Annotated in this window: 48 protein-coding genes (1 of these 48 running past the window's edge); 15 read left to right on the top strand and 33 right to left on the bottom strand. The window is 37.5% G+C overall.

Translation table 11 applies throughout. The features are described 5' to 3' along the window. Positions 1-126 precede the first annotated feature (126 nt). From H4J62_RS05840 to H4J62_RS05815, 6 genes are all read right to left on the bottom strand, one after another. Complete coding sequence (locus tag H4J62_RS05840) at positions 127-396, bottom strand: hypothetical protein (protein WP_182214399.1); 270 nt, start codon at positions 394-396, stop codon at positions 127-129. A gap of 106 nt (positions 397-502) precedes the next feature. Beyond that, complete coding sequence (locus H4J62_RS05835) at positions 503-973, bottom strand: hypothetical protein (RefSeq protein WP_182214397.1); 471 nt, start codon at positions 971-973, stop codon at positions 503-505. 116 nt (positions 974-1,089) lie between these two features. Next, positions 1,090-1,458, bottom strand: coding sequence for a GFA family protein (locus tag H4J62_RS05830; RefSeq protein ID WP_182214396.1), 369 nt, complete (start codon positions 1,456-1,458; stop codon positions 1,090-1,092). A gap of 109 nt (positions 1,459-1,567) precedes the next feature. Then, on the bottom strand, positions 1,568-1,954 hold the full coding sequence (locus tag H4J62_RS05825) for a hypothetical protein (protein WP_182214394.1): 387 nt from the start codon (positions 1,952-1,954) through the stop codon (positions 1,568-1,570). A gap of 116 nt (positions 1,955-2,070) precedes the next feature. Next, complete coding sequence (locus H4J62_RS05820; protein ID WP_182214393.1) at positions 2,071-2,334, bottom strand: hypothetical protein; 264 nt, start codon at positions 2,332-2,334, stop codon at positions 2,071-2,073. A gap of 106 nt (positions 2,335-2,440) precedes the next feature. Continuing rightward, a complete protein-coding gene (locus tag H4J62_RS05815) occupies positions 2,441-2,902 on the bottom strand; it encodes a hypothetical protein (protein ID WP_182214391.1) in 462 nt (153 codons plus the stop codon). Between the two features lie 238 nt (positions 2,903-3,140). Between H4J62_RS05815 and H4J62_RS05810 the strand changes: the two genes are divergently transcribed. Beyond that, positions 3,141-4,112 carry an integron integrase gene (locus tag H4J62_RS05810; RefSeq protein WP_182214389.1) on the top strand — a complete coding sequence of 324 codons (972 nt, stop codon included), beginning with the start codon at positions 3,141-3,143 and terminating at the stop codon, positions 4,110-4,112. Between the two features lie 16 nt (positions 4,113-4,128). Here the strand turns inward: H4J62_RS05810 and prsT are convergent, their stop codons facing one another. Beyond that, positions 4,129-6,960, bottom strand: a complete 2,832-nt coding sequence (gene prsT, locus H4J62_RS05805) for an XrtA/PEP-CTERM system TPR-repeat protein PrsT (protein ID WP_182214387.1) — start codon at positions 6,958-6,960, stop codon at positions 4,129-4,131. A 320-nt stretch (positions 6,961-7,280) separates the two neighbouring features. Between prsT and H4J62_RS05800 the strand changes: the two genes are divergently transcribed. Beyond that, the gene (locus H4J62_RS05800; protein WP_182214386.1) at positions 7,281-8,066 is read left to right on the top strand and encodes a PEP-CTERM sorting domain-containing protein; all 786 of its coding nucleotides are present in this window, start codon (positions 7,281-7,283) and stop codon (positions 8,064-8,066) included. A 13-nt stretch (positions 8,067-8,079) separates the two neighbouring features. Here the strand turns inward: H4J62_RS05800 and H4J62_RS05795 are convergent, their stop codons facing one another. Both H4J62_RS05795 and H4J62_RS05790 read right to left on the bottom strand, forming a co-directional pair. After that, positions 8,080-9,048 (bottom strand): NAD(P)H-quinone oxidoreductase, encoded by a 969-nt coding sequence (locus H4J62_RS05795; RefSeq protein ID WP_182214384.1) that lies wholly within the window; start codon positions 9,046-9,048, stop codon positions 8,080-8,082. A 58-nt stretch (positions 9,049-9,106) separates the two neighbouring features. Next, positions 9,107-9,376: an acylphosphatase gene (locus H4J62_RS05790; RefSeq protein WP_070376726.1), complete on the bottom strand. Its 270-nt coding sequence runs from the start codon at positions 9,374-9,376 to the stop codon at positions 9,107-9,109. A 112-nt stretch (positions 9,377-9,488) separates the two neighbouring features. Here H4J62_RS05790 and H4J62_RS05785 point away from each other — a divergent pair, with 112 nt between their 5' ends. Further along, the gene (locus H4J62_RS05785) at positions 9,489-10,679 is read left to right on the top strand and encodes a class I SAM-dependent methyltransferase (protein ID WP_070376725.1); all 1,191 of its coding nucleotides are present in this window, start codon (positions 9,489-9,491) and stop codon (positions 10,677-10,679) included. 90 nt (positions 10,680-10,769) lie between these two features. Here H4J62_RS05785 and H4J62_RS05780 read toward each other — a convergent pair whose 3' ends face one another. From H4J62_RS05780 to H4J62_RS05730, 11 genes are all read right to left on the bottom strand, one after another. Continuing rightward, a complete protein-coding gene (locus H4J62_RS05780; protein ID WP_070376724.1) occupies positions 10,770-11,069 on the bottom strand; it encodes a PilZ domain-containing protein in 300 nt (99 codons plus the stop codon). A 98-nt stretch (positions 11,070-11,167) separates the two neighbouring features. After that, positions 11,168-15,067 carry an ATP-dependent RNA helicase HrpA gene (hrpA, locus tag H4J62_RS05775; protein WP_404842428.1) on the bottom strand — a complete coding sequence of 1,300 codons (3,900 nt, stop codon included), beginning with the start codon at positions 15,065-15,067 and terminating at the stop codon, positions 11,168-11,170. Between the two features lie 234 nt (positions 15,068-15,301). Next, complete coding sequence (locus tag H4J62_RS05770) at positions 15,302-15,715, bottom strand: CBS domain-containing protein (protein WP_070376723.1); 414 nt, start codon at positions 15,713-15,715, stop codon at positions 15,302-15,304. 125 nt (positions 15,716-15,840) lie between these two features. Further along, positions 15,841-16,680 (bottom strand): hypothetical protein, encoded by an 840-nt coding sequence (locus H4J62_RS05765; RefSeq protein ID WP_083278094.1) that lies wholly within the window; start codon positions 16,678-16,680, stop codon positions 15,841-15,843. A gap of 9 nt (positions 16,681-16,689) precedes the next feature. Next, positions 16,690-16,860 carry a DUF2986 domain-containing protein gene (locus H4J62_RS05760; RefSeq protein WP_070376722.1) on the bottom strand — a complete coding sequence of 57 codons (171 nt, stop codon included), beginning with the start codon at positions 16,858-16,860 and terminating at the stop codon, positions 16,690-16,692. Positions 16,861-16,932: 72 nt separating this feature from the next. Further along, positions 16,933-17,202 (bottom strand): DUF5062 family protein, encoded by a 270-nt coding sequence (locus H4J62_RS05755; protein ID WP_070376721.1) that lies wholly within the window; start codon positions 17,200-17,202, stop codon positions 16,933-16,935. Between the two features lie 70 nt (positions 17,203-17,272). After that, positions 17,273-17,839, bottom strand: a complete 567-nt coding sequence (locus H4J62_RS05750; RefSeq protein WP_182214383.1) for a DUF3087 family protein — start codon at positions 17,837-17,839, stop codon at positions 17,273-17,275. A gap of 79 nt (positions 17,840-17,918) precedes the next feature. Beyond that, on the bottom strand, positions 17,919-19,874 hold the full coding sequence (gene recD / locus H4J62_RS05745; RefSeq protein WP_182214381.1) for an exodeoxyribonuclease V subunit alpha: 1,956 nt from the start codon (positions 19,872-19,874) through the stop codon (positions 17,919-17,921). Between the two features lie 4 nt (positions 19,875-19,878). Then, positions 19,879-23,445: an exodeoxyribonuclease V subunit beta gene (gene recB, locus H4J62_RS05740; RefSeq protein WP_182214379.1), complete on the bottom strand. Its 3,567-nt coding sequence runs from the start codon at positions 23,443-23,445 to the stop codon at positions 19,879-19,881. After that, on the bottom strand, positions 23,442-26,942 hold the full coding sequence (gene recC, locus H4J62_RS05735; protein ID WP_259364875.1) for an exodeoxyribonuclease V subunit gamma: 3,501 nt from the start codon (positions 26,940-26,942) through the stop codon (positions 23,442-23,444). Before recC ends, recB begins: the two co-directional genes overlap by 4 nt. Before the next feature lie 101 nt (positions 26,943-27,043). Continuing rightward, on the bottom strand, positions 27,044-27,397 hold the full coding sequence (locus H4J62_RS05730; RefSeq protein WP_182214376.1) for a hypothetical protein: 354 nt from the start codon (positions 27,395-27,397) through the stop codon (positions 27,044-27,046). 252 nt (positions 27,398-27,649) lie between these two features. Here H4J62_RS05730 and H4J62_RS05725 point away from each other — a divergent pair, with 252 nt between their 5' ends. After that, positions 27,650-28,684, top strand: a complete 1,035-nt coding sequence (locus tag H4J62_RS05725; protein ID WP_182214375.1) for a succinylglutamate desuccinylase/aspartoacylase family protein — start codon at positions 27,650-27,652, stop codon at positions 28,682-28,684. Positions 28,685-28,788: 104 nt separating this feature from the next. On the opposite strand, the gene H4J62_RS05720 is transcribed toward H4J62_RS05725, so the two are convergent. Continuing rightward, positions 28,789-29,409, bottom strand: coding sequence for a LysE family translocator (locus H4J62_RS05720; protein WP_182214373.1), 621 nt, complete (start codon positions 29,407-29,409; stop codon positions 28,789-28,791). Between the two features lie 54 nt (positions 29,410-29,463). Beyond that, positions 29,464-29,874 (bottom strand): hypothetical protein, encoded by a 411-nt coding sequence (locus H4J62_RS05715; protein WP_182214371.1) that lies wholly within the window; start codon positions 29,872-29,874, stop codon positions 29,464-29,466. A gap of 330 nt (positions 29,875-30,204) precedes the next feature. Between H4J62_RS05715 and ccoN the strand changes: the two genes are divergently transcribed. The 11 genes from ccoN to ttcA all read left to right on the top strand — a co-directional run bounded on the left by ccoN (position 30,205) and on the right by ttcA (position 40,427). Further along, on the top strand, positions 30,205-31,629 hold the full coding sequence (ccoN, locus tag H4J62_RS05710) for a cytochrome-c oxidase, cbb3-type subunit I (protein WP_182214369.1): 1,425 nt from the start codon (positions 30,205-30,207) through the stop codon (positions 31,627-31,629). Between the two features lie 10 nt (positions 31,630-31,639). Next, on the top strand, positions 31,640-32,284 hold the full coding sequence (gene ccoO / locus H4J62_RS05705; RefSeq protein ID WP_070376712.1) for a cytochrome-c oxidase, cbb3-type subunit II: 645 nt from the start codon (positions 31,640-31,642) through the stop codon (positions 32,282-32,284). A gap of 5 nt (positions 32,285-32,289) precedes the next feature. Then, positions 32,290-32,484: a CcoQ/FixQ family Cbb3-type cytochrome c oxidase assembly chaperone gene (locus H4J62_RS05700; protein ID WP_070377255.1), complete on the top strand. Its 195-nt coding sequence runs from the start codon at positions 32,290-32,292 to the stop codon at positions 32,482-32,484. Next, positions 32,477-33,439 (top strand): cytochrome-c oxidase, cbb3-type subunit III, encoded by a 963-nt coding sequence (ccoP, locus tag H4J62_RS05695; RefSeq protein WP_182214367.1) that lies wholly within the window; start codon positions 32,477-32,479, stop codon positions 33,437-33,439. Before H4J62_RS05700 ends, ccoP begins: the two co-directional genes overlap by 8 nt. 163 nt (positions 33,440-33,602) lie before the next feature. After that, positions 33,603-34,097, top strand: coding sequence for a FixH family protein (locus H4J62_RS05690; RefSeq protein ID WP_182214365.1), 495 nt, complete (start codon positions 33,603-33,605; stop codon positions 34,095-34,097). An 89-nt stretch (positions 34,098-34,186) separates the two neighbouring features. Beyond that, on the top strand, positions 34,187-36,595 hold the full coding sequence (locus H4J62_RS05685) for a heavy metal translocating P-type ATPase (RefSeq protein ID WP_182214363.1): 2,409 nt from the start codon (positions 34,187-34,189) through the stop codon (positions 36,593-36,595). A 29-nt stretch (positions 36,596-36,624) separates the two neighbouring features. Further along, the gene (gene ccoS / locus H4J62_RS05680) at positions 36,625-36,837 is read left to right on the top strand and encodes a cbb3-type cytochrome oxidase assembly protein CcoS (protein ID WP_182214361.1); all 213 of its coding nucleotides are present in this window, start codon (positions 36,625-36,627) and stop codon (positions 36,835-36,837) included. Positions 36,838-36,842: 5 nt separating this feature from the next. Continuing rightward, positions 36,843-37,520 carry a sulfite exporter TauE/SafE family protein gene (locus H4J62_RS05675; RefSeq protein WP_259364981.1) on the top strand — a complete coding sequence of 226 codons (678 nt, stop codon included), beginning with the start codon at positions 36,843-36,845 and terminating at the stop codon, positions 37,518-37,520. 38 nt (positions 37,521-37,558) lie between these two features. After that, positions 37,559-38,278 (top strand): fumarate/nitrate reduction transcriptional regulator Fnr, encoded by a 720-nt coding sequence (gene fnr, locus H4J62_RS05670; RefSeq protein ID WP_182214359.1) that lies wholly within the window; start codon positions 37,559-37,561, stop codon positions 38,276-38,278. Between the two features lie 149 nt (positions 38,279-38,427). Beyond that, positions 38,428-39,354, top strand: a complete 927-nt coding sequence (gene uspE, locus H4J62_RS05665; RefSeq protein WP_182214357.1) for a universal stress protein UspE — start codon at positions 38,428-38,430, stop codon at positions 39,352-39,354. Between the two features lie 110 nt (positions 39,355-39,464). Further along, a complete protein-coding gene (gene ttcA / locus H4J62_RS05660; RefSeq protein ID WP_182214355.1) occupies positions 39,465-40,427 on the top strand; it encodes a tRNA 2-thiocytidine(32) synthetase TtcA in 963 nt (320 codons plus the stop codon). 109 nt (positions 40,428-40,536) lie between these two features. Here the strand turns inward: ttcA and H4J62_RS05655 are convergent, their stop codons facing one another. The 11 genes from H4J62_RS05655 to H4J62_RS05605 form a co-directional block, all read right to left on the bottom strand. Continuing rightward, complete coding sequence (locus H4J62_RS05655) at positions 40,537-41,403, bottom strand: glucosaminidase domain-containing protein (RefSeq protein WP_182214353.1); 867 nt, start codon at positions 41,401-41,403, stop codon at positions 40,537-40,539. Positions 41,404-41,442: 39 nt separating this feature from the next. After that, positions 41,443-42,231, bottom strand: a complete 789-nt coding sequence (locus H4J62_RS05650; RefSeq protein WP_182214352.1) for a hypothetical protein — start codon at positions 42,229-42,231, stop codon at positions 41,443-41,445. 83 nt (positions 42,232-42,314) lie between these two features. Continuing rightward, a complete protein-coding gene (locus H4J62_RS05645; RefSeq protein WP_220465931.1) occupies positions 42,315-42,878 on the bottom strand; it encodes a DUF1415 domain-containing protein in 564 nt (187 codons plus the stop codon). After that, positions 42,871-44,649, bottom strand: coding sequence for an ABC transporter ATP-binding protein/permease (locus H4J62_RS05640; RefSeq protein WP_182214350.1), 1,779 nt, complete (start codon positions 44,647-44,649; stop codon positions 42,871-42,873). Before H4J62_RS05640 ends, H4J62_RS05645 begins: the two co-directional genes overlap by 8 nt. A 401-nt stretch (positions 44,650-45,050) precedes the next feature. Continuing rightward, the gene (locus H4J62_RS05635) at positions 45,051-46,544 is read right to left on the bottom strand and encodes a methyl-accepting chemotaxis protein (RefSeq protein ID WP_182214348.1); all 1,494 of its coding nucleotides are present in this window, start codon (positions 46,542-46,544) and stop codon (positions 45,051-45,053) included. Positions 46,545-46,561: 17 nt separating this feature from the next. Then, complete coding sequence (locus H4J62_RS05630; protein WP_182214347.1) at positions 46,562-47,311, bottom strand: ABC transporter substrate-binding protein; 750 nt, start codon at positions 47,309-47,311, stop codon at positions 46,562-46,564. A 153-nt stretch (positions 47,312-47,464) separates the two neighbouring features. Then, positions 47,465-48,199: an ABC transporter substrate-binding protein gene (locus H4J62_RS05625; RefSeq protein ID WP_182214345.1), complete on the bottom strand. Its 735-nt coding sequence runs from the start codon at positions 48,197-48,199 to the stop codon at positions 47,465-47,467. 9 nt (positions 48,200-48,208) lie between these two features. After that, entirely contained in the window at positions 48,209-48,889 is a 681-nt protein-coding gene (locus H4J62_RS05620) for a TorF family putative porin (protein WP_182214343.1), read from the bottom strand. Positions 48,890-49,277: 388 nt separating this feature from the next. Further along, positions 49,278-50,609 (bottom strand): HAMP domain-containing sensor histidine kinase, encoded by a 1,332-nt coding sequence (locus H4J62_RS05615; protein WP_182214341.1) that lies wholly within the window; start codon positions 50,607-50,609, stop codon positions 49,278-49,280. A gap of 47 nt (positions 50,610-50,656) precedes the next feature. Then, positions 50,657-51,325, bottom strand: coding sequence for a response regulator transcription factor (locus H4J62_RS05610; protein ID WP_182214339.1), 669 nt, complete (start codon positions 51,323-51,325; stop codon positions 50,657-50,659). Then, on the bottom strand, positions 51,319-51,342 hold the final stretch of the coding sequence (locus H4J62_RS05605; protein WP_182214338.1) for an efflux RND transporter permease subunit. Its footprint extends 3,036 nt past the window's final position; 24 of the gene's 3,060 nt are visible here — the last part of the coding sequence; the start codon falls outside the window, past its right edge; it ends in the stop codon at positions 51,319-51,321. Before H4J62_RS05605 ends, H4J62_RS05610 begins: the two co-directional genes overlap by 7 nt.

Here is a 51,342-nt window from a genome sequence, read left to right as displayed (position 1 = left end):
CGAAGATGCCCTACAACGAATCAAAATATTTAGAAGCATTAAACCGAAGAGGATCGCCACTGTTAAAATTTGCAATAAATAGCTAAATTTTACTAGTTGTCCACCTCAGGGCGTGTTGTTATGTGGCTATTCGCTACCACCGTCGCTGCCTGAACAGTCAGAGGATTCACCCCCAATGTACACGCCGCTGCTATATGCATTACTACTAGATTTACTTTGAGATACTTTTTTGAAAGCTATAATTGATCCAAGTAACGGTAAAAGCAAAGCTAACAAATAGTAAGTCTTTTTACGTTGAACAGGCAAACTAAATGAATCCTTTACTGTTAAACATGCAAATAAAGCTAATACAAAATGAGATAACAAACCTATCGTAATAATCAAGTAAAGATTCATAGACTCCTATTGCCACATAACGCCACGTTAAGCGGCAAAAAATTGTTGGCTAAAATTGTGAACGGAGTGAAACAGCCAACTGTTTTTTGTCCGTTTGAACGCCTTGTTAGCAAGAAGTTACCGCTACAAGTTCATAGTTATTATTTATACACCAATCACTAAAGCTTTTACGGAATAATGTTACATCAAATGCACCAAGCTTATTTTGTTTTTCAATTAATATTGAAGTGGACTCATAAATAAGGGCAAGAGCATAAGTTACAACCTCTTTGTCCGATTTATCTGCTAATAAACCAAAATCCGGCTTTACACTATAGTGACCGACATTCAGCTTGTCTGGTTGAGTTAACCCAGTCAAATTCGATTGACCAGATACTCTTTTTTGAAATCGAAAAGAATAAGGTGAACGTTTATTAGTTGCGAATTTAGATAACTCAAAATCAATCCACAAGTGTTCAATAATACCACCGTGATTTTTACTGAGTTCAGCACTCAATTTTATGAAGGGTTCGTAAAGAATTTTAGAGTACTTTTCCGTATCCATATCACAAACATTAGCATTAATTGATAACTCCATGCCTGACTAGTACTCCCTTCTTGCTAACGCCCCATTAAGAGGCAAATAATGGTTGGCTAAAATAAGCGACGAAGGAGTAAATAGCCAACTGTTATTTGTCCTGCTTGAATGCCTTGTTAGCTGTAATTTAACCAACAAACCTGTGATTCTTGGTATATATCTGAAATCTTTGAAGGCTTAAACTCAGTATCAAATGTAGATATTGCAATAGAAACCCAATCTGGAAATTTTTTACTTCCGCTCCATTGCAAGCTAGAACCACATACACCACAAAATTTCCGCTCTACAGAACCAGAAGAATTATAAGATATTAACTTATCTGCACCCGAAATATAAACAAGATCATTTTTAGGAATACTGCCATAAGTGGCAAATGCTGCACCATGCTGCTTTTGACACATAGAACAATGGCAACTCGTAACCTTCTTAGGATCACTTAACAATTCAAATTTAATTTGTCCACAAAGACAGCTTCCTGAATGCATGATTATCCTTTACAGCTAACGCCGTTTTAAGCGGCAAATTGCAGTTGGCTAAAATAAGTGAGGCACGAACAAAAAGCCAACTGTAATTTGTCCTACTTGAAAACCCTTGTTAGGCATTTAGTTTACCGGAGAAGTAACAAAACACTCCCGCAGTAAAAGCCCCTGAGATACTAAAAGCAGTTCCCTGCAATAATAAAGTTGGTAATGCATCATCACCTAGTGGCTTAAATAAAAACACAATAATAAAGCCAGGTAAAGCCCCACCTAACAAGTAATATGACATTTTTGATTTATTTAAATGAAGGAGTGTAAAGTGAAGCGGGAACCCTAAAATTAAAAGCGCAATAGCAGCAATTATTGTTGCCACGGAAGATATTAATAAAGCTCCACTCCAACCTGCCGGTGAATGTGCGATTTCAGTTTGATAACCTAGAACAAATGAAACCACAAATACTACAGCTAAAGTAAATATCAATGATGGTAATAATTTCAGCATGATGCCTCAGATTGATATGAATGCCTAACGCCCTATTAAGGGGCAAATTGCAGTTGGCTAAAATGTGAAGCGGAGCGGAACTAGCCAACTGTTATTTGTCCCACTTGAATAGCTTGTTATGTTGAGTTTTTCTGAAACCTCGAAAATTGATACTCCCTCAAAACATTCCAAACAATAATATTGAAAATAGCCGTAACTACAAGGGAAATAACCCATATTATTATTTTGACATCATAGAATTTTAAAACCTGAAACAATATAGAATAAAAAATTACGGAGATAAAAAACCTCAGTGCCCATGGTTTAGGCACAAGTTCATCAAAAACCTCTCTTACAGAATCATTTTTAATTTTATCACCAGAACCTTTTTCTGACTCCATGAATCGACCTCAACATAACGCCTAATTAACAGGCTAAAATAGTGGGCTAAAATGGAGCGGAGCGAACAGCCCGCTGTTTTTAGTCCTTGTTTAATTTCTTGTTAGGTTACCTTTGCTCCAACAGCTTAGCAAACCTACCTTTTACGTAGCTGTTGAAAATAAGAACCATACTATTATTAAAGCCATCAAGATCCGTGTTTTTGACACACTCTATAATTTGAGATATTTCAGGAATAAGAACCAAACCTTTTTCTTTAATCACATTTAGCAGGTGGTCATCGGCATTGGGATAATCTTGAGGTTCCGATTCGGCGTATTGATTTACCAACATACATAGAATATAAATTAATGCAGCCTCACGGATAAATTTATCGTCAATTCCAAGTGAAACGCCTTTGGGTCCTGCTACTTTAAAATCTAATAAATCCCAACATGTGGCAGCGTCAAACAACCAATAAGATGTTTGACCACAAGAAAATCCACCTTCTTCTAGTAACTGATAATAAAAGAAGCTTGCATGCATCATTGCATCTCTTCCAAATTTGCAATTGGACTCATCGACAACCACTGGACTTTCCTTGGTAACCTAACAGCTTATTAGACCGAAAAACTAAGCAATATATAACACTTAGCATTCCTTGTTTATTTAAAGTTACAATCATCATACTTTACAACATAATAACAACACTAACATTTTATTATTATTAAATATTTCAAAAGGTGCAACACCGAATCTTTCGGTATATTGGCAAAAGAACCGAACACCAGCTAAGCTGTATATAACAACAGTAAATGGATTTTATATTATGGACGCTAAATCGCCTTTTTTAATGAGTATCGAAGAGCATATGCGTAACTTAAGATACGCGAAAAGAACCATAGAAACTTATATTCATTGGATAAAGTATTTTATAAATTACTCAAATAAAACTCACCCTGCACTCATGGGGGATATCGAAGTTGAGAGATTTCTCAGTTATTTAGTTAATCAACAAAACGTTTCAACAGCTACCCAGTCACTTGCACTGAATGCATTAGCTTTTTTATACAAAGAAATTTTAAAAAACGAATTAAGTTTAAAGCTAAACTTTAACTTAAGCCGCCGGCCTAGAAAATTACCTGATGTGCTTACACCCACAGAAGTAATGAAACTTCTATCAAAAATACCCTCACAACATCATTTATTAGTAAGCCTCTTATATGGTAGTGGCTTAAGGCTAATGGAGGCTATTCGTTTAAGAGTACAAGATATAGACTTTAATTATCACTGTATCGCAGTTTGGAACGGTAAAGGGAACAAACATCGTCGAGTTACCCTCGCCACTGAGCTTATACCTGAACTGTACCGTCAAATTCAAAGGACTAATAAATATCATACTAGCGATATAGAAAATATTGACTATAAAGGTGTCTGGATTCCAAATGCTCTTAATCGCAAATACCCCAATGCCGCAAAAGAATTCAAGTGGCAATATTTATTTCCTTCTGCTCGATTAAGTATTGAACCAGAATTCAAATATCTTAGTCGGCATCACCTCAATGAAAGTAGTATTCAAAAGTCAGTTAAAAAAGCAGCAAATCAATTGAAGTTAAATAAGGTAATAACTTGTCATACTTTAAGGCATTCATTTGCTACGCATTTATTGCAAAGAGGGGCTGATATAAGAACAGTTCAAGAACAACTAGGGCACAGCGATTTACGTACAACCCAAATTTATACCCATGTACTTGAGCATGGCGCTAATGGTGTTCGAAGCCCTTTATCTGACTTGCTTTAGAGCATAATAATGATATCTAAATATCATTATCAGTACGTAAAGCATCAGCCCATAATTTTAACCATTGTTGAGCCTCTTTTTTCTCTGGAAAATCACGTTTACTATTAACCACTTCTAATAAGGTATTAAAAGCCTCTTTTTCTCGATTAAGCGCTTTGAGGGTTAACGCTAAATGATATTTAATTTCAATTTTAGAGTAATCTAGTGCAAGCGCTTGGCGAAATAGTGGCAGTGCTTTATCAAATTCTTGAGTATGATAATAAATCCAGCCAAGTGTATCGAGGGAATCAGGGTGGTTTTTTGTAATAGCTAAAGACGCTAAACTATGCTTTTCTGCCTCATCATACAAGGCTAAATTCAAAGCAGCAAACGCTGCATTATTATGTAATACGGCTTGTTGTGCATATTTCGTTAACAACAAAATATAAATATCGTAAGCTTTTTTCCACTGCTCATTAATCATATAAATTTCTGCTAGCGAAGAATTCATTAAAAAATTCATCGGCTCTTTGTTCAAATACTTTGTCAATAGCTGAGTTGCTTTGCTATTTCGTTTTTGTGCTTGATACACCAGACTTAAACCAACGACAATATTGTCATGATATTCATCTTGAGGTGGTGTTAATGCTAATGTCTTTTTATAACTCTTTTCGGCATTATCATATTGGCCAGACAAATAATAAGAATGCGCCAAAATCATCTGTAATTTAGTTGAATAACTTTCTAAAAAATCATTAGCAAGTTTAATCGCTTCAAGAGGTTTTTTCTGTTGATTCAAAAACTGACTTGCCGCCACTAACGGTATCTGCTTATTTTCAGACCAGGCAATAGACTTTTTATAGGCTTCAAGGGCATCATCTGGTTTATTATTTGCTTGGTAAAATTGGGCTATATAAAAATAGACCTTCCCTTTATCACCATCAAATTTTATAGCATTGTTGAAGCTTTGCAGTGCTTTGTCAAAATTGTTTTGTTGCTGATAGTAATTGCCTAGTAATACAAATAAATCAGCCGTTTGTTCATGATTAGATAAATAACTTTCTATTATTTCTATTGCTTCGACGGGTTCGCCTGCCGCCATGTAGCTAAAAGACAATTGTTTAAGTAAGTCTTTATTATTGGGTTCTATATTATAAGCCCTCTTAAACCAAACGATTGACTCTTTAAATTGTCTGGTTTGAGTATAATTCTTCCCTAAAGCGCTAATGAGTTCTTTATTATTTTCTTGTTTTAAAAGTGCTTGCTCTAATAATTCAAACGATGCTTTTATTTTGCCCGTCGCAAGTAGTGTTTCTGCCAAACTAATCAGTGATTTAATGTGTAAAGCGTCGATACTAAGAGCATGTTCGAATGCTTGTTTTGCTTTATTATAATCACCCACTATTTGATAAATAAAACCGAGATGATGAAGGAACTCTTTATTATCTGGTTGTGCTTTAACTAATTTTTCAGCAAGCGCTACCGCTTTAGTCATTTGCCCTGACTTTACATAGGCTTGCACCAATAAAAAACTAATGGTTGACTGATACTCCGATGAAGCGTTGATTGAAAGCAAGGTATCTATGGCCTGTTGATACGCCCCCATATCAATACTATTTTTTGCTAACTGTTGCGAGGCAATCGATGAGTCAGGTAGTAATTCAATAACTTTTTGAAAGTAAAACTTTGCTTTCTCATATTGCTTAAGCTCAGAACTGACCAACCCTAAAAGAGAGATAACTTTAGGGTTATTTTCTTTTTGTAAATTGGCTTTATTCAATACTGACAATGCCGCGGTATAGTTTTTCATGGCGATGTGAATTGTCGCTGAGAAGGTCATCGCTTTAATATTCAAGCGATCAATATTTAAATAATTTTTAATATATTGATCAGCTGCTTCATAATTGTTTTGCTGAAAAGCCACAACACTGGCCAAATAATAATAACTAGGGTTATTATCCAAGGTATCATTGTCAAGCGTTGACAATGATTCACTTAATTTTGAAAGTTTTTCCCTAGCATTTGAATTTTCGTCTTCTCTGGTTTCAATCATTGCTGATAAGAACATGGCCTTAGGTTCATAAGGGATAAGCTCAAGCACAGTTGCAATATCTTTTTTTGCGCTCTCGTATTCAATAAACTCTATATATAAACTAGCACGTAAAATAAGTGCCTGAATATGATTAGGGTTTTCTAATAAAGCATTATTTATAGCTTTAAAAGCAATATCTAATTCAGCTATATTTTGGTGGATACTCGCTTTTAATATCCAAGCATTCACTGGAGGAAAAAAACCGCTGAGTACATCATCAACATATGTTTGTGCTTCATCATAGCGATAATAATTTAAAGCCACCTGTGCTAAACCTAATTTTGCATCAGTATTAGCCGCATTAAGCAATAACGCTTGTTGGTAACGTTCTGCTGACAATGTTAACTGTCGCAAGCCTAGTTGTGCATGGCCTCGCAAAACAAAGATTTTGGCTTCGAGTATTTCATCTTGTACCTGTTTGTCTAGGTGATTGATGGTGTCATGGTATTTACCTTGTAATAAATAAGCTTCCGCAAACAGCAAGAATGTTCGGTTTTTGTCTGCCCCTAAATTTTCAGCAAAATTGAGTTCAACTTCTGCAGTAGCCCCTTTGCCAAAAGCAATAAGTACCTCAGCCATTAAAAGCCTTGCCGCTAAATTATTGGGTTCTTTTTGGGTTAAGTTTTTAAGATGAATGAGCGCTTCATTATGGCGGTTATCTTTAAAAGCGATATTAGCTTGTTCAAGCACATCTTTATCATTCCCCTGAGCTACTTGCTGAAAAGTTATTAAAAATAAAAATAAAAATATTTTGGGTATAAAAACGTGACGCACCATTAACTTCTCGAACAATTTAAAAGACAAGGATGATTGTGCTTTTTATCAGTAAACATTTCAATAAAAACCATTATCTACTCGTTAATAAGATAAATATTGCGCTATAATCTTTTCATGAAAAAGCAATTTATTAGCTTAACTATATTGCTCAAGCATAATACACTGTCAGGATATTTTACAACACTCTAGAGAAATAGGATAAAACTGGGCCCTAACGCCTACATCACCTTGTTTTAAATCTATATTTTTTTTACGGCTTAGTTATTGCATTGATTGTAAGCATCATGTACAAGATTTATCATATAATTTGGAAGTTAAGAATGACAATTTTCCGTTGTATTAAAAAACACACAACAAAGCTAATGATAATATCATCACTAGCTTTAGTTTCATTTAATAGCTTTGCTGGCTATACCCAAGTATCTGCATTAATAACTGGGTATAATGAATGTAATTACTATCTCCCAAATACTGAATCTGAATGCGTAATATCTGTGGTAGATGGTACTAATGGTACACAGTATCTATCTAATATTATTGCCAAGTTTGATATTGATGATGAAGATTCTAGTAAATCAATATTAGATAATTCCACATATTATGAATATGACCCATATAAGGACGACGTGGCAGAAGAAGATTGGGCGTTTTCTATTCCTGGAAATACAGAAGAAAACAAAACAGGTACTTGGACTTTCAACAAAGGCGTATATAAGTATCCGGATATACGTTTTTGGGTAGCAAAAGCAAGTAATGACTTTCGCTTGCATTGGCTAATTGAAGATAATAGTGTCAATAACTCTATTTGTGACGCTGGTAATGAAGCTGCAGATGGCGCAAACTTAAATTATGCTTGTATGAACTTAGCTGCATCAGTAACCAGTGGCGATTGGGTTACTCCCCCTAATGCTCAAAATGGAAAGAATTTTGGCTTGTCACACATTACCTTTTTTGGTGGCTTATGTGACAAAGTGGCTGGCTGTGCAGGCGACTCAACTACTTCTGTACCAGAGCCTGCTAGTTTAGCAATTTTAGCTCTAGGTTTATTAGGATTAGGTGCTCGTCGTAAGCAACGAATTAAAACAAAAATCTCTACTAATAACTAATTAACATTAGTTATTAAACCATTAGTACTAACTTGCCGATATTACCATTCTCCAACATACGTTGATGGGCTTTATCGGCATTTCCCCATGAATAGCAAGTATCAATTACCGGTAATAACTGCCCTGCGCAAAGTAACTTGCCAAAGTCTTCTTTGAAGTTAGCCACTAATTCAGCTTTATAATCATTGCTCCTGTTTCGTAATGTTGAAGCTGTAATAGTGACTCGGTTTGAAAGCATCTTACCTATGTCAATTTTTTCGCAGTAGCGGCCTTGTAAAATAGACAGAATAACAATGTGACCATCAACTGCGGCGACATTTATGTTTCTCTGTAAGTAATCTCCGCCCACTACATCAATAATGACATTAAAGCCATCGGGAACGTTTGCTTTTTTCCATTGTTCAAAAGAATTTTGATGGTAGTTAATCGCAACATCTGCACCTAATTTTAAACACGCTTGGCATTTTTCTTCACTGCCAGCGGTCACAACAACAAAACAGTCTTTCGCTTTGGCAAGTGTAATAGCAGCACAGCCAACACCACTGGCACCAGCATGTATCAACACTGATTGCTTAGGTTGTAACTGGGCAATTGAGAATAGACTTTGGTAGGCCGTTAGAAACGTTTCTGCGCAAGCTGCACCTTGTTCAAAAGTAAAGGTAGTAGGCAGATAAAATAACTGGCTAGATTTTATAACAACATATTCTGCGTAACCACCGCCAGCAACCAAACCAAAAACTTTGTCATTAATTTTCCAGTTATTTACCGCCCTACCACAAGCAACAATTTCACCACAAACCTCCAGTCCTAAAATAGTAGACTCGCCTTTAGGGGCTGGATATTTTCCTTGTCGCTGCAAAATATCGGCTCGGTTCACGCCAATAGCTTTTACACGAATTAAGCACTCATCTGCCGAAAACTCAGGTACGGGTGTTTCAGCAAAAGTTAACTGCTCATCGCTTGTTACGTTAATATATTTCAAGAAAACCTCTAAATTGTAAACGCTTGTTCGTTTTACGGGTAATTATCTACACAGTAGATTAGCTAATCGCGAAAAAGTTATGTTGTTGCCATTTAACTTGTTTTTTCTCCATACTTACCACTTCAGCTTCTGGTGGTCCGTACGCGAGCCATGCTAACATTTTATCTACGTCTTTTTCTTCACCGCAAATTAAAATTTCTACATCCCCATCATCCAAATTTTTTGCATAACCACTTAAACCATAATCAATAGCGACTTGTTGGCTAGACGCACGAAAATAAACCCCTTGTACTTTTCCGCTAACATGGGCGATATAACTAACATTCATACTTATTGTTCCTTAACGTAGACTGAAATAACTTAACGTGAAGATTGCACCCGAGCTTGGCATTGACTACACTCTGCGCAATTTCATTTACCAATTCATTAAGTATAGTCACATGTCAGCAAGAATTTATTTAAAAGTAAGCCGAGAGAAGTCTTTATTACGAAAACATCCTTGGATATTTTCTCAAGCGATTAATAAAATCAAGGGAAATCCGATGTTAGGCGATACCGTTGATGTCTTTGATCACAAGGAAAAATGGCTTGCTCGCGGTGCTTACTCGCCAGAATCACAGATTCGAGTTAGAGTTTGGAGCTTTAATGAAAATGAAGAAATTGACAGTGAATTTTTTCGTAAAAAATTAATAAGTGCTCAATCTAGACGTGAATGGTTTATCGAACAAGGCGGTTTAACCGGTTATCGTTTAATTGCTGGTGAATCTGACGGTTTACCCGGTATAACTATTGATAAATACGATAACTTAATTGTTTGCCAACTATTAAGTGCCGGTGCCGACTTTCAACGTTATACCTTAGTTGAAGTGATTAAAGAGCTCTATCCTCAATGTAGCATCTACGAACGCTCTGATGTTGACGTACGTAAAAAAGAAGGATTAGAGCCAATCACAGGTTGGTTAACAGAGCCACTTGAGTCAACCGCATGTGTGATTAAAGAGCATGGTTTATCGATTAATGTTGATATCGCAAAAGGCCATAAAACAGGTTTTTATTTAGATCAACGTGATTCTCGTGTGACTGCAGGTCGATATGCTAAAAATAAATCAGTCCTTAATTGTTTTTCTTATACCGGAACATTCGCCTTACATTGTGCAGCAAATGACGCTAAAGAAGTTATCAATGTTGATGTTTCTCAATCGGCACTCGACTTAGCCGAAGAAAATATTGCCCTTAATAACCTGCAAGACAAGAATGTTTCTTTTGTTAAAGCAGATGTATTTAAGTTACTCAGACAATATCGCGAAGAAAAACGTCAGTTTGATATGATAATTTTAGACCCACCTAAATTTGTTGAATCAAAAGCACAACTAACCGGTGCATGTCGTGGTTACAAAGACATTAATATGCTTGCTATGCAATTACTCAAGCCAAACGGTATATTACTGACCTTTTCTTGCTCTGGTTTAATGGAAGCAAGCCTATTTCAAAAAGTAGTTGCTGATGCCGCTCTTGATGCTCGTCGCGAGGTGCACTTTGTTGAGCGCTTGCAACAAGCTGGTGATCATCCAATATCGAGTAACTACCCAGAAGGTTATTATTTGAAAGGCTTAGTCTGCCAAGTAAGTTAGCTCACTTTTTGTGACTGTCTTAAAATAAAAAACGAGCACTTAGTGCTCGTTTTTTATTAGTTTTTTTATTGCCTAGTTAAGGCTCAGTCTTTAATCTATTTCGGCAATATTAATTCCAATTAAAAAGCACTCTTCACCCTCTTCGGTGACGCGTACTATTTTCCCTGAAACTTCCAACGGTTGAACATTGCTGCTCGCAGACCGCACACTAACTTTAACATGGGTATTAAGCTCTAAAGGATGCGTCATTTCAATCGCCATACCAGTCGCACTTAAGTCTCGACAAGTCGCTAATATTTGACTGTTCGCTTCATCGTCGATAATGGTCACGGTTACATCACTATTTAACATCATCCGATAGAAATCTCGTTTATCATCAAAGTTAACCATTACTACTCCATATTATTATTTAAATTTTTATTGTCTCTTTTATACCCATTGTAGTGTTTAGTGTCAAATTTCAAACTTGAATTGTTGATTAAATCGACTTAATCTGCTGAAATTTCTTTCAAATGATTTAAAATTCGCTTTGCAGAGACCGGATAAGCTGTCTTTAAATTTTGCGCAAATATCGAAACACGAAATTCTTCTATCATCCAGCGAACCGCTAAAATGTCATCAACAATAGGCTTGCCTTTGCTCTGTTTGGCAAGCAACGCTAAATAAACATCATTTACTTTCGCAACCTCTAACATTTTCAATCGGTCTTGGTTGGGATCAACCGGCAGCTTTTCCATACGTCTTAACATCGCTTGTAAGTAACGCGCAATATCTTCTAATCGTTGATGACCAGAAGCGGTCACAAAACCTTTAAACACCAGTAAGCCAAGTTGTTCTTTAATGTCGGCTTGTGCTTGAATAACCTCTAAAGACATTCGACCCTTTAGTTTTTTCCCTATTTCATGGGTTAAGGTTAATACTTTTTCTACTTTTAATGCTGACACGAGCACACAGTCGGCAAGTTCAGCACGAACATGGTCTTTAGCTTTTTCAAAATCATTTTGGTTACGTGGTATGTCGCCATGCTCTTTCACCAAGTGCTGGCAAGCAGCGAGTATACAATCGTCTAATAAATCAGGTATTGAACCAAAAGGGTTAAAATATAGGCTTAACTTAGCTTTATTAGGCAATTTTTGTTGTAGATATTTAACTGGAGAAGGTATATTTAATAAAATTAAACGACTCACACCATTAACCATCGCTTGCTCAGCAAGACTTTCTTGTTCAAATAATTCTATAGCAACCGTTTTATTTTTATCAACTAAGGCTGGAAAAGCTTTTATGGTGATATTAGCAATATTTTTTTCATAGCCTTTGGGAATGTTGTTGAAATCCCAGCTAGTAATTTGTTCACGTTCTATTCCTTTATCAGCCACTTTCTTAATTGATGCTTTTACTTTTCCTTGCAAAGAGGCTTTTAACTGTTCAAGCTTCCGGCTTTGATTAATAAGCACTCCTTTTTCGTCAATCACCTTAAAATTCATCGTTAGGTGAATGGGCAATTCAACATCTTGCCAAATATCTTCGGGTAAACGCACCCCCGTCATTCTTAATAAATGTTTTTCAACAGCGGCAACTAACTTACCGTCCTCCTCACTAATCACTGACAAACAAGCTTCTGCGTAGTTAGGAGCCGGCACAAAATTTCTTCGTGAAGATTTAGGTAAGCCTTTGATCAAGGCAATAATAAGCTCTAGTCGCAATGCTGGAATTAACCAATCAAAATCACGATTTTCAATTTGATTCAAAATACCAACAGGAATATGTAAGCTTATTCCATCATCTATATCGCCTGGGGTAAAATGATAACTTAACGGCAAGGTCAAATTACCTTGATGCCAAACATCAGGATAATCGTTGGCCGATAATACTTTAGCCGTTTCGTTTAATAAAAAGGCTTCGGTAAAATTAAGTAACTGAGCATTTTTTTGTTTAGACTTTTTCCACCATGACAAAAAACTACGTTGGCAAATAATGGTTTCTGGTAACTTTTCATCATAGAACTCAACTAAACGTTCTTCATCTACTAAAAAGTCTTTACGGCGAGCTTTTTGCTCTAACTTCTCAATGCTCGCAACTAGTTGGTGATTTTGCTGATAAAATTTTTCATTAAGGGTGCTATCACCATTGACTAATGCTTCACGAATAAATATCTCACGGCAGGTATGAGGTTCAATATGATTGAAGCTGATCTTTCTTTTCGCAACTATGGTCAGGCCATATAGCATCACTTGTTCAAAAGCCATTACCGCACCTTGCTTTTTCTCCCAGTGCGGTTCGCTATAATTGCGCTTAATAAGATGTTCAGCTAAAGGCTCTATCCATTGTGGGTCTATCTTTGCGACCATACGGGCAAACAAACGGCTGGTTTCAACCAATTCAGTTGCCATTATCCACTTAGGTGATTTCTTTGCGACACCCGACCCCGGAAATATGAAGAATCGGCTATTGCGTGCACCTTTATATTCTCTGTTTTCGTCAAGTTGCCCTAAATGACTGAGTAAACCTGACAAAATAGCTTGGTGAATAATATTGTTATTATTACTTTCTAGTGGCTCAGTTTTTTTACTTACATCGGTATTATTAGCATCTAATGATGGCGGAGTATATTCAACTCCGCTCATTGGAATGTTTAAATCGCGCAGTGTATGTTTAAGCTGACTAAAGATGTCTTGCCATTCACGAATACGCATATAAGCTAAAAACTCTTTTTTACACATATTTCGAAATTGGTTATTAGTCAGCGCTTTTTGTTGCTGTTGAATGTAGTGCCACAAATTAAGCAAGCTGATAAAGTCAGATTCTTTGTCTTTAAAGCGATTATGTTTTTCATCTGCCGCTTGCTGTTTTTCATGGGGACGTTCACGCGGATCTTGAATACTTACCGCACTAACAATAATAAAAATTTGCTCAATACAGCCTAAATCAATAGCTGACAGAATCATTTTTGATAAACGTGGATCGGTGGGGAATTTTGCTAACATCCGTCCCGCTTTGGTTAATACCACTTTGTTTTGCTGTTTTTCTATCGCCGCTAATTCTTCAAGCAATGAAACACCGTCATTAATATTACGACTGTCCGGTGGCTGAACAAAAGGAAAGTCACTGATTTCGCCGAGATCAAGCGCCAGCATTTGTAAAATAACTGTCGCTAAATTAGTACGCAATATTTCAGGATCAGTAAATTCAGGGCGACCAAGAAAGTCCTCTTCACTGTATAAACGTAAACATACACCCGCTGAAACACGACCACAACGCCCTGCTCTTTGATTAGCACTGGCTTGAGAAATAGCTTCTATAGGCAAACGCTGTACTTTAGTGCGGTAACTGTAACGAGAAATACGCGCGGTACCCGGGTCAATAACATATTTGATACCTGGTACGGTTAAGCTGGTTTCTGCAACGTTAGTGGCGAGCACAATATTACGGCCACTGTGTGGTTTAAAAATTCTATTTTGTTCTTGTACCGTTAACCGTGAATATAAAGGCAACACTTGGGTGTGTCGTAAATTTGCTCTTTCTAAGGCTAATGCGGCGTCTCGTATTTCGCGCTCGCCATTAAGAAAAATAAGAATATCGCCTTGGCTGATATGACCAAGTTCGTCAACGGCTTGCAAAATACCACTAATGATATCGTTACTACTTACTTCTTCTGTTTCATCATTATTGTCGCCATTAAGCGGACGATAGAGGATTTCAACAGGGAATGTTCGCCCCGAGACTTCAATAATAGGCGCGGGTTTGCCGTCTGCTGAAGCAAAATGCTGTGAAAATCTTTCTGGGTCGATGGTTGCCGAAGTAATAATGATTTTTAAATCAGGACGTTTAGGTAATATTTCGCGCAAATACCCCAATAAAAAGTCTATATTTAAACTACGTTCATGCGCTTCATCAATAATAATCGTATCGTATTTTCGCAGTAAACGGTCATGTTGCATTTCTGCCAATAAAATACCGTCGGTCATTAATTTTATATAGCTATTTTCACTCACTAAGTCATTAAAACGGACTTTATAACCAACCGCGTCGCCTAATGTTGTCGATAATTCATCAGCAATACGTGTAGCAACTGTTCGCGCCGCAATACGACGTGGCTGAGTATGACCAATCATGCCGTCGATACCGCGACCTAAAGCAAGACATATTTTTGGAATTTGAGTCGTTTTGCCCGAGCCTGTTTCACCCGCAATAATAATCACTTGGTTTTCAGTTATCGCTTTAGCAATAACGTCAGAATTTTGTGATACCGGCAAATCTTCTGGATAGGTGATTTTTGGAACATTCTGAATTTTACGCTGCTTTTTTTCGATTGACTCATCAATATGGGCAGAAATTTGACTGAGTGATTTTTGCTTTTTGTCACTATCAGTGATTTTCTTACTCGACATTAAGCGCTTTTTCAAACGAAACTGATCAGATTTAAAACACAATCCAAGGCGGCTAAAAAGCTTATCAATGTTAATAACTTGGCTGCGCTGAGATTCAGAAGAGGTAGTAATAGATTTTTCAGAAGACAAGGTTGACCCAAACAAAATAGCAAAAAATAATTTTACCAGCTTTATTAAGTCTGTACCACTTCAATCAAGTGGTACAAATAGACAGTGTGAAATTAACTCAGCTGACTAAGGTTTAAAGGTACTTCGAGTATATTGATCAATACCGTATAGAACATCATTACGACATATAGTACCCAGTAAAATACCATCTTCGTCTACCACTGGATAAACTTTAGGTTTATTCTGTAACATGCTTTGCGCAAGTTCTATGACACTGTCAGAGGGTTTAACTGATAATACTTCTTTGCGCATCAATGCGGCAACATCACTCACATGTTCATTATGATAAATCGTCTGTAGCATTGTTGCTAAAACATCACTTTCAGAGAGAAAACCAATAACACGATTATTACCATCGATCACTGGACCACCAATTTGCTTTGTTTTTAAAAAGCGCAACGCCGCCTCTTCAACCACCATTTCTGAAGTAAAAGTAACTGGATAGTGGTTCATATAGTCTTTTACTTGGATACTCAACATAGTTATTACCTCACTAAAATCAAAAATAAAATGCCCAACCAATAAAAATAACTGTAGACGCTTTTATTTAATAAATCATGAATTTAGTGAAAATAATTTTTTTATTTTTAATAAACATAGCTTGATTAAAGTAAAGACAGTAAAACGGGATCCGGAGAATTTTTTATGGTGTTTGTTAAAGCATGATAGGAAAGCGAAAATTGTTTTCGTAAATGTGATTTTAAATGAGGTTTTACCGCGTTAGGTCTTATCGCTTTAAGCAAACAAAATAGCGCTAAAGCATGCACTGTTTCATTTTCTGGCAATGCCGACTGACGGTTTGCATTAGGATTATTACACGAGCCACAGCCGCCTCTAAATTGATAAGCTGTGTTACTAAATATAATACCAAAGCCCATAAAACAAGCGATAACATCAACGGCTTGAGGAATAAACTCTTTGCCACCTGGTGGTAAACTAGCTTGTTGAACAATCAGGATATTCGCAAGGTTTTGTACAATCGACGAAATAAGATCTTGTGGCTGATTAACTTGATTTTCGCCATAAGAAAGCATGATCGGCTGTTGTTGGAGCTTCGCTGTATCTTCTTCACTTAATTTAGCAAAGGGCGTATTGTCACCACGACAATGGTCAACCATATTAAACGGTGGAATGGTTATTTGCTGAGTACCCGCAAAAAACTGCTCTGGTGTGATCAATATAATGGGCCACTGCTGCATACCAGCATAGGTGGTTGTTTGTTTAAAAATACTCAGTGCCATTTCATGAACACTAGTTACACTACCTTGATAAAATTGATTATTAGGTAATACAAGCTGACTATTGTTTTTAAACTCTGCAACATCAAAATGTGTAAGCGCCCAAGAAAAAGTATCGAGGATCCATTGATGACTATCTTGGTCAATGGCATCACTTACATCAATTTTACTCGCCGGTTTTATAATATTTAATAGTTTAGCTAGCATAACCAATAATTACTCAGTAAGTTGCGGTTCATCAGTTGTTTGAACAGCCGCTTCTTTTCCTTCTAAAAGTGCTCGTTCAGCTTTTGAAACATAACGGGGCTTGTTGCTGGTATGTAATTTAGCATTGGCTTTTTTCTGCTTACTTTTTAACGCGGCATTTATTTTTTTCTTACGATTCATTTTATTTTTCTATATTTAAATTTATAAAGCGTTATTTAAACGCACAGACCCTATCATTAAAATAGGCATTTATTACTTAAGTAATGGATGGTCTTCGGGTAATTGCTTTGCTATCCACATTGCTAATCGGTGTTTCATACTAAGCAAGTCTTCACCATCAGCAGGCGAAGCTTGAATAAGCTTGTCGTTAACCAATAGACGGTACAAGCTTTCAACTTTGTCTTTTGAAGCATTGGTGGCAGAAAAACCATTATAACCTCGGTTCATCGCATATTTTTCGCCAACTTCAATCGCTTTTTTTAATAAAGCGGTTTCATTCTTTAACTTTTTAGGTTTTTTCATTGGGCTTCTTTTATTGTGGCTTCACATCAAAGTAAAAGGCATTTAATTTACTGCCATCAAGGTCGATTCGTTATTTATAGCTTGAAAGTAACACTTTGGTAAACTGCTCGGTAGTAATTTCTTTTCCATGTTGAGTGATTAATCCCTCAAGATGAGTAATATCAGCCTCTAACGACGACATAGTCAGTGTATTGTCATCTAATAAATAAAGTTGCTTTAGGCTAGCATAATAAAATTTCAAAATAATTAAGGCATTTACATCACCATTAACACTCGCTTGTTTAATTTTTTTCAAACGACGATAAATAATATTTTGCGTTTGTTTAAGTTGCCAAACATAATAAATTTCATTAAAAAAGGGGGTGTTTTTTAATTGTCTTAGTATCCCTGCACACGTTAACAATGCCAGAATAACGCCTAAAAAGTTATAACGAAAGTTACTAGTTTGCTGGCCCGACTCTATCGCGGTATTCATACTCGCTTGAGCCATGGTATCAAGCGCTAAAGGCTCAGCAAATACCGCAATCAATATACCACCAAAAGCAATGGCTAATATTGCGAAGGTAACAATAAAACCAACAATCACTTGATTAAGCTTACTGCGATAAGCTTTTTTATCTATGTCTTTTAACGTCATGGTACAACTTATTAATGGGTTACTAAAATTAAAACGTTATTCTAACGTAATTTCTTTCAGTAAACCCTATTCTCTAGCTTTATTTTTTATAGAGGTCGACACCTGAATAGCGTGTTGTTTTTGTCGTGACTCCTTGTCGCCAAACATTCGCTAAGGTAGCTATACTCAGTTTTTTCTTAGCCCGAGTAATAGCGGTATACATTAATTCCCTAGAAAGTAATTTATTATCAGTTTGTTCCGGTAATACCATCACAACATGTTCGAACTCACTGCCTTGAGTTTTATGAATGGTCATCGCATAAACGGTTTCATGCTGAGGTAAACGCGCCGGATTCACCCACTTATATTCATTGTCTGCTTGCTCAAAAACAGCCATTAAATGGCCCGACTCATTTTTCCACAATAAACCAATATCGCCGTTGTATAAACCTAGTGAATAATTATTAACATTGATCATAATAGGTTGCCCGCAATAACGAGTCTCAAAAGCATTAATATCACCGCGTTTAATCAGTATATTTTGTACTTGTTCGTTTAACGACTCAACCCCCTGCTCACCAACACGTGTTGCGCATAAGATACGAAATTTTTGTAATTGTTTAAAGGCAGCAGACACTGTTTTTTGCGCGAAAATGGGCGCGTAATACTCACTGACGAATGCCGTTAACCAAGAACTAGTTTTACCTTCGAGTAAGCATAAGGTATTCCCAGACTGAGGCACGTCTTGGTGATTATTATCTATAACTGGTTTTTCTGTTAATAATTGCCAACTTTCGCTAAAGCGACCATTAATAACATGGCTCGCTATTTTTCCGATCCCACCTTCACCATCAAAACGTCTACTTTTGTCAAGAAACACCACGTGATCTGCGGCTAGGGTCAACCCTGATGATTTTGGCGACTTTTTCCACTGAGGTAAGTTTGCACATTGGCTGACTTGGCTTAAATATTGATGATTCTCGGGGCTGTAGCCACGATGAGGCTTAGGTGCTAAATCGTTAAGTACGCTACCAGCAGCAACGGACGGCAGTTGATCAGCGTCGCCTAAAAGTATGATTTGGCAATGGCTAGGTAAAGCTCTAAAAACTCTTACCATTAACGCCAAATCGACCATTGACACTTCGTCAATTAACAGCACATCAATATTCAGTAAATTGTCTTGGTGATGGCGAAAGTTAACACTGTTAGGAATAACACCTAAGAGTCGATGCAGCGTTTGTGCCTCTTGCGGTATTTTTGATAAAACCGCTGCGCTTATTTGTCCTGTAAATCCTTGCAAAGCATTAGTGACTGATTCAGATAAACGCTGAGCCGCTTTACCCGTTGGCGCTACCAAGGCTATCTTTAAGTCTGCATTGGGCTTTTCATTTGAGCTTGAGTTTAACATCACCAAAGCTGCTAACAACTTAGTCACCGTATAGGTTTTACCTGTGCCTGGCCCGCCAGCGATAATACTGAATTTTTTATTAATGGCATTGGCGACCGCAACCATTTGCCAATCTATTTCATCGTTATCATCTGCTGACTTTTGCTGTGGAAAGAGTGTTGCTAAACAGTTTTTAATATCAACGGCGTCAAATGTTTGTACATTAGAATCCTTGGCTTGAGCACTTTTTGCTGAAATAAAAGTCAGTAACTCTTGCTCAAAATGGTAATAACGACGTAAATACAGGTTATTTTCATAAAAAACAATAGCATGGTTATCATCAGCCATAATAGACAACTGTTCACATAAGCTGACTAGCTGTGGTTGCTCAGCAAAGGTAAAACCGTTATGAGTAACAATACCTTGTTTATCGCAGCTATAACCAAAACGTGTACTCGCGATGGTGGCTAAAGGTAAGCAACTATGGCCTGCCCTAAGGCTTTCACTGAGGGCAATCAGTAAGTGAAAAAGTTGTTGGTTGTCATTATTGTTATGCTTGTCGCGATTAACTAGGCTTTGTTGAATTTCTTTTGCAAAAAAGTAGTCAACCGCTTCAATATTATTAAGCTGCTGTTGAGCATGACTGAACTGCTTATATAACACTGCCATATGCTTATTCAACTCCTAAAAACAATTGATCAAGTGCGGCAAGTTCGTGCGCCTCGATTTTTCGATAGTAAACACCACAATTAATGTGTTCAACTTGGTCAGTCATACCCCGTAAATATAAATAGTAAGTGCCGCCAAAATGCTGTTCTACGTCGTAATTATCTAAGCTGTGACTTAAATAACGGTGCAAGGCTAACGCATAAATCAAGTATTGTAAGTCATAGTGATTTTTTTCAATATTCTCTTTCATTGCTTGCTGGTTATAGTCACTAAAATCATTGCCTAAGTGGCTGGACTTATAATCACAGATATAATATTTATTATTATGCTCAAAAATCAAATCAATAAAGCCGTGCATCATACCTTTTAGCTGCTGGTATGCCGGTAAACGAACAATTGATTGCTGTGTTGATTGACTATGCGTATTACGATGTTTCGACAATATCTGGGTTAATTTATCAGTACTCGCTGAGCACATTGGATAATAAAATTCACTTTCTCGCAGTGTTTTTGTTTGCTTTAAGTCAGCTAAGCTAAAGGGCTCGCTATTATCAATCTCTAATGCGCTATCACCCAACGGCGAATTAATCATTTGCGCTAACCAACTCTGCAGATCTTCAGCTTGATAACCCGCAGTTAATTCTCCGTACTTTTGCAAGGGCCAATGCATAGCTTCTTGCCAGTCGGGGGCATTAAAATCGGTATGTTCTAAAATATCGTGCAATAAATTACCCGTATGAGCTCCTTTTGCTAAATTAAAGCGTAATAAACTACTCGCTTGCATTGCACTAGATTGAAGCTCAGTCATGCTATTTTTTTCGAGTGGGTTATCTCGATCAGGCGAAGATACACCGCCGTGACGTAAATTTCGACTTAAGGCTGAAAATGAACTTAGCCACCAATCGCGTTCTATTTTACCGTTAAATTGAGCAACTTGGCCGGTTTTATCACTAACTTCAGCTAATGGCGCTTGTTGAGCAATAAGCTCACTGGCGTTTTCTAATGATGATAGGGTCACTAAACTGATGTTGTTAGGTTCATCATTAACCAGTTGGCGTAAGTTTTCTTCAATATCTTGCTGACTTTGCCACTTTAACGCTCTACCCAGTGGCGAATGCTCGGCTTTATCAAAAGCGGTTGTTAAGATATAACAACGTTTTTCTGCTCGGGTTACCGCAACGTATAATAGCCGAATCGCTTCAGCGTAAGCCTCATTGGCCATTGACTCCTTAGCATGGTCAGAGCCATCTAAACTTAATTTGAGCTGGTGGTTTTCATCATGATACTCAATAAAGGTCACCGAGCTTGCACCGAACTTAAGTGGGTCTTTATGACGGGTGGCAAAAGGAACAAACACCACCGGATATTCTAAACCTTTTGAGCCATGCTGGGTAATAATGCGTATTAAATTATCATCACTTTCTAGACGTAACTCGGCTTCAATTTCAGGGTCGTCAACCCGACTTTGTTGTTCAAGCCAATAAAGTAATTCTTGTGGTTGACGGTGGCGTTGACTGGCCGTTTGCAGTATTTCAAATAAATGCAATAAATTGGTTAAAATGCGATCTTGGTTTTCATCGGCGATACAAAAATGATCATGCATTAATTTTAATGCCATCGAAATAAAACCTTTATACAACCATTCATTACGTAGTTGCTCAAAATCAAATTTCAATGCTTGCCAAGCAAGTTCATTTTCTTGTAATTCACGATATTTTTCAGGGTGATAGTCGAGTAAATCACAGGCAATGGCAGCACTAAAGTAGCGTTCATTTTCAACAAACAAGATCCCTTTTAGCAGCTGTATCAATTGCTCTGTTTGCTCACTTTTCATTAAGTTAGCGCGATTACTCATAAAGACTGACGCTAAATTAGCCTGTTCTAACGCTTGTTTTATATCACGTGCTTCAGCGCCATCACGCACTAAAATAGCAATATCTTTTGAGCTTAATTTATGGTTATTTTTGTTAGTAGGCGCGGCAAGTAAATTGATAATTTCATTGGCACACCAAGTGGCCATCACTGGGCGAAAACTTTGAGCAACCGATTTTTTTGCTTCTTCATCAACAAAATGCACAAATTGTAAGGCGTTATCGGTAATTGCTTTATATTTAATAAGTGCTGGCGGTGAAGCTTTTACTGGAATATAGGGAATATCGTAACCAAACACCCGACTATTCCCTTGAGTAACATCAACTTTATCGGTGATCGCTTCGCCATAAAATAAGCGGTTATAGCCAGCGATCATTGCTGGTGTTGACCGCCAATTCGTATCCATTAACCACTGTTGGTCACAATCTTTTCGGGCAGATAAATATGCAAAAACATCGCCCCCTCGAAAACCATAAATCGCTTGCTTGGGGTCGCCTATCATGTATAAAGCGGCCGTACTTTGGTGATAATATATGGCTTCTAGTATCGAGAATTGTAAGGGATCGGTATCTTGGAATTCATCAACTAACGCCACCGGATATTGTTCAAATAGGGTTTGTGCTAGGACTTGTGCGTTACTGCTTTTCGCTTGTAAGCAATTGGCCAAGGTTGAAATAAGATCGTCAAAACTTAAAATATTGGTGGTGCTTTTTTGTTCTGTGATATTGGCGCGTATTTGATAAATACCTTCGCGGACAATGACCAGTGCCTTGGCTTTTTCAATTTTTTTAGCCAGGGATTTCAATTCAGCTTTAACCATTTTTACGGGTTCAAATACCGCTAACAGTTCAATTTTACCCACCGAGCGCGCGTAACGCTTGCCATCAATAAAACCATCTGGCATTTTTTCATCAGCAACACGCAGATCTTCAGCAAGTCGATGTAACCATTGTATTAATGAGTCAAGCTCTTGTTGACGTTTTTCACGTTCACTGCCTTTTTTAACATCAATAAGGTACTGAGTCAGCAGTGGTAGATTGTTCTCGAGGTTATAAACCGCTTGCTGTACTAATTCGGTAAATAACTGCTCTATTGCAGTAACATTGACGACATCAAGCGCATTATGTTTACTAATAGCTTTAGAGAATTGACTGAGAAAGTTTAACGGATTTGGCCAAAACTGCATCACTTGCTTAAAGTGTTCAGGGCTATCTTTTGCCAATACTCGATACCAATCTTGGCAAGCTTGTAGCACTAAATCTTGGCAATTAGTTTCCATTTGCGCGTTAAAGGCCACACCACTAGCAAAGGCATGTTGGCTTAACACCCGTTTACAAAAGCCATGTATGGTTAATATTGCCGCTTCATCTAAATATAACAATGCTTGGCGCAAACGTATCTTTGCCGACTTTTCATCAATGTGCTGACTTATCGCGCTAAAGAACTCATCGCTGACAATTAACTCGTCCCAATGGTTAAGCGCTTGGCGAATAAAACTATCGATACGGCCACGTAGCTCTTCGGTCGCATCTTTGGTAAAGGTCATAACCAGTATTTGCTCAACAGGCAATTGCTTTTCGAGTAATAGCCGTAAATACAAGCGGGTGATATTAAAGGTTTTACCGGTACCGGCACTGGCTTCAATTAAGTGCTTACCCTGCAATGGGATCTGGTGAGCAATAAGATTATTCATCTTCATTTTATTTGCTCCTGAGCTTGCCACATCGGTTGATAAAGTGCGGTGAATGTTGATTGGTACTCGGAAAATTCAGGACATTGCTGCCAGAAATAATGCATATAAGGGTCTTGTCCTAGGGGTTTTACCACGCTAAGCATACTGCCACTGTCAGACCATAGTTTTTCAAAACTACTTTGCGCAAAGGCTTTAGCTTTAAAGAATTTTTCAATCAATTCAGTATTAAGTAATAAAGCTTGCTGTTGCCCTTTAAGATAGGTCTCAACAATAAAAGCGAGTTGTTCCTGGGCATTGTCTATTTTACTAAAACGGTACTGTGTTGGTTTTTGATTTTTAATATCAAAATAAAAACCTTTAGTGACATTCACCTGCGCAAGCATATTTTGCTCTTCGGTTAAATGAGCCGCATTTAAGTTCGAGGTATTTGCTTGCCAGCACTGCATAATAATTTGATGTAGATAAAGGCCAAACAAGTCTTTGCCTTTTGCCGAAGAGCTGCGATAAAACATTAAGCTGTCCGCTTGCACCGGGAAATTAGCACTGAGGGTAAAATGACTGTTATCGGTAAGTACCACATCAAGCTCGGTATTGATAAACGTTATCGGTAAGCTGTCGTTGGTTAATTGGCTTTGACTTTGAATGAATTCACTAAAGGTTTCACTGTCATCACGCCAGCGCTCTAGACTATCATGGGTACTGGGTAAATCAGGAAAAACGCCGCTCACCCCTGCCGCACTTACCGCAGAAGAAATCTCATCTTCGCTGCTACCCACGAGATAAAGCGCTAACAGCTGTTGACGTAACAAATAACTCTGCAAGAAGTTTTCACTGAATGGTTCAGTATCATCAAGTTGTGTTTCGTGGCTTTCAAAGAACAACTGCAAGTGTAGTTGAGCAAAGGCTTTTGCCGGATGCTGAAAAAAGCGGATCAGTTCATTAATATCGACAACTTGAGGATCATCATCAACAATGATCGAAAGTGGTAACAATAAAGCATCGCTTTGTTGGATTTTTTTAGCTGATTTAAGTTTCAACCAATTAGGGTCAAAGCTTTTAAATTTGCCTAAATAGTTATGCTCGCTGAATGCTTGCATGGGTAATTGTTTAATATCTGAAGATCGATCACCATTACCATTTTCGTCATTGCCAGCCTCAGCATTATGTAACTGCCAGCCATTGCCAGCCTCAGCATTATGTAACTGCCAGCCATAGCCTGCTTCTAAATATTCCATCAATTCTTTCAAGACAACCGATGGCTGCTTTTCATTATTATTGCGAATATTACGGCCTTGATAGCTTAAATATAATGACTGTCGCGCCGATATAATGGCTTCTAAAAACAAGTATCTGTCGTCACCACGGCGCGATCTATCACCCAACTCGCTTTTACTACTCGCCATAAGATCAAAACCTAGCGGTTGGCGTTGTCGAGGAAATTCGCCATCGTTCAAGCCTAAAATAGCAATCACTTTAAAGGGAATACTGCGCATCGGTAACATCGAGCAAAAGGTTATTTGCCCAACCATAAATTGCCGACCAGGATCGGGCTGACTAAAATGATTTGTCAGAAAGTCACGTACCACACTCAAACTGATATTGGGCTGATAATTGGCATGTTGACAGTATTCGGCCAAAGAGCCGATCGCTTGGTCAATAACGTTAAAGGCCATTTCGTCGGTTACTTCAAAAAGACTATTTAACATCGTTAATAAAAATTGTTGCCACTGATTGGCTGATTTATCTTGGCCAAGTTGTTGGGAAAAATGCTGTAATTGCTCGATAATCAACATTAACTTACCCAGTAAAATGGCATCGTTGCCCTCGACATTTGGTAAATACAGTTGTTCATCTACATATATTGAACGGTCAGAAAAAGCAAAGCCACGCATTAATCGCGACAAACCTTGTTGCCAGGTAAAAGCATTATTAACTTCGAGGCTATGCAAGACCTCTTGCTTATGTTGCTGGTCAACGCCCCAATGCACACAAGCTTGTTCAAGCCAAGCAGACATTTTGTCTAGCTCTTCAAGACTGATTGAAAATTTATTTTGCATGGCAGGTAAACGTAACATGCCAATGATTTGGGAAACTTGAAAACGACTATCGGGTAAGCTCAGTAATTGGGTAAAAGCGGCGACAACGGGCTCTGCATCTTTGCTTACCCGGTCGGCAATAGAACAAGGTAATGGCGGGATTTTATCCGCTAAGTCTTGCCAGCCTCGTGCAAATACAGCACTAACATAAGGGGCATATTGTTCAACTTGTGGGCACATCACTAATACATCTTTAGGAGTTAAGGTTTTATCATCATTAAACTGATGCAGTAACCAGTCGTGCAAGCCTTGTACTTCACGTAATGCGCTGTGTGCGCTAGAAAAAACAATCGAGTTGTCTTGTTGGTTTTTGGCGGTGCTTCTTTGATCAGTTAACGTTAAAATGTCTTGTTGAACTTGCTGCAAAACCGAAATATTTTCTGCTCCATCACTATGTTCAACCGCATCAAAAACTTCAATATTTACCGTTGAATAATCGTTAAGCAAGGCCATAAACTCGCGGCCCTGCTGACCTAAATTAGCTAACAAAGGGTTACCAACATTTACGGTAATATCATCGTGCCCGACGACCCATTTTGAGAGTAGATTAATCGCTTGTTTTTCTGATTGTATATCGCCCCAATAATCAAAACAGGGATTAAGATGGAAAAAATGTACATCAAGATGTTCACTTATCGCTTCAATAAACGATAACCACATTGGCGCCATCGCATTGATACCAAAAAAAGATAAGCGCGGTGGCAATAAGTGCTTTTTGCTAACAATATTTTCAATGGCTTTATTGACTAACTCAAGCGGGTTATAACTTTGCTCTTGCGTTAACAATTGCCATAATTTTGCTTGCCATTTTTCAACGGCTAACGCTTGTTCTTTATTAACAAAACTTTGGCTGCTCTTACCTTGATGCCAATCATTAATCCACTGCGGCCTAAATATCAAATATTGCTCATATAAATCAGCTAATTGACAAGCAAGTTGATAGCGTTTCAAGGTTTGCTGTTCGGTAAATACTCTTGGGTTGTCTTGCTTTATTTTTTCAGATTCGCCAACAGATCTATTGGCTAAGTCATCTTCATCAGTAGCGGCCCCTAACCAGTATTGGCTTGCACTGGAAAAATCAGGGTCTTGTATAACAACTGCACTAGCGAGTAACTGATCTATTCGCCATGAAAGTACTTCACGAGAGAATGGCGATTGATCGGGAACATCTTCATCACTTGCCATGCTTCTGACCAGTTTCCATAAAAACTGTGACGGCAAGGCATAACTGATATTCATGCTGATGCCGCGTTGTTGGGCTAACGACATATTAAGCCAATGCTGCATACCGGCATTTTGCACAACAATCATTTCTTGGCTGAAAATAGGAAGTGGTGAAACCTGTTGGATTTTATCGAGAAGTGCTAATAAATTTTCCATTTTATTAGCAGGATAAAGATAGAACAATATGAAGGCCTTAGGTGCAATATTTTCTGCCTAAATTTAAGCATAACAATACCAATAAAGCTATAAAAATCAGCTAAGTTATTGTGGTGAAACAGCTAGTTTTATTGAATAAAGTCTAGATGTCTTTGAAAATATTCACCTAAAAAAGGCACCGAATATTTTTCACCTAATATTGCATAATAGATAGCCATCAACCAGATAATAAATACAAAAACACTCGCTGCCCAGCCAATAAGAGGAATAAAGGACAAAAGCGTAAAAGTTAATACTAGGCCTAAAGATTGTTTTAAATGAAAAGTAGAAAAACTTGACCGATTACCACTATATAGCAGTATCGCAATACACCAACCAATAACGGTAAAGTAACTGATCACCGCGGCAAACTTTGCCATGTCAAAATTCGATTTACTCGGTATATGAAAATGTCCCATAGCCAAATACTCAAATGAAGTCATAAATTAAGGTTAGTTGAAAAATTTTCTTTCGACAAACATATAAACGAGTAACTTTTATTAGTTTGTCTTAAATAAACACTTTTCATAAAAATAATTCATGCTTTTCTCATCATTATTGACCCTAATCAACAAAGACTTACCCCAAGTTGTGACATGCTAATTCATTGTACCGCCTTAGAGAGACACTTTGCTGACAAAGTTAAGTATCTTTAATGACTACCACTTACACAAACAGGATATTGGAAATCGCTAATGGACATAGATTTTGATGAAATCACCTATTTAAAAAATCCAGGTTCTCTTTTACTAAAAGCCGATTATATACAGTTTTTAATGACATTGACCGGGCCTACAGTGATTGATATTACCGGCAGTGATCAAGATAAATGTCGGGTATTTACCACACTATTACATGGCAATGAACCTTCAGGGTTAATTGCCATGCATCGTTGGTTAACGGCTAATGAGCAACTACCTTTGCCAACAACCAATGTCCGCTTTATTATTTGCTCGGTTGAGGCCGCTAATATTTCGCCGTTATTTAGTCGTCGTTATCTTGATGGCGGTAAAGATATTAATCGCTGTTTTTCTGGTGATAAAATTCCAGATTGTGGCTTTTGTCAACGAGCTTTACTGATAGAGAAAGCCATAAAAGAGGTTAATCCAGAACTTCTTGTTGACTTGCATAATTGTGCAGGGTCTGGACCTGCGTTTGCTATAGCACCGATGATAACGCCTGAGGTGTTATCAATAACGTCTTATTTTTGCCAGACCCTTATATTATCAGGCTTACAATTGGGAACATTAATGGAACGAAAGTTTGATTGCCCAATGATCACGGTAAAATGTGGCGGTAGCAAGGACGAACAGTCTCATCATGTTGCTTACCAAGGTTTAAAGCAGCTGACCTTAAATAAACAAGCTAAAACCTTCCAACAAAATAGAGCGGTTGATATTATTTATCGACCATTACGTTTAGAGTTAAAACCACACACCCCTTTAACTTATGGTGATCACGATGAAGGCTTTAGTGGTGTTTGTATAAAATCAAATATTGAACAACTTAACTATGGTATTTCTCGAAAAGATCAAATGTTAGGCTGGGTTGATGACAAAGGACTTGATAATTTTGTTCTCATTGACGAGCATGGAAATAATGTGATTGATGATCATTTTAGCTGTCGTAAAAACATTTTAACCTGTGCCGTTGATTTACGCATTTTTATGGCAACTGAAAATAAAAACATCGCTTTAAATGATTGCTTATTTTACGTGATAAAAGTTTAGTCAACGGCCCAAAGAGTAAAAGATAACGTTTATTATGAGCTGGATAATAATAACAGTGCCCTAGTAAATAGGGCTAAAAATGATGATGCTCTTTTTAACAAGGATTAACTTAGTGCTAACCAAACCCCTACCCCGGCCATAAGTGTTCCTGCTATTCGATTCATAAGTTTGACGTTATCTCCCTTCGAGAGGAAAATTCTCAGCGTTTTACCACCACTTGCATATAACATCATACAAGTAAACTCTGAAACCATAATCACAGCAACTAAAACCATTAACTGAGGAGTTATTGCCAATTGAGTATTAATAAACGGTGGTAGGAGTGAAACCATAAATGCCCACCCTTTAGGATTTGAAATAGCGGTAAACAAGCCTTGATTAAATAAGGTAAGTCGCCCTATATTCGCAGGCTCTTGGGCACTGCTTAGCGACATTCGCCCCTTTGACAACCACATTTGTACACCAACATAAACCAAATAGGCTCCGCCGATATATTTTACTACAGCAAAGACATCGGGATATTTAAGCATGACTGAAGCAACACCAACAACCGCTGCAATAGCCACTGCAGCAACGCCAATGAGTTCTCCTAGCATCATCCACAAGGTTCTTTTTACACCAATACTCATGCCGAGTGTTAGGGCTAATGTCATACACATTCCAGGGGTAATACTAACAAAGAAGAATGTTGGTATGAATATAACTAAAGTGGTGTAATCAATCATCAGGGTAACTATCTAAGTAAAATTTGGCGTAGCTTATCAGAAGATATAATTGAACTAAAAGCGACTCGACTGAAAATCGATAAAAAAACTTGTTTGTTCTTTATCATTATTCGCTGATTTTTTTTCTACTGTTAACCATAACCGCCAAACCATATTATCTTCAGAGCAGCTACCTAACATTGTTTCTGCAACAAAATAATTTTTCTCTGTGGTGATGTCCTCAGTAAAAGATAAGGGAATTTTACCCATAAACATTGTTTTTCCTTCCATGTAGCCAACGACACTATACGAATCTTCAGCGGAAAAGTTATCCTTAAGCAGATGATCTTTTTTAAGTTCAACCCGTATATCAAAAGGGTGTTCTGTTAGCACTTTTCCAACATTAAACTTAACTAACATCCTGCCAAAAATGGTTTTAACTTCACAGATGCTTTGCGAAGTTAAACACTGAAATGGCAAACTCACTTGTTGAGATTTTTCTTGGACGTCACAGCTGACAATGCTGACTAAAAAAAAAGCAATAAATAGCCTTTTGTAATTAAAATTATTAATAGGACAGTCTCTCTTTGGTGCTTTATGTACATTAATCGTACTAAGCTTTTAAATATTATTGATCTACAACAAAATTACTGCATATTCTAATGACTTTTCGATGCAAAATTATTACTATATACGGGAGATTTTTTATCGCTAAATGAAATTTATATTTTCAATTGTAACTTATCATTGGCGCTTAGTTTTTTTAATCATAAAAAATCGTTTTACGTTAACAATTATAACTGCGGAAACCATAACATGTCTCAAAGTAATGCGTCATCAGTAGACTACAATTTTGATGTTGTACGTCAATTTACTGTTATGACAGTAATATGGGGAATTGTCGGTACCCTCGTTGGTGTTCTAATTGCAGCTCAATTAATTTGGCCTGCGTTGAATTTCGAAACACCTTGGTTGACCTACTCCCGTCTTCGTCCACTTCACACTAATGCAGTTATTTTTGCATTTGGTACAAGTGCCTTATTTGCTACCTCTTATTATGTGGTTCAAAGAACCTGTAAAACAACATTATTTGGCGGCAAACTTGCTTCATTTACCTTTTGGGGCTGGCAAGCAGTTATTGTGCTCGCTGTTATCACGCTTCCTATGGGCTACACATCAAGTAAAGAATATGCTGAATTAGAATGGCCCGTTGACATTTTAATTGCCATTGTATGGATAAGTTACGCCATCGTTTTCTTTGGGACACTCGTTAAACGTAAAACCTCGCATATTTATGTTGCTAACTGGTTCTTTGGTGGCTTTATACTAACTGTTGCGGTATTACACATTGGTAATTCAATGGTAATTCCTGTTTCTATGATGAAGTCTTACTCTATCTACTCAGGTGCTATCGATGCAATGATGCAGTGGTGGTATGGACATAATGCCGTTGGCTTCCTATTAACCGCTGGTTTCCTAGGTATGATGTATTACTTCGTACCCAAACAAGCTGAACGTCCAGTTTATTCTTATCGTTTATCTATTGTGCATTTTTGGGCATTAGTTTCTTTATACATTTGGGCTGGCCCACATCACTTGCATTACACTGCACTGCCAGATTGGGCTCAGTCTGTTGGTATGGTAATGTCTATCGTGTTATTCCTGCCTTCTTGGGGTGGTATGATTAACGGTATTATGACGCTTTCTGGCGCATGGCATAAACTTCGCCATGACCCGATTCTTCGCTTCTTAATTGTTTCATTGTCTTTCTACGGTATGTCTACCTTTGAAGGTCCTATGATGGCAATTAAATCTGTAAATGCACTTTCTCATTACACTGACTGGACCATTGGTCATGTGCATTCTGGTGCTTTAGGCTGGGTTGCTATGGTGTCAATTGGTGCTATGTACCATTTAATTCCAGTGCTATTTAATCAAGGTCGCATGTACAGTATTAAGTTGATCAATGTGCATTTCTGGTTACACACAACAGGTATTGTTTTATATATAGTTGCTATGTGGATTTCAGGTGTCATGCAAGGGTTAATGTGGAGAGCGGTTAACACCGATGGTACGCTAACTTACAGCTTTGTTGAAAGTTTAACGGCATCATACCCATTCTACTTTATCCGTTTCGTTGGTGGTGTATTAGTTGTTGCTGGTTTCTTATTGATGGCTTACAACATGTTCAAAACTATCTATGCTGAAGACGAAAGTCTTAAGCCCGTTGCCATAGATTAGGAGGCTGACGATGAAAAATAAACATGAAAAATTTGAAACAAATGTTGGTTTGTTTGCTATTTTCACTATTCTCGCGATAAGTATTGGCGGCCTAGTTGAAATAACACCGTTGTTTTTTCAAAAAGCAACGACAACACCTGTTGACAATCTCAGACCTTACACCGCTTTAGAAATGGAAGGTCGTGATATTTATATCCGTGAAGGTTGTAATGTATGTCATAGCCAAATGATACGTCCTTTTCGCGCTGAAACTGAGCGATACGGGCACTATTCAGTTGCTGGTGAAGGCGTATGGGAACATCCATTCTTGTGGGGTTCTAAACGTACCGGTCCTGACTTAGCTCGTGTTGGTGGTCGTTATAGTGACGATTGGCATCGTGCGCATTTACTTGACCCTCGTTCAGTGGTTCCAGAGTCGAATATGCCTTCGTTTAGCTGGTTAGCTGAAAACAAGTTAGATGGCGAATTAACCGAGAAGAAATTAGCTACTTTTAATTTCTTAACGCGCAATCGCAGCCATAAAGATGAACAAGGTAATCGTATCCCGTTATATTCAGCTGCAGATTTAGCCGGTGCTAAAGACGCGGTTAAAGATAAAACGGAAATGGAAGCTCTTATTGCTTATTTGCAATCTCTCGGTCATGCGTTGAAATAATGATGATGGATTATGGCACCCTCAGAGGGTTAATAGCTTTATTAATATTGGCACTATTTATTATTATTGTGGTTTGGTCTTATTCTAAAAAGCGTAAAAGCGCTTTTGATGAAGCTGCAAACTCTATCTTCGAAGAAGATAAAGAAAAGACTGAGCTTAATGACGTGAATGGCAAACAGGAGACTAATAAAAATGTCTAGCTTCTGGAATATATGGGTTTGGGTTTTAACCCTAGGAACTTTAGTCGGTTGTTTTTTACTACTTCGCTATTGTTTAAAGAACTTTGCAGGTGTTCCTGAAGGTGAGTCAATGGGACACACCTTCGATGGCATCGAAGAATTGAATAATCCACTGCCGCAATGGTGGAGTACATTCTTCTTATTAACTATCATTTGGGCTTTTGGTTATTTAGCACTCTATGGTTTAGGTAATTGGACTGGATTTATTGGTTGGAAAAGCTCTAACCAAGGAATTTTGAATCTTGCTGAATCTAAAGCGCAGATAATCGCCGCAAAAGAAAATGGTTATTTAGTACAGTATGACCGTGAAATTGAAGCCGCCGATTTAAAATATGGTCCAATTTTTGATGCCTATGCTGCACGCACCATTGAAGACTTAGCCACTGATGAAGAAGCGTTAAAAGTAGGTCAACGCCTATATTTACAAAATTGTTCTCAGTGTCATGGTTCAAATGCAAGTGGTACTACCGGTTTCCCTAACCTAACCGATAAAGACTGGTTATACGGCGGAGACCCACAATCGATTAAGCATACACTTCTATATGGTCGTAATGCTAACGGTATGATCGCTTGGGGCTCAGCATTAGGTGATCAAGGCGTTAAAGATGTTGCCGCCTATGTACTGAGTTTAAGTGGTCGTGAAGTTGACGTTGCCAGTGCTGCTGCCGGTAAAGAAAAGTTCGCTCTGTGCGCAAGTTGCCATGGTGCTGACGGTAAAGGTAGTTTAGCTATGGGTATTCCTTTAGGAGCGCCGAACTTAACTGACAACATCTGGTTGTATGGCGGCTCTCCACGTGCCGTTGAGTCATCTATTAAAAATGGTCGAGCTGGTGTAATGCCCGCATGGAAAGATATTTTAGGTGAACAAAAAATACATCTTGTTAGTGCATATGTGTATAGTTTATCGCAAAAATAACTGCGTTTAATTAGTCTCAATATATCAGCCTTGCGGTATTATTACCGCAAGGTTTTTTTATATCTTCCAAGCCAAGAATAGTGAGTAAATTGTTGGTTTTTTAATAGTTCCCAATAGAAAAAAGTCGTATAATACGCGCACTTTCACCGACTGAATTTTTAATATGAAAACATCTTGGTATAAAGAGCCTTGGGCTTGGTTCGTTTTTATTCTCCCCGCTACCGCTGTTGTTGCTGGTATTTCGACTTACTTTATTGCTAACCATAATCCCGATCCATTAGTCGTTGGTGATTACTATAAAAAAGGTAAAGCAATTAACCTAGAAGTCTCTAAAGTAAAGCTTGCCCAAAAATTAGGGATGCGCTTTGCATTAAAACTGCAAGATAACGAATTAATTATCAAACCTACCGGTATTGATAAAGTATTCCCGGTGTTAAATCTTAATTTTTATCACCCGACTCTTGCTGATAGAGATTTCTATTTAGCACTCACGCCTGACGGTAATGGCTATTTTAGGCATGTCTTTGATGAACCAGTAAAGGGAAAATGGCGCTTAACCATAACGCCTTTTGAGAATCACTGGAAAATTCAAAATACTATTTTCTTACCTCAAAGTGAATTTATCGATATTATTCCTAATGTTAGAGAAGCTAACTAAGCGCCAATAGTCTCTATTAGCTTAGGTGTTGATTAACCTCACCTAAGCAACACCTCTATAAAAACCAATTATTTGCTTGGCCTCAACATATGAAAACACTTTGTTATCACTGCAGTGAAATTGTTCCTAATGGGTTAGATTTATCAATAAAAATTGAGAATACCATGCAGCCGATGTGCTGTATTGGATGTCAAAGTGTTGCTCAAGCGATTATTGATAACGGTTTAGGTGAATATTATCGTTTTAGAACAGCTCCCGCACTAAAAGGTGAGCCTCTGGTTCCTGAGCAGTTACAACGTAATAAGTTACTTGATGATGACAGCCTACAAAGTGAATTTACTTATAAAAATGATGAATATAACGAAGCAATTTTAACGATTGACGGTATAAGCTGCGCGGCATGTGCGTGGCTTATCGAAATGCAACTTATCAAGATAAACGGCTTAATTAAAATTAATGTAAATGCCACGACACAACGTGCAACTGTTCGATGGAATAATAGTGAAGTACAACTTAGTGAGCTGATTAATCATATCAGCAATATTGGTTACCAAGCCCTCCCTTTTAAAGCGAGTACCGCCGAAAAACTTAACAAAACCCAAAGTAATAATTATATTAAACGCCTAGGTATCTCTGGTATTTTAATGATGCAAGTCATGATGATCGCTTTTGGCTTATACTTTGGCGCCTTTTCTGGCATGGATGAGTACAACTTAATCTATTTACGCTATGCGAGCTTATTTTTGACCTTACCTATTGTCACCTATGGCGCATTACCCTTCTACAAGGGAGCTATTAATGCTTTAAAAGTGAAGCGTTTATCTATGGATGTTCCTGTTGCTATAGCGATTTCACTGGCATTTTCGGCCAGTGCTTGGGCAACAATCACTCAGCAAGGTGAAGTCTATTTTGAATCAGTATCGATGTTCACTTTTTTACTACTTATTGGTAAATTTTTAGAATTTAGAGCAAGAAGTCGCGCCGCGGAAGTCTCGGCTAACTTGCTTAAGTTAATGCCGATGATAGCGACAAAACTCATTGATGATAAAGGAACAGAAAAAGAAGTCATACTACCAGCAAAAAAACTTCGTCCTCTCGATATTGTACTCATAAAACCAGGCGAAGTGGTTCCCGCTGATGGCACAATAATTACAGGCAGCAGCCAACTGAACGAAGCGATGTTGTCGGGTGAGCAGTTACCCTTAAATAAATCAATAGGCGATACTGTCTTTGCAGGCACTATAAATGGTGACGGTAATATCAACGTTGAAGTTAAACAAGCCAGTGAACATTCTTTTTTAAGCCAACTGATCAGATTAAGTGAATCATCTCAGGCGCATAAACCCAAATTAGCAAAATTATCAGATAAAATCGCTCAATACTTTGTTGCGGTTATTTTACTAACCGCTATAGGCACTGCATTTTATTGGCAACAGCATTTACCTGAAGAAGCTTTTTGGATCACCTTATCGGTACTCGTTGCTACCTGCCCTTGCGCATTGTCACTGGCAACCCCCACAGCGTTAACCTGTGCGACCACACGCTTAAACCGTGAAGGTATCATGATCAAATCTGCACATGTTATGGAAACATTACCAAAATTAACCACTATTGCTTTTGATAAAACAGGTACCTTAACTTCTGGTGATTTTTCTATTAATGAAATAAAGCGCTTTAATAATGAAAAGCTTAACTATAGCAAGCAGCAGGTTTTAGCTATAGCAGCAGCGCTCGAGTCTTATTCTGAGCACCCTTTAGCCAAACCGTTTAAAGCATTTCGTGATTACTCCTACCATACTCAAGCCGTTGAAATTAAATCTGGTGCTGGTATTCAAGGGAAAGTGAACGGTCAATACTTTCAAATCGGTAAACCTAATTGGTTGCTTAGCGAATCAAGTATGTTGGCAGAATTTGCGACGGCTTCTTGCCTATTAGTAGCAGACAACCAATTAGTCGCTGCTTTTTACTTAAGTGATGAAATTCGCAATGATGCCCAAACGCTGTTAGATGACTTAAAGAAAAGTAATATTTATACCATCATGCTATCGGGTGATAACCCTGCTGGCTGTGAAAAAGTTCAGGCATTGCTACATTTAGACGAGATACATAGTACTTTGACTGCGGCTAATAAGATGGCGATAATAAAAAATCAGCCTAAAAACTCAACCGTTGCTATGGTCGGCGATGGTGTCAATGATACGCCAGTATTCGGCGCAGCCCATGTCTCGATTGCTATGGGGAGTGGCACCGATATAGCTAAAAGTGGTGCCGATGTTATCTTACTCAATAATCGTTTAAAGTCGATAACAACATTAAGACAGGTCGCCAATAAAACTCGTCGCATTATTTGGCAAAATTATTTTTGGGCATTCGGTTATAATGCTATCGTATTGCCCCTTGCCGTCTCAGGCTACATTACTCCCTATATGGCGGTTATAGGTATGTCTGCAAGTTCGATATTGGTTATCACTAACTCGTTACGTTTATTAAAAAAGTAAACGCAAACTTATAATAGAGCATAAAGACCATGAGCATTATTTATATTTTGATCCCCATAGCGATAATCCTAACCTCTATCGCCATTTATTTATTTTTTTGGGCAGTAAAAACTGAACAATTTGATGATTTAGAGAAACAAGGTATGAGTATCTTGTTTGATGAAGATGAAAACACTACCACCAAAAAGTCCACTGAAACCCATAGCGAAAATACAGCTAAAAATGATACGGGTAGTAAATAACAGCCATGTTGAGTATAGATTATTTATCGGCATTCATCATCGGCTTGTTAGGTTCGGGACATTGTATCGGTATGTGCGGTGGTATAACAACGATGTTAACATCTGCTATATCACCGCAACAAAAAGGCAGCGATAAATTTAAGCTGGTCGGTGCATATAATGTTGGCCGAATTTTTTCTTATAGCTTAATTGGGGCAATCGTTGGATTTAGTAGTTCTATTGCAATAAAGAATATTGGCGTTCCATTAGGTTTTTTACGGTTATTTGCAGCGGTATTTTTAATTTTATTAGGCTTGTATTTAGGCCAATGGTTAATGTGGCTATCAAAAGTTGAAAAAATGGGTAAGTTCCTTTGGCGCTATCTATCCCCGTTAAGTAAAAGGTTTATTCCCATTAATAATGCTAAACAAGCGCTAGCATTAGGAGCAGTCTGGGGATGGTTACCTTGTGGTTTAGTCTACTCAACATTAACTTGGTCCTTAGCCAGTGGAAGTGCTCTCAGTGGCGCCCTAATTATGACCAGTTTTGGTTTAGGTACTTTACCAGCCTTGTTAAGTCTTTCACTTGGCTCTTTTGGTATAAAGTCGTTGGTAACAAACACGAAATTCAAGAAAATAATGGCGCTAATGATAATTTCATACGGAATATACAGTTTAATGTTTGCATATAAGCAATTGTTTTAATATGATCGATAAATTAGGGATAACTCATTTAGGTTAATATGTATAAAAAGCCATGTTCTACATCTCAACATATTCATTGTCAAAACTGTAGTATCAGCGAGCTGTGTTTACCTTTCTCTTTAAATGATAAAGAACTCGATACACTAGACAGCATTATTGACCGTAAACGCCCTATTCATAAAGGCGAACAAATTTTCCAAGATGGCGACAAAATGCAAGCTTTATACGCTATTCGCTCTGGAACATTCAAAACATTTACGGTTAATGAACAAGGTGAAGAACAAATTACCGGTTTTCATTTAGCGGGTGATTTATTAGGTTTTGATGCTATTGCTGAGTCAGAGCATCCTAGTTTTGCAAAAGCCTTAGAAACATCTATGGTCTGTGAGATACCTTACAATACTTTAGATTCATTATCGAATACGATGCCTAAGTTGAAAAAACAAATTCTTCGCATGATGAGTTCCGAAATCCGCTCAGATCAAGAAATGTTAACGCTACTTAACCGCAAAAATGCTGAACAACGCTTAGCAACTTTTATTTCAACCTTAGCCAGTCGCTATCATGCACGGGGTATGTCACTAACAGATTTTCGCCTAACGATGACGCGAAGTGACATAGGTAATTATATTGGTTTAACGGTTGAAACCATCAGTAGATTATTAAATCGTTTTCAAAAAAATGAATTAATCACAGTTGATGGAAAACTCATCACAATACTTAATATGGATAAACTTAACGAGTGTGCTTCACTGTAGTTTATCGCTTTTTTAAATAATTATAGATAAATGCTTAACATTAAAGATGTTAAGCATTTTTTTTATTGAAATATTATGATTTAAAGCAAATAATATCTATTAATTATGGTCTATTATTAATATTATTTAATAACTAGGGAGTAAATATTATGGATAAGTATAAAAAAATATTAGCCGTTATTGATCCAACCACTGAAAATCAAAAAGCGTTGAAACGTGCGATTGAATTAGCACGACATAGTGGCGGACAGATCACTGCATTTTTAACCATTTATGATTTATCTTATGAAATGACCACCATGCTTTCTGGCGACGAGCGAGAAGCAATGCGTCAATCGGTTATTAATGATCGTAAACTATGGTTAGACGAAAAGATTTCAGAAACTGATCACCAAGACATAACCATAGATACCTGTATTATTTGGCATAATCGCCCATTTGAAAAGATCATAAAAAAAGTACTGGCTGAAAACTTCGATATTGTCATCAAAGGCACCCATCAACATGACAAGCTAAAGTCGGTTATTTTTACGCCAACAGATTGGCATATATTAAGGAAATGTCCCTGCCCAGTATTACTGGTTAAAGACCATAGCTGGCCAAGCAATGGTAATTTACTTACCGCACTCAATATCGGTAGCGATGATGATGAGCACAAAGCGCTTAATAATAAGTTAACCCAAGAATCAATAGTGTTTTCTTCACTGATTAAAGCCAATGTTCATTTGGTGAATTCTTATCCAGGTACGCCAGTAAATATTGCCATTGAAATTCCAGAGTTTAACGCCTCTGAATATAACGACACTATGTTTAATCATCACAAAAGTGCGATGAAAGACCATGCTAATAGCTTTAATATTCCGCTTAAAAATACCCATGTTAAAGAAGGTTTACCTGAAGATGTTATTCAAAGTATTTCTAAGCACGTTGATGCTGAATTAGTTGTGTTAGGTACTATTGGTCGAACGGGGATTTCAGCGGCACTTATTGGTAATACTGCAGAGCATGTCATTGACCGCCTTAACTGTGATGTCTTAGCGATAAAACCTGATGGTTACCTCTCGCCATTAGCTTAATATTGAAATATGTAAATATCCATTAAAAAGCCGAGGATTTCCTTGGCTTTTTGCTATACTACGCGCGGTAAAATTCATACTTTTTATTTCAAATATCTCTAGGAAACACTATGAGCGCTCAATCAGCGACACCAATAACATCTTTAACACCCAGCCAAAAAATACAGCTGAGTAAACTTGAGAAGCGCTTAAGACGACATGTTGGCCAAGCTATCGCGCAATATAATATGATAGAAGATGGCGATAAAATAATGGTGTGCTTATCGGGTGGCAAAGACAGTTACGCCCTACTGGCTATTTTAATGTTGTTAAAAGAATCAGCGCCCATTCATTTTGATATCGTTGCCGTTAATCTTGATCAAAAACAACCCGGTTTTCCTGAGCATATCCTTCCCGAATACTTAGAAGCTTTAGGTGTTGAATATAAAATTGCGCAAGAAGATACCTACTCTATTGTTAAAGATAAAATACCTGAGGGGAAGACCACCTGCAGTTTATGCTCTCGTTTACGCAGAGCTATTTTATACAAGGTCGCGGCAGAAATAGGCGCAACTAAAATTGCACTAGGCCATCATCGTGATGACATGGTTGAAACACTGATGCTAAATATGTTTTATGGCGGTAAATTAAAATCAATGCCAGCAAAATTGGTCTCTGATAATGGTGAGCATGTCGTCATTAGACCGTTAGCTTTTTGTAAAGAAGCAGAACTCATCCAATATGCACAACTAAAAGCGTTCCCAATTATTCCTTGTAATTTATGTGGCTCTCAACCTAATTTACAACGTCAAAACATTAAGAAAATGTTACAGGACTGGAATGTTAATCATCCAGGACGAATTGAATCTATGTTTACTGCCATTCGCAATGTGGTTCCATCACATTTGTGTGACAGTGAACTTTTTGATTTTAAAGGGATTAACGCTGATTCAGGCATTATCAATGGTGGCGATATCGCTTTTGATGATGAACCTATTATTGCCGCTCAATTAACAAACAACGTCAATATTGAAGACAATTCAAAAGCCAAACTTTCATTAAGTAACAGTTTGAATATTATAGAAATAAAGTAGAATCTACCTTAATTAATACCAAGTATCTAAGCGCGATAACAACACCAGTTAAAAGAATGAATGTTATCGCTCGCCATCATTATCTGACGCGTAATACAATAAGCCGAGCCTAAATAACCTTAGGTTTTGGCTTCGACAATATTTTATCAAAATACACTTTATTATGGCGGATCATTTCTGTTATTTCTAAGACATAATCAGTGCCTCTAATAGAATAACGCAGTAATCCTGTTGCTAAGATTTGTGGCGATAGTGGTTGTTCTTGAGCGCGTAACTGCCCTCTAATTGAACGAAAAACACCATAAGCATGATTTGTATTAATATTGTGTAAATAACGCTGTACCGCATGCTCTAAACTATTAAATGCCGCTACTTCATGTTTAGCACCGTCATCTCTTCCTCTTGGCACCATGCCACAACCCTTTTTATAGCACCACATACCAAAAAAGTTTAAACCAACTCGAGCAAAACGAGAAGTGCCCCAAGCTGATTCATTGGCTGCCTGCACTAATACTAGTTCAACAGGCACAATATCAATACGCAACAATAATTCATTAAGTTGCTGTAGCGGCGAGTGTTTTTGATTAACTTTATATTTCTTAATTAATCGCTCAAGCAAAGCTTGTTGATCTGCTAAAAGATTTTCCTCGAGGAAAAGTGTTTCTATCATCAAGGAGACTTCTGCCCTTAACATAAGAATATTGCTATTCTCTTGCGCTATTGCTGGATAAATATAACGGAAAAACTGACGTTTTTTCGTTTTAACATCGCTTATAGAAGCAAAGTTTGGGATCTTAACGTTATGAAGCGGTTGCTCAACCACTTTTACTTTCGCCTTGACCACAGGAACGATAACAACGTTTGTTACTTCCGGCGTGGGAAGTTCAAAAGTTGGCGCTAAAAAAGTGAAGGGCGCAATAAGCGCAAGAAAAAATACACTTATTAACACAGTTCTCATCAAATATTGAATGATCATAGTAGCCTTTTTGTTAACAATAAGGTTTTGCACAGAGCTTTACGCTGAAAATGTATCACTCGTTTGCTGAGCGGGTACATCCGTCGCTTGTAACTGCATGCCAAAAATTTCTCGATATAAAATGCCTTTAACATTATAAAATAGCGGCGCTATAAATGTTAATGCGACTAAGAAAAGCATAACACCAATCACTGAAAATTGTGTTTTAGCAAGAATGGCTAAGGGGATTAAAGATAAAAATAAAGTTAAAAAGAGTAAGCTATAAATAGCGAGTAACTTAAACCACTGAAAACGTGTAACTTGTAAACTCAAGGTGATAGCTTTTATCGGTGATAATTTTTTATCTACTACAAGCGGCAGTACTAATGACAAGGCGACCGCTAAATAAATACCTGGAAAAACAAATAAACTCATACCTAAAGTTATTAATACTGACGTTAACAGCGCACAAACAGCAACCCAACTGCCTCGTTTTAAGAAAGCAAAAATTAATTTACTATTGGTTTTTAAACCAACGGCATGAAAAACGCCCATCATCTCGACACCAACTAAAAAAGGATAGATAACCATAGTGACAACAATATTTAATAATGTTGTTGATTGTGGGTCTTTAATCACTTGTTCAATACCACCCATGGTATTACTGATCAAAAATGAAACAACAATCCCCAAAATAAGCGTAAAAAGTAATCCTAAATTAATAGCGATTCGCGAGCGAAGTGTTAATTGCCACGCCTCTTTTAATACCGAAGAAACGTCAATAGTATATTCACCCTGCAAAGACTTTTCTATGCTACCACCAATTTGTACTACTTTTTTTTCATCCACGAAAATGACTACCTTTGTGTAAATTTTTCAACATTATAGCAAGTTGATTTGATATTGGAAAATAGCATAAATTTTCACCTGAATTATCGGTGTAATTTAGCAATACGTTTTAATATATTTTGAAAGTAATGAGCACCTTTCTCTTGGGCTAAGGCAATATTATTATCAGGTATTTTCTGTGGATTTTTATACACAGATAATACCTTTTCCATACTCGCTTCTCGAATTAAATGAAGCGTGGGTAATGGCGAACGGTTAGTATAATTAGAGGCTGCGTTAAATGGCTCACCTTCAAAATAATAATCAGGATGAAAACTGGCGAGCTGAAAGACACCTTCATAACCTAAGGTGAACAACAATTCATTAGCCTCATCGAGTAAATCAAGGTAGCTTTCAAAACCTTTAAAGCCTTCATTAAAAATCAATAAAGTCGTTTCTATGCTGGGGTCAGCGACGAGTCTTTCAAATTCTATGGCTAATTCTGCTAAAGCCGATTCAACCTTTTTTGCTGGGCAAAGTTGATAATGTATCGTGTTATTAACAAACTCTTTTTTTGCAAAAGGGCAAAAATTCAAACCAATAATTATTTCTTCTAGCCACTGCTTAGTTTGTGAAATTTCAACGGCATACATTTGTTTATCAGGCATTTTGTTGCAGTTGCCACATCGTTGCGTAATGACCCTTTTTAGTGAGTAGCGTTTGATGATCGCCCTGCTCGATTATTTCCCCTTTGTGCAGGACAATAATATTATCGGCATCAATAATAGTTGATAATCGATGAGCTATCACTAAGCTAGTGTGATCTTTAGCCACCTCTTTGATTGCTTTTAAAATAGCTTGCTCTGAGTGACTATCAAGTGACGACGTTGCTTCATCAAAGACCAAAATAGCAGGATTTTTCAAAATGGTTCGGGCGATGGCAACCCGTTGCTTTTCGCCACCAGAAAGCTTTAAACCACGCTCGCCAACGACGGTATCAAAACCTTTTGGTAACGAGGTAATAAAGTGACTTAAATGCGATAATCTTGCAGCTTCTTCAACTTGTGCATTACTCGCGTTTACATTGCCATATTTAACATTTTCAAATAAACTTTCATTAAATAACACCGTATCTTGTGGCACGATGCCAATATTCTTTCTCAAGGAATGTTGCGTAATATCAGTAACTGCTTCGCCGTCAATTTTAATACAGCCTTGTTGGCAGTCATAAAAACGAAAAAGTAGTTTCACTAAGGTCGATTTTCCTGAGCCACTCTCGCCAACAACAGCGACTTTTTGACCCGCTTTAACCTCGAATGAAACATTTTTTAAAATGGGTCTTTGCTCATCATAAAAGAAGCTAACGTTATCAAATTTAATAGCACCATGGCTTATCGCTAATTCTTTGGCATCTTGTGCATCTACAACCTTAGGTACTTTTTGCAACAAGGTAAACATTTGCTCAATATTTGCTAAAGAACCTTTTATTTCTCGATAAACAAATCCTAAAAAGTTTAAAGGGATAAACAGTTGCATCATAAAAGCATTAACCAGGACAAAGTCTCCTAAGGTCATTTGTTGATGAGTCACTTGATAAGCCGCTAACGCTAACATTGCCGTCATCGCTAACGACACGATAATGGCCTGACCACCATTTAAAGCAAACAGTGACAAACGGTTTTGCATTTTTGCTTTTTCCCAATCAGCTAATTGACTGTCGTAAGCTGTTGATTCATATGATTCATTAGTAAAATATTTAACCGTTTCATAATTTAACAGACTGTCTATTGCGCGAGTATTACTTGATGAGTCAGCTTTATTTGCGGCTCTAATGTAACGCGTGCGCCATTCTGTTGCGTAAATCGAGTAAGCGATATAGCTGGCAATAGAGACGCCGGTGATCAGCGCAAACCAAATGCCATAATTCACCCATAATATGGTAATAACCATAATTATTTCGAGTAAGGTTGGCACAATATTAAAAACCATAAACCGCATTAAGAAGTTAACCCCAGACGTACCACGGTCAATGTCACGCGAGAGTCCACCTGTCTGGCGGTCCAAATGAAAGTCTAAGTCAAGTTGATGCAGGTGCTCGAAAACTTTCAAACCAATGCGGCGGATCGCTCGTTCGGTAACACGGCCAAATAAGGTGTCGCGTATTTCTGCCAGTAGCACAATAGTTAAACGCACTAAACCATAAGCGGCAACTAAAGCAAAAGGCACAATGAAAATATTGTTTTCTTGTTGAGCATCAAGTCCGTCAACGATATCTTTTAAGATAAAAGGCAGATAAACACTGGCGAGTTTAGTTAACACCAAACAAAACAACGCAAAACCTATTCGCACTTTAAATTCGAGTAAGTAGGGAATAAGTGACTTTAGCACTCGCCAATTAATGGTGGCATTTTCAGGTGACGAGTAGGAAGATCTGCGCATTAAGGGATATTACTCTGGTAGGAATTAGGCAAACTTTAACGGCTTTAATCACTTAAAGCAATCAAGAAAATCAACCCATAGTGAACACAACATCTGTTTTTCACTTAATTGAATAAGCGCTGCCGCACTGTAGTAGCTATAAACTGAGTATATTAAGTACGTCTCTGTATATCTAATCCATAACGCCACTTTAATCATGACGCTGATCTGAAATAAACAGCTAAAAAAACTGATTATAATTTGTTGTTAGCAAATTATAATCAGCATTTAATCGTCTCTAAGAGCGAAGGAAAACTCCATAGTTATTTAAAGTTCCCCCCTTTTAAATAGATGAGTAAAATCTATCAGTAAAAGAATCACATACCGGTAAATATACGTACCTAAAAACTTAATACCTTACGTTAAGCTTTAAATTGTTGCGTTAATTTATTGAGCTCATCTGAAGAACTTTGCATAAGTTGAGAATTTTTTGTCATCGCATTTAATTGTTCTAAACTGCTATGACCTGCGCTAACAATTCTATTAACGTTGCTGCTTAACTCTTCTGCAACAGTACTTTGTTCTTCAACCGCAGAGGCTATTTGCGTCGCCATTTCAGTAATTTGTTCTGTAGAGCTTAAAATACTACTAATAGACTCACCTGAACTGAGTGCATTTTCAACTGACGCCTTACTTTTAACCTGGCTATCTTCCATAACATGAACCGCTGATTTAGCACCTGATTGTAAACGTTCAATGGTCTGCTGAATTTGTGCAGTGCTTTCTTGAGTTCGACTGGCCAAAGCCCTAACTTCATCTGCAACCACAGCAAAACCACGCCCTTGCTCTCCAGCACGAGCCGCTTCAATGGCAGCGTTTAACGCCAATAAGTTTGTTTGTTCGGCAATTCCGCGAATGACATCTAAGACTGAAACAATGCCTTTAACATCATCCTCAAGTGCACCAACTACCTTAGTGGCTTCATTAAGGTGATCAGATAAGCCATTTATTGACTCAATAGACTCTTTAATAATAGCGGATACTGCTCGTGCATCTTGATTTGCTTGCTCTGCTGAGCCTGCAGTTAACTGAACATTATTAGCAATTTCTTTTGCTGACGCAGACATTTCAGTGATGGCGGTAGCCACTTGATCCGTTTCAGACTGTTGATTTTCTAAATGCCCACGACTGGCCTCAGAAGCTTGATATACATTTTGTGACACCTCTGAAGTCTGCTTTACCGACAATTGAATAGATTGAACAAGTAATTGAATTTTATCTACAAAGACGTTGAATGACTCTGCAACAAGGCCTATTTCGTCTTCACGTTTAACGCGTAGTCGCTGCGTTAGGTCGCCTTCTCCACGCGCAATATTCTCTAAAGCATTGGCAACTTCACTTAAAGGCTGCGTCACTAGTTTAGCGAATAAAAAGTAGATCGCTGAAATTAAAAATACGTCAAGCAATACTCCTTTAACAATGATGCGAGAAGCTAAAGATGACAATTCGAGATCTATTGAAGAACTATCGATAAACAAAGTAACATTACCAACACTGGTACTTTGACCGTCCTCAATATGTTGTAACTTAAAAGTGATCGCTTCGTTTGTTTTCTTTCCTTTTGATTGAGATATTGTTTTTTTATCTTCATTGGTTATTTCTATTAAAGCGATGTCTTCTGATTGTTGTTCCGAGTTTAAAATACCCTTCATTTGATCTTCTTCATAATTCCAAACAGCAGAAGGCAAATTAAGTTTTAATCGAGATTCGACCAAAGAAAGTTGATTTATTTGCTTATTTTTCAGTAAATTACTTTGTGCCATATAATCATACACACCAAAAGAAATGACGAGTGTGGTGACAATAATCAATGCTGAAAAAATAAGTTTAAATGATATAGATTTAGTAACGTTCATATTATTTTTATACCTTTTTACTGCCAGTCTTGTAGACCATATTTATTTAGAATATCTTTTAGCTGTCCAGATGCTCTAAGTGTTTCTGTACCTTTCTCGATTAATTCAATGTACATTTTACTGGTCGGCTTTGCAGGTGAACAAGCAATGTAAATCGGTGCTTTCTCAGCGTTAGTCCCTGCGCTTTTTAGTGCTTCATTAAAACCAAGTTCTTTTAACTTTGCATTCGCGACTGAAACCGATTCAACGACAACATCAATTCGATTATTAACGAGTTTTTTAAAGTTTTTTTCCAAAGCATCAGTTCCTGAAACATCTTTAAAAACATCGGGTCGACTTTTTATTAACGCGTCAAACTCTTCGCCATAAGCATAACCACTAATGACACCTACTTTCTGAGTTAATAGCGAATCAAAACCGGTAAATGTCCAAGTTGATGCATTATTAACATAATATCCCGTACCATCCATTCCCCAATTCAAAGAAGGAAAAATAAAATCGGGTGCATCTTCAGGATACGCTCCGACAACGCAGTCAAACTTACCTTCACGAACCGAGTTTATCGCCCTTTCCCATGGCATTACCTTATAATCAACAGTATGTCCTGCTGCTGTAAAAATTGCTGTAGCCATATCAATCATATAGCCTTGCTTGTCACCATTTGGATCGCCATTCATCGGAAACCAGTCATCCGCACGAATAGTAACTGTCGCTGCAGATGCTGGCAGTGAAATAGCAATAGTAAGTAAACCAATAACTAGTTTCATCGTATTAACCTTGTGTAATGTATAGTTGAATGAATTACGCACATCTGCTTTTAATCAACTGTTATCATATTCATTAATAACAAAGTGCGTAAATACAGCAATCTATTGAGTTAGCCTGAAAAACTATTCTTTATGTATAATTGACATAAGGTCCTATTCATTCAAATATTTTTTCATCACTGCCGTAATATCAATCTTCTTTAAACCTTCATTATAGATAGCTAACCATTTCTCACCTTCGGTACTCTTTTTAAAGGCTACGAACAATTCCTTTTCTGTCAACAACTTAGCATTCATTTGCACTTGTTCTTGCGCCTTTTCTAAGTCTTTGCTATTTGCTAGTAAGTAGCTGAAAACATTGGTATCGATAACAGCAGCATCGATTCGACCACCCGCAACTTTACGAATGTTGGTTTCATCAGAGGTAGCGGTTTGCGCTTTTATTTCGCCACTAGTAATTAATGCATCAACTTCAGCTGTATTAACATAATCTTGAACTACGCCAATTTTATATTGCGTTAAATCTTTAACCGCAGTCCATGCTATGGGTTTTTTCTTGTTTTCAATTAACCCTAAAGGGCCCTTCCCCATCGGATTAGAAAATGAAAACTCATTTGACTCATAGTAATACTCAGGAAAATAACCTGCATATTTTGAGTCTGGTTCCGATGCAAGTTTTACAGCACGACTCCAAGGGAAAAAATCAACCTTCAACTCATGTCCCATTGCCTTAAACGCTGCTTTAGCTACAGCAACTGAAGCACCTTGCTCATTTAAAGCCTTTCCTGAATATGGCGGCCAAGTTAACGAGGTTAGATGGACGGTGTCGCTAAATGCGGGTGTGCTAAAAGACAAAATTAATATAATTTTTATGACTTTATTAAACATGGCTATCTCCTAAAACTGAAATGTACGAGCAACGGTAAGCAATAGTGTGGTATCGCCATAAGTATCTAAATCAGTGCCGTGCAGCCCTAATGAAAAATCAAAACCATTGGTACTAAAGTTACTGGTGACTTGCCAGTGGTTATAACTGTCACTACCGGGCTCCCATTGCCATTTGTCATCATCTAAACTACTCGACCTGTCAATACCCACTAATAAAGTTAACTCATCATTAATGGTAAAGGTATGATTTAACATAACAATGTAATGACCTGCCCCTGTTCCAAAGTAATCCCAAGCATACCAAAAGTTTAAATCGGTAGCGCCGAAATTCCATTTAGTATATATCTCAGTATAGTTACCGTCAGAACTATAGCTTGCGCCGTTATAAGTATATTGAGCAACGCCAACATCAAGATTAACGTTATCATTTACTGCGGTGTAATAACCGAGATAAACATCTGCTTCTATATTCGTATCATCACCAAAATCAACATTTGACGCCCAACCACCCGCATACCAACCCCCCGCACCAGACCAATCAAGACTACCTTGAAGTGCTGGGCCCTCATCTGTTTGACTAACACCATTAAAAAGATAATCGCTTGCTACTGTAACGGTTGATGACCAGTCAGCGAACGCAGGTGAAGACATGGTAAGTAAAGTTGTTACTAATATTAAATGTTTTTTCATTAAGTTAATCCTATAAAAGATATCTATAAAATTATAGTCACTGATCGCTTAATAACAATATTTTACTGATATTAATAAGTAGATGGGCTAACTCAACTCATTGATGGTGAAGAACTTGTATGGTGATTACGGCAATAAATGTTAGCAGATGAGTTATTTAAGTCGTATTGGTATTAGGTAATTGCTGTATTAATGCTACTTTATGTTAGTTTGCATTGATAATAGTTAGTCGATATCGATGTTATTATCTAGTCATCAACTCCGCGATGAATAGGGTGTGATAAGTTTGTGTGACTTTCCCTAGAGGCCATTTATCTAAAATGCCAAGATATTAACCTATCTCGATAAAGATGAAGTTAGTTTGTTAAATAGTTAAATAGTTAAATAGTTAAATAGGGGTTCGAAAATCAACAGTCGCTTTACGGCCACCACTTGCATCATTATTTTGATATGACCAATGCATTTTATTGACGATTTTATCAACTAACCTTAAACCTAAACCATAGCCGTAATCAGCACCACTGTGATCAAAGTCACCTTCACTTATATTAATATTTTCAACGATAACTAGGCCTTGGCTACATTGAATAATAACTTCGCCTTCTGCTGTATATTGAAATGCATTGCGAATTAAGTTGTTGAGGATCAAGCGACAAGGTGTTTCAAGTACCTTAATATGAGTAGGCGTCAATTTAAGTGTTATTTTAACTTTTTTACTTTGTAATAAGTACGCGTTATCTTCAACCAAGTTGTTAATCATCAAGTTTAAGTCTATTTCGACTAAAGCCAATGTTTGTTGATTGCTTTGTTCTATGGAGTGTTCCTGGCTGAGCCATAATAGTGTTTCTGTGGTGTGTTGCATATTGAGTGCTGCCCTACTGATTCGGGCTAAAGACTGTTCACCTTTGTCTTTATTATTTTCGCTAGAGAATATTCGAGTTAATAATTCACTGTTACTTTTAACAACCGCTATTGGGGTTCGTAATTCATGACTTGCATGGCGTAAAAAATCTTGTTCTTTACCAAGCATAGCACTGAGCCTTAATAGCGCTTTTTGTTGTTGAACTGCAATCGCTGTTAATTCATAGAATTCAAAGTTTGGTGTGTCTTGCTCAACATTTTCAAGGGTTAAACTTTCAACCCAATCCCCAATACGGTAAAAGGGTGTTAACGTTCGTTTAAGCAATAACTGGACAGAAAAATGCATCACTAATAAAAAAATCAATGCTATTGGCCACGTTAGCTGGAACATTTTACTGATACCCATTTGGCTTAAGGCATCATATTGTTTAATATTTATTTTTCGTACTAAATAAAAAATTTTACCATCAAATAAGGGCTGTGCAATAACAAATATAGCCTGCTCTGGCCATGAAATAAAAGTGTCTTCACTGAAAAGTCTAATGTTATCCATCGCCATTTTTTTTACATTTTCAAAGGCAGCAAAATGCTCTCGTATTTCGACGGGAAGACTTTTCCAATCTAAGAAACCTTGGAAGTGAATGTTATTAGGCAATGGATGATCGATGTTTTTTTGATATTGACGTGCAAAATCATTACTTTCTAAATGAAGATCCTGAAAGTTAGCTTCATCAAGCCCATGAATAAAATAAAAGTTAATCACTAAGGTGTAACTAAGCACGATAATTAAGGCAATCATGCTTTGTACTTTTAAGACGTATCTACGAAGGGTTTGTGGTTTTTTCTTAGTTTTACTCATATCAATTATTAACTATAAAGTCGCTATTATAATGTTCATTAATCTCATCATGCACGAAAAACAAAACCTTGTCCCGCCACCGTATGAATAAGCTTACTTTCATTGATGGTATCGACTTGTTGTCTCAATTTAAACAAATGGACTTTCAAACTATCACTGTCTGGTTGTTCATTACCCCAAACAGCTTGTAACAGTTGTTTTTTTGAAACAACCTCAGGGGATTTTCGCATCAGTACTTCAAGAATTTTCCAACCTGTTGGTGACAATTGTAACGTACGTTGTTGCCGTATTAATGTTTTAGCGCCAAAATCAGCGTCAAGACCGAACAGTGATAATCGGTTTGTTTGACCACTGCGGCGATTTGCTAACACCTGAATACGGGCAATCAGCTCTTGCATTTCAAACGGTTTAACCAAGTAATCATCTGATCCTGCCGCAAAGCCAGCCAGTTTATCATCTAAGGTATCTCGAGCGGTCAACATCAAAATCGCCGTACTATTTCCTTGCTCGCGCATTTTTTTGCAGACGGTTAAACCGTCCATGCGCGGCATATTCACATCGAGGATCATCACATCAAAGTGGTGATTACTGAGTAATGCTAAGCCAGCAATACCGTTAGCTGCGTGATCACAGCTTATGCCTTCTAATTCAAGATAATCAATAATTGTTGTCGCTAAATCAAGATCATCTTCAACTAACAGTACATGAACTAGCATCGACTGATCTTAAAGAA

It is taken from the genome of Colwellia sp. BRX8-5 (genome assembly GCF_014077325.1).
Classification (GTDB): Bacteria; Pseudomonadota; Gammaproteobacteria; order Enterobacterales; family Alteromonadaceae; genus Colwellia_A.
Note: the sequence above shows the minus strand (reverse complement) of the source record. Positions and strands in the feature narration are given on the sequence as shown.

Coding starts and splice junctions, on each gene's coding strand:
- recD (WP_182214381.1), bottom strand. CDS start 19,874: ATGGCAGTGTTATATAAGCAGTTCAGTCATGCTCAACAGCAGCTTAAT.
- H4J62_RS05720 (WP_182214373.1), bottom strand. CDS start 29,409: ATGATTGATTACACCACTTTAGTTATATTCATACCAACATTCTTCTTT.
- ccoP (WP_182214367.1), top strand. CDS start 32,477: ATGTCTAGCTTCTGGAATATATGGGTTTGGGTTTTAACCCTAGGAACT.
- fnr (WP_182214359.1), top strand. CDS start 37,559: ATGTATAAAAAGCCATGTTCTACATCTCAACATATTCATTGTCAAAAC.
- prsT (WP_182214387.1), bottom strand. CDS start 6,960: ATGGTGCGTCACGTTTTTATACCCAAAATATTTTTATTTTTATTTTTA.
- recB (WP_182214379.1), bottom strand. CDS start 23,445: ATGAAGATGAATAATCTTATTGCTCACCAGATCCCATTGCAGGGTAAG.
- H4J62_RS05635 (WP_182214348.1), bottom strand. CDS start 46,544: ATGAACGTTACTAAATCTATATCATTTAAACTTATTTTTTCAGCATTG.
- H4J62_RS05830 (WP_182214396.1), bottom strand. CDS start 1,458: ATGCATTCAGGAAGCTGTCTTTGTGGACAAATTAAATTTGAATTGTTA.
- H4J62_RS05790 (WP_070376726.1), bottom strand. CDS start 9,376: ATGAATGTTAGTTATATCGCCCATGTTAGCGGAAAAGTACAAGGGGTT.
- H4J62_RS05640 (WP_182214350.1), bottom strand. CDS start 44,649: ATGCGCAGATCTTCCTACTCGTCACCTGAAAATGCCACCATTAATTGG.
- H4J62_RS05800 (WP_182214386.1), top strand. CDS start 7,281: ATGACAATTTTCCGTTGTATTAAAAAACACACAACAAAGCTAATGATA.
- H4J62_RS05630 (WP_182214347.1), bottom strand. CDS start 47,311: ATGAAACTAGTTATTGGTTTACTTACTATTGCTATTTCACTGCCAGCA.
- uspE (WP_182214357.1), top strand. CDS start 38,428: ATGGATAAGTATAAAAAAATATTAGCCGTTATTGATCCAACCACTGAA.
- H4J62_RS05825 (WP_182214394.1), bottom strand. CDS start 1,954: ATGCTGAAATTATTACCATCATTGATATTTACTTTAGCTGTAGTATTT.
- H4J62_RS05810 (WP_182214389.1), top strand. CDS start 3,141: ATGGACGCTAAATCGCCTTTTTTAATGAGTATCGAAGAGCATATGCGT.
- H4J62_RS05625 (WP_182214345.1), bottom strand. CDS start 48,199: ATGTTTAATAAAGTCATAAAAATTATATTAATTTTGTCTTTTAGCACA.
- H4J62_RS05770 (WP_070376723.1), bottom strand. CDS start 15,715: ATGTTGAGTATCCAAGTAAAAGACTATATGAACCACTATCCAGTTACT.
- H4J62_RS05785 (WP_070376725.1), top strand. CDS start 9,489: ATGTCAGCAAGAATTTATTTAAAAGTAAGCCGAGAGAAGTCTTTATTA.
- H4J62_RS05615 (WP_182214341.1), bottom strand. CDS start 50,609: ATGAGTAAAACTAAGAAAAAACCACAAACCCTTCGTAGATACGTCTTA.
- H4J62_RS05835 (WP_182214397.1), bottom strand. CDS start 973: ATGGAGTTATCAATTAATGCTAATGTTTGTGATATGGATACGGAAAAG.
- H4J62_RS05655 (WP_182214353.1), bottom strand. CDS start 41,403: ATGATCATTCAATATTTGATGAGAACTGTGTTAATAAGTGTATTTTTT.
- hrpA (WP_404842428.1), bottom strand. CDS start 15,067: ATGTCGAGTAAGAAAATCACTGATAGTGACAAAAAGCAAAAATCACTC.
- H4J62_RS05730 (WP_182214376.1), bottom strand. CDS start 27,397: ATGACTTCATTTGAGTATTTGGCTATGGGACATTTTCATATACCGAGT.
- H4J62_RS05820 (WP_182214393.1), bottom strand. CDS start 2,334: ATGGAGTCAGAAAAAGGTTCTGGTGATAAAATTAAAAATGATTCTGTA.
- H4J62_RS05610 (WP_182214339.1), bottom strand. CDS start 51,325: ATGCTAGTTCATGTACTGTTAGTTGAAGATGATCTTGATTTAGCGACA.
- H4J62_RS05700 (WP_070377255.1), top strand. CDS start 32,290: ATGGATTATGGCACCCTCAGAGGGTTAATAGCTTTATTAATATTGGCA.
- ccoN (WP_182214369.1), top strand. CDS start 30,205: ATGTCTCAAAGTAATGCGTCATCAGTAGACTACAATTTTGATGTTGTA.
- H4J62_RS05750 (WP_182214383.1), bottom strand. CDS start 17,839: ATGACGTTAAAAGACATAGATAAAAAAGCTTATCGCAGTAAGCTTAAT.
- H4J62_RS05725 (WP_182214375.1), top strand. CDS start 27,650: ATGGACATAGATTTTGATGAAATCACCTATTTAAAAAATCCAGGTTCT.
- H4J62_RS05645 (WP_220465931.1), bottom strand. CDS start 42,878: ATGCCTGATAAACAAATGTATGCCGTTGAAATTTCACAAACTAAGCAG.
- ccoO (WP_070376712.1), top strand. CDS start 31,640: ATGAAAAATAAACATGAAAAATTTGAAACAAATGTTGGTTTGTTTGCT.
- H4J62_RS05840 (WP_182214399.1), bottom strand. CDS start 396: ATGAATCTTTACTTGATTATTACGATAGGTTTGTTATCTCATTTTGTA.
- ttcA (WP_182214355.1), top strand. CDS start 39,465: ATGAGCGCTCAATCAGCGACACCAATAACATCTTTAACACCCAGCCAA.
- H4J62_RS05675 (WP_259364981.1), top strand. CDS start 36,843: ATGTTGAGTATAGATTATTTATCGGCATTCATCATCGGCTTGTTAGGT.
- H4J62_RS05755 (WP_070376721.1), bottom strand. CDS start 17,202: ATGAAAAAACCTAAAAAGTTAAAGAATGAAACCGCTTTATTAAAAAAA.
- ccoS (WP_182214361.1), top strand. CDS start 36,625: ATGAGCATTATTTATATTTTGATCCCCATAGCGATAATCCTAACCTCT.
- H4J62_RS05760 (WP_070376722.1), bottom strand. CDS start 16,860: ATGAATCGTAAGAAAAAAATAAATGCCGCGTTAAAAAGTAAGCAGAAA.
- H4J62_RS05620 (WP_182214343.1), bottom strand. CDS start 48,889: ATGAAAAAACATTTAATATTAGTAACAACTTTACTTACCATGTCTTCA.
- H4J62_RS05765 (WP_083278094.1), bottom strand. CDS start 16,680: ATGCTAGCTAAACTATTAAATATTATAAAACCGGCGAGTAAAATTGAT.
- H4J62_RS05690 (WP_182214365.1), top strand. CDS start 33,603: ATGAAAACATCTTGGTATAAAGAGCCTTGGGCTTGGTTCGTTTTTATT.
- H4J62_RS05780 (WP_070376724.1), bottom strand. CDS start 11,069: ATGGTTAACTTTGATGATAAACGAGATTTCTATCGGATGATGTTAAAT.
- H4J62_RS05685 (WP_182214363.1), top strand. CDS start 34,187: ATGAAAACACTTTGTTATCACTGCAGTGAAATTGTTCCTAATGGGTTA.